This is a genomic window from Pseudomonas zhanjiangensis, assembly GCF_041027545.1.
Classification (GTDB): Bacteria; Pseudomonadota; Gammaproteobacteria; order Pseudomonadales; family Pseudomonadaceae; genus Aquipseudomonas; species Aquipseudomonas zhanjiangensis.
The window spans coordinates 110,058-163,210 of the sequence record NZ_JBFTEG010000011.1; the positions used below are offsets into that span (position 1 = coordinate 110,058).

At 65.5% G+C, this 53,153-nt stretch carries 58 protein-coding genes, 1 tRNA gene and 1 pseudogene (1 of these 60 only partly in view); 36 read left to right on the forward strand and 24 right to left on the reverse strand.

The window, feature by feature from the left end:
• Together AB5S05_RS14620 and AB5S05_RS14625 are read right to left on the reverse strand one after the other, a co-directional pair.
• Positions 1-317, reverse strand: the 5' portion of a protein-coding gene (locus tag AB5S05_RS14620; protein ID WP_369288251.1) for a LysE family translocator. 298 nt of this gene lie to the left of the window's left edge; 317 of the gene's 615 nt are visible here — the first part of the coding sequence; it begins with the start codon at positions 315-317; the stop codon falls past the left edge of the window.
• A gap of 136 nt (positions 318-453) precedes the next feature.
• Positions 454-909 (reverse strand): MarR family winged helix-turn-helix transcriptional regulator, encoded by a 456-nt coding sequence (locus AB5S05_RS14625; RefSeq protein WP_369288252.1) that lies wholly within the window; start codon positions 907-909, stop codon positions 454-456.
• 82 nt (positions 910-991) lie between these two features.
• On the opposite strand from AB5S05_RS14625, the gene AB5S05_RS14630 reads away from it, so the two are divergent.
• Both AB5S05_RS14630 and AB5S05_RS14635 read left to right on the forward strand, forming a co-directional pair.
• Entirely contained in the window at positions 992-2,158 is a 1,167-nt protein-coding gene (locus tag AB5S05_RS14630) for an aminotransferase-like domain-containing protein (RefSeq protein ID WP_369288253.1), read from the forward strand.
• Positions 2,159-2,206: 48 nt separating this feature from the next.
• A complete protein-coding gene (locus tag AB5S05_RS14635; RefSeq protein ID WP_369288254.1) occupies positions 2,207-2,800 on the forward strand; it encodes a glutathione S-transferase family protein in 594 nt (197 codons plus the stop codon).
• A gap of 2 nt (positions 2,801-2,802) precedes the next feature.
• On the opposite strand, the gene AB5S05_RS14640 is transcribed toward AB5S05_RS14635, so the two are convergent.
• Positions 2,803-3,060 carry a hypothetical protein gene (locus AB5S05_RS14640; RefSeq protein ID WP_369288255.1) on the reverse strand — a complete coding sequence of 86 codons (258 nt, stop codon included), beginning with the start codon at positions 3,058-3,060 and terminating at the stop codon, positions 2,803-2,805.
• A gap of 225 nt (positions 3,061-3,285) precedes the next feature.
• A complete protein-coding gene (locus tag AB5S05_RS14645) occupies positions 3,286-3,657 on the reverse strand; it encodes a glutaredoxin family protein (RefSeq protein ID WP_369288256.1) in 372 nt (123 codons plus the stop codon).
• A gap of 155 nt (positions 3,658-3,812) precedes the next feature.
• Between AB5S05_RS14645 and AB5S05_RS14650 the strand changes: the two genes are divergently transcribed.
• Positions 3,813-4,046 carry a DUF3820 family protein gene (locus tag AB5S05_RS14650; RefSeq protein WP_369288257.1) on the forward strand — a complete coding sequence of 78 codons (234 nt, stop codon included), beginning with the start codon at positions 3,813-3,815 and terminating at the stop codon, positions 4,044-4,046.
• Positions 4,047-4,058: 12 nt separating this feature from the next.
• On the opposite strand, the gene AB5S05_RS14655 is transcribed toward AB5S05_RS14650, so the two are convergent.
• On the reverse strand, positions 4,059-6,350 hold the full coding sequence (locus AB5S05_RS14655) for a heavy metal translocating P-type ATPase (protein WP_369288258.1): 2,292 nt from the start codon (positions 6,348-6,350) through the stop codon (positions 4,059-4,061).
• Between the two features lie 272 nt (positions 6,351-6,622).
• Between AB5S05_RS14655 and AB5S05_RS14660 the strand changes: the two genes are divergently transcribed.
• Positions 6,623-7,102 carry a bacteriohemerythrin gene (locus AB5S05_RS14660; RefSeq protein ID WP_369288259.1) on the forward strand — a complete coding sequence of 160 codons (480 nt, stop codon included), beginning with the start codon at positions 6,623-6,625 and terminating at the stop codon, positions 7,100-7,102.
• A 59-nt stretch (positions 7,103-7,161) separates the two neighbouring features.
• On the opposite strand, the gene folE is transcribed toward AB5S05_RS14660, so the two are convergent.
• The 5 genes from folE to nhaD form a co-directional block, all read right to left on the reverse strand.
• The gene (gene folE, locus AB5S05_RS14665) at positions 7,162-7,707 is read right to left on the reverse strand and encodes a GTP cyclohydrolase I FolE (RefSeq protein WP_369288260.1); all 546 of its coding nucleotides are present in this window, start codon (positions 7,705-7,707) and stop codon (positions 7,162-7,164) included.
• Positions 7,708-7,806: 99 nt separating this feature from the next.
• Positions 7,807-8,364: a Smr/MutS family protein gene (locus AB5S05_RS14670; RefSeq protein ID WP_369288261.1), complete on the reverse strand. Its 558-nt coding sequence runs from the start codon at positions 8,362-8,364 to the stop codon at positions 7,807-7,809.
• Between the two features lie 58 nt (positions 8,365-8,422).
• Positions 8,423-8,743, reverse strand: a complete 321-nt coding sequence (locus AB5S05_RS14675) for a hypothetical protein (RefSeq protein WP_369288262.1) — start codon at positions 8,741-8,743, stop codon at positions 8,423-8,425.
• Positions 8,744-8,883: 140 nt separating this feature from the next.
• Positions 8,884-9,480, reverse strand: coding sequence for a cysteine hydrolase family protein (locus AB5S05_RS14680; RefSeq protein WP_369288263.1), 597 nt, complete (start codon positions 9,478-9,480; stop codon positions 8,884-8,886).
• A 324-nt stretch (positions 9,481-9,804) separates the two neighbouring features.
• Complete coding sequence (gene nhaD, locus AB5S05_RS14685; RefSeq protein ID WP_369288264.1) at positions 9,805-11,094, reverse strand: sodium:proton antiporter NhaD; 1,290 nt, start codon at positions 11,092-11,094, stop codon at positions 9,805-9,807.
• A gap of 197 nt (positions 11,095-11,291) precedes the next feature.
• Between nhaD and prmB the strand changes: the two genes are divergently transcribed.
• On the forward strand, positions 11,292-12,203 hold the full coding sequence (gene prmB / locus AB5S05_RS14690; protein ID WP_369288326.1) for a 50S ribosomal protein L3 N(5)-glutamine methyltransferase: 912 nt from the start codon (positions 11,292-11,294) through the stop codon (positions 12,201-12,203).
• A gap of 17 nt (positions 12,204-12,220) precedes the next feature.
• On the opposite strand, the gene AB5S05_RS14695 is transcribed toward prmB, so the two are convergent.
• Positions 12,221-12,955, reverse strand: coding sequence for a hypothetical protein (locus AB5S05_RS14695; protein ID WP_369288327.1), 735 nt, complete (start codon positions 12,953-12,955; stop codon positions 12,221-12,223).
• 239 nt (positions 12,956-13,194) lie between these two features.
• On the opposite strand from AB5S05_RS14695, the gene aroC reads away from it, so the two are divergent.
• From aroC to AB5S05_RS14720, 5 genes and pseudogenes are all read left to right on the forward strand, one after another.
• Complete coding sequence (gene aroC / locus AB5S05_RS14700) at positions 13,195-14,286, forward strand: chorismate synthase (RefSeq protein WP_369288265.1); 1,092 nt, start codon at positions 13,195-13,197, stop codon at positions 14,284-14,286.
• A 61-nt stretch (positions 14,287-14,347) separates the two neighbouring features.
• Positions 14,348-15,517 (forward strand): annotated as a pseudogene (locus tag AB5S05_RS14705) (MFS transporter); the annotation flags it as partial.
• A 77-nt stretch (positions 15,518-15,594) separates the two neighbouring features.
• On the forward strand, positions 15,595-16,146 hold the full coding sequence (locus AB5S05_RS14710; RefSeq protein ID WP_369288266.1) for an acireductone dioxygenase: 552 nt from the start codon (positions 15,595-15,597) through the stop codon (positions 16,144-16,146).
• 76 nt (positions 16,147-16,222) lie between these two features.
• Positions 16,223-16,414, forward strand: a complete 192-nt coding sequence (locus AB5S05_RS14715; RefSeq protein ID WP_369288267.1) for a PLDc N-terminal domain-containing protein — start codon at positions 16,223-16,225, stop codon at positions 16,412-16,414.
• Positions 16,415-16,417: 3 nt separating this feature from the next.
• A complete protein-coding gene (locus AB5S05_RS14720; protein ID WP_369288268.1) occupies positions 16,418-16,978 on the forward strand; it encodes a histidine phosphatase family protein in 561 nt (186 codons plus the stop codon).
• An 18-nt stretch (positions 16,979-16,996) separates the two neighbouring features.
• Here the strand turns inward: AB5S05_RS14720 and AB5S05_RS14725 are convergent, their stop codons facing one another.
• Together AB5S05_RS14725 and AB5S05_RS14730 are read right to left on the reverse strand one after the other, a co-directional pair.
• A complete protein-coding gene (locus tag AB5S05_RS14725) occupies positions 16,997-17,500 on the reverse strand; it encodes a methylated-DNA--[protein]-cysteine S-methyltransferase (RefSeq protein ID WP_369288269.1) in 504 nt (167 codons plus the stop codon).
• A 4-nt stretch (positions 17,501-17,504) separates the two neighbouring features.
• Positions 17,505-18,392, reverse strand: a complete 888-nt coding sequence (locus tag AB5S05_RS14730) for a DNA-3-methyladenine glycosylase family protein (protein WP_369288270.1) — start codon at positions 18,390-18,392, stop codon at positions 17,505-17,507.
• 199 nt (positions 18,393-18,591) lie between these two features.
• Here AB5S05_RS14730 and AB5S05_RS14735 point away from each other — a divergent pair, with 199 nt between their 5' ends.
• From AB5S05_RS14735 to AB5S05_RS14750, 4 genes are all read left to right on the forward strand, one after another.
• Positions 18,592-19,452: an SMP-30/gluconolactonase/LRE family protein gene (locus AB5S05_RS14735; RefSeq protein ID WP_369288271.1), complete on the forward strand. Its 861-nt coding sequence runs from the start codon at positions 18,592-18,594 to the stop codon at positions 19,450-19,452.
• A gap of 4 nt (positions 19,453-19,456) precedes the next feature.
• Positions 19,457-21,535, forward strand: coding sequence for an LTA synthase family protein (locus tag AB5S05_RS14740; protein WP_369288272.1), 2,079 nt, complete (start codon positions 19,457-19,459; stop codon positions 21,533-21,535).
• Between the two features lie 90 nt (positions 21,536-21,625).
• Complete coding sequence (locus AB5S05_RS14745; RefSeq protein ID WP_369288273.1) at positions 21,626-22,996, forward strand: pyridoxal-phosphate dependent enzyme; 1,371 nt, start codon at positions 21,626-21,628, stop codon at positions 22,994-22,996.
• 49 nt (positions 22,997-23,045) lie between these two features.
• Positions 23,046-24,203: a trans-sulfuration enzyme family protein gene (locus AB5S05_RS14750; RefSeq protein WP_369288274.1), complete on the forward strand. Its 1,158-nt coding sequence runs from the start codon at positions 23,046-23,048 to the stop codon at positions 24,201-24,203.
• Positions 24,204-24,279: 76 nt separating this feature from the next.
• Here AB5S05_RS14750 and AB5S05_RS14755 read toward each other — a convergent pair whose 3' ends face one another.
• Positions 24,280-24,717 carry a hotdog fold domain-containing protein gene (locus tag AB5S05_RS14755; RefSeq protein ID WP_369288275.1) on the reverse strand — a complete coding sequence of 146 codons (438 nt, stop codon included), beginning with the start codon at positions 24,715-24,717 and terminating at the stop codon, positions 24,280-24,282.
• A 112-nt stretch (positions 24,718-24,829) separates the two neighbouring features.
• On the opposite strand from AB5S05_RS14755, the gene AB5S05_RS14760 reads away from it, so the two are divergent.
• Positions 24,830-25,408 (forward strand): TetR/AcrR family transcriptional regulator, encoded by a 579-nt coding sequence (locus tag AB5S05_RS14760; protein WP_369288276.1) that lies wholly within the window; start codon positions 24,830-24,832, stop codon positions 25,406-25,408.
• A 21-nt stretch (positions 25,409-25,429) separates the two neighbouring features.
• Here AB5S05_RS14760 and AB5S05_RS14765 read toward each other — a convergent pair whose 3' ends face one another.
• The 3 genes from AB5S05_RS14765 to AB5S05_RS14775 form a co-directional block, all read right to left on the reverse strand.
• Entirely contained in the window at positions 25,430-25,942 is a 513-nt protein-coding gene (locus AB5S05_RS14765) for a MauE/DoxX family redox-associated membrane protein (RefSeq protein ID WP_369288277.1), read from the reverse strand.
• A 152-nt stretch (positions 25,943-26,094) separates the two neighbouring features.
• Complete coding sequence (locus AB5S05_RS14770) at positions 26,095-26,565, reverse strand: sll1863 family stress response protein (protein ID WP_369288278.1); 471 nt, start codon at positions 26,563-26,565, stop codon at positions 26,095-26,097.
• 113 nt (positions 26,566-26,678) lie between these two features.
• Positions 26,679-26,966, reverse strand: a complete 288-nt coding sequence (locus tag AB5S05_RS14775) for a sll1863 family stress response protein (protein ID WP_369288279.1) — start codon at positions 26,964-26,966, stop codon at positions 26,679-26,681.
• Positions 26,967-27,168: 202 nt separating this feature from the next.
• On the opposite strand from AB5S05_RS14775, the gene AB5S05_RS14780 reads away from it, so the two are divergent.
• The 8 genes from AB5S05_RS14780 to AB5S05_RS14815 all read left to right on the forward strand — a co-directional run bounded on the left by AB5S05_RS14780 (position 27,169) and on the right by AB5S05_RS14815 (position 35,252).
• Positions 27,169-28,644: a flavin-containing monooxygenase gene (locus AB5S05_RS14780; protein WP_369288280.1), complete on the forward strand. Its 1,476-nt coding sequence runs from the start codon at positions 27,169-27,171 to the stop codon at positions 28,642-28,644.
• Positions 28,628-29,557, forward strand: a complete 930-nt coding sequence (locus AB5S05_RS14785; protein ID WP_369288281.1) for an alpha/beta hydrolase — start codon at positions 28,628-28,630, stop codon at positions 29,555-29,557. Before AB5S05_RS14780 ends, AB5S05_RS14785 begins: the two co-directional genes overlap by 17 nt.
• The gene (locus AB5S05_RS14790; protein WP_369288282.1) at positions 29,558-30,319 is read left to right on the forward strand and encodes an SDR family oxidoreductase; all 762 of its coding nucleotides are present in this window, start codon (positions 29,558-29,560) and stop codon (positions 30,317-30,319) included. It begins immediately after the preceding gene.
• 376 nt (positions 30,320-30,695) lie between these two features.
• Positions 30,696-31,037, forward strand: coding sequence for a ribonuclease E inhibitor RraB (locus AB5S05_RS14795; protein ID WP_369288283.1), 342 nt, complete (start codon positions 30,696-30,698; stop codon positions 31,035-31,037).
• Between the two features lie 124 nt (positions 31,038-31,161).
• Positions 31,162-31,869 (forward strand): type 1 glutamine amidotransferase, encoded by a 708-nt coding sequence (locus tag AB5S05_RS14800; protein WP_369288284.1) that lies wholly within the window; start codon positions 31,162-31,164, stop codon positions 31,867-31,869.
• A gap of 217 nt (positions 31,870-32,086) precedes the next feature.
• Entirely contained in the window at positions 32,087-33,496 is a 1,410-nt protein-coding gene (locus AB5S05_RS14805) for a circularly permuted type 2 ATP-grasp protein (RefSeq protein ID WP_369288285.1), read from the forward strand.
• Between the two features lie 11 nt (positions 33,497-33,507).
• Positions 33,508-34,458, forward strand: a complete 951-nt coding sequence (locus AB5S05_RS14810) for an alpha-E domain-containing protein (RefSeq protein ID WP_369288286.1) — start codon at positions 33,508-33,510, stop codon at positions 34,456-34,458.
• Positions 34,455-35,252 carry a transglutaminase family protein gene (locus AB5S05_RS14815; RefSeq protein ID WP_369288287.1) on the forward strand — a complete coding sequence of 266 codons (798 nt, stop codon included), beginning with the start codon at positions 34,455-34,457 and terminating at the stop codon, positions 35,250-35,252. Before AB5S05_RS14810 ends, AB5S05_RS14815 begins: the two co-directional genes overlap by 4 nt.
• A gap of 410 nt (positions 35,253-35,662) precedes the next feature.
• Here the strand turns inward: AB5S05_RS14815 and AB5S05_RS14820 are convergent, their stop codons facing one another.
• A complete protein-coding gene (locus AB5S05_RS14820) occupies positions 35,663-35,833 on the reverse strand; it encodes a hypothetical protein (RefSeq protein WP_369288329.1) in 171 nt (56 codons plus the stop codon).
• A 403-nt stretch (positions 35,834-36,236) separates the two neighbouring features.
• On the opposite strand from AB5S05_RS14820, the gene AB5S05_RS14825 reads away from it, so the two are divergent.
• From AB5S05_RS14825 to AB5S05_RS14845, 5 genes are all read left to right on the forward strand, one after another.
• Entirely contained in the window at positions 36,237-37,442 is a 1,206-nt protein-coding gene (locus AB5S05_RS14825) for an acetyl-CoA C-acetyltransferase (protein WP_369288288.1), read from the forward strand.
• Between the two features lie 180 nt (positions 37,443-37,622).
• Positions 37,623-39,767 carry a 3-hydroxyacyl-CoA dehydrogenase NAD-binding domain-containing protein gene (locus AB5S05_RS14830; RefSeq protein WP_369288289.1) on the forward strand — a complete coding sequence of 715 codons (2,145 nt, stop codon included), beginning with the start codon at positions 37,623-37,625 and terminating at the stop codon, positions 39,765-39,767.
• Between the two features lie 183 nt (positions 39,768-39,950).
• Positions 39,951-40,409 carry a hypothetical protein gene (locus tag AB5S05_RS14835; protein ID WP_369288290.1) on the forward strand — a complete coding sequence of 153 codons (459 nt, stop codon included), beginning with the start codon at positions 39,951-39,953 and terminating at the stop codon, positions 40,407-40,409.
• A gap of 203 nt (positions 40,410-40,612) precedes the next feature.
• A complete protein-coding gene (locus tag AB5S05_RS14840) occupies positions 40,613-41,158 on the forward strand; it encodes a hypothetical protein (RefSeq protein ID WP_369288291.1) in 546 nt (181 codons plus the stop codon).
• A 147-nt stretch (positions 41,159-41,305) separates the two neighbouring features.
• Positions 41,306-42,034, forward strand: coding sequence for an amidotransferase (locus AB5S05_RS14845; RefSeq protein ID WP_369288292.1), 729 nt, complete (start codon positions 41,306-41,308; stop codon positions 42,032-42,034).
• A 27-nt stretch (positions 42,035-42,061) separates the two neighbouring features.
• Here the strand turns inward: AB5S05_RS14845 and AB5S05_RS14850 are convergent, their stop codons facing one another.
• From AB5S05_RS14850 to AB5S05_RS14865, 4 genes are all read right to left on the reverse strand, one after another.
• The gene (locus AB5S05_RS14850) at positions 42,062-43,033 is read right to left on the reverse strand and encodes a magnesium and cobalt transport protein CorA (protein WP_369288293.1); all 972 of its coding nucleotides are present in this window, start codon (positions 43,031-43,033) and stop codon (positions 42,062-42,064) included.
• A 97-nt stretch (positions 43,034-43,130) separates the two neighbouring features.
• Complete coding sequence (locus tag AB5S05_RS14855) at positions 43,131-43,862, reverse strand: 1-acylglycerol-3-phosphate O-acyltransferase (RefSeq protein ID WP_369288294.1); 732 nt, start codon at positions 43,860-43,862, stop codon at positions 43,131-43,133.
• A 185-nt stretch (positions 43,863-44,047) separates the two neighbouring features.
• Positions 44,048-44,194 carry a hypothetical protein gene (locus tag AB5S05_RS14860; protein WP_369288295.1) on the reverse strand — a complete coding sequence of 49 codons (147 nt, stop codon included), beginning with the start codon at positions 44,192-44,194 and terminating at the stop codon, positions 44,048-44,050.
• Between the two features lie 273 nt (positions 44,195-44,467).
• Positions 44,468-45,157, reverse strand: a complete 690-nt coding sequence (locus AB5S05_RS14865) for a crotonase/enoyl-CoA hydratase family protein (RefSeq protein WP_369288296.1) — start codon at positions 45,155-45,157, stop codon at positions 44,468-44,470.
• 322 nt (positions 45,158-45,479) lie between these two features.
• On the opposite strand from AB5S05_RS14865, the gene AB5S05_RS14870 reads away from it, so the two are divergent.
• The 3 genes from AB5S05_RS14870 (at position 45,480) to efp (ending at position 47,434) form a co-directional block, all read left to right on the forward strand.
• Positions 45,480-45,569: transfer RNA gene (locus tag AB5S05_RS14870), tRNA-Ser, on the forward strand.
• 109 nt (positions 45,570-45,678) lie between these two features.
• The gene (gene earP / locus AB5S05_RS14875; protein ID WP_369288297.1) at positions 45,679-46,815 is read left to right on the forward strand and encodes an elongation factor P maturation arginine rhamnosyltransferase EarP; all 1,137 of its coding nucleotides are present in this window, start codon (positions 45,679-45,681) and stop codon (positions 46,813-46,815) included.
• Between the two features lie 46 nt (positions 46,816-46,861).
• Positions 46,862-47,434, forward strand: coding sequence for an elongation factor P (gene efp, locus AB5S05_RS14880; protein WP_369288298.1), 573 nt, complete (start codon positions 46,862-46,864; stop codon positions 47,432-47,434).
• A 69-nt stretch (positions 47,435-47,503) separates the two neighbouring features.
• On the opposite strand, the gene AB5S05_RS14885 is transcribed toward efp, so the two are convergent.
• Entirely contained in the window at positions 47,504-48,460 is a 957-nt protein-coding gene (locus AB5S05_RS14885; protein ID WP_369288299.1) for a LysR family transcriptional regulator, read from the reverse strand.
• 105 nt (positions 48,461-48,565) lie between these two features.
• On the opposite strand from AB5S05_RS14885, the gene AB5S05_RS14890 reads away from it, so the two are divergent.
• Positions 48,566-49,321, forward strand: a complete 756-nt coding sequence (locus AB5S05_RS14890; RefSeq protein ID WP_369288300.1) for a sulfite exporter TauE/SafE family protein — start codon at positions 48,566-48,568, stop codon at positions 49,319-49,321.
• Here AB5S05_RS14890 and AB5S05_RS14895 read toward each other — a convergent pair.
• Complete coding sequence (locus tag AB5S05_RS14895; protein WP_369288301.1) at positions 49,311-50,165, reverse strand: LysR substrate-binding domain-containing protein; 855 nt, start codon at positions 50,163-50,165, stop codon at positions 49,311-49,313. The genes AB5S05_RS14890 and AB5S05_RS14895 overlap by 11 nt on opposite strands.
• A 96-nt stretch (positions 50,166-50,261) precedes the next feature.
• Between AB5S05_RS14895 and AB5S05_RS14900 the strand changes: the two genes are divergently transcribed.
• From AB5S05_RS14900 to queF, 4 genes are all read left to right on the forward strand, one after another.
• Positions 50,262-50,534: a DUF1127 domain-containing protein gene (locus tag AB5S05_RS14900; RefSeq protein WP_369288302.1), complete on the forward strand. Its 273-nt coding sequence runs from the start codon at positions 50,262-50,264 to the stop codon at positions 50,532-50,534.
• A complete protein-coding gene (locus tag AB5S05_RS14905; protein ID WP_369288303.1) occupies positions 50,525-51,403 on the forward strand; it encodes a PhzF family phenazine biosynthesis protein in 879 nt (292 codons plus the stop codon). Before AB5S05_RS14900 ends, AB5S05_RS14905 begins: the two co-directional genes overlap by 10 nt.
• A 127-nt stretch (positions 51,404-51,530) precedes the next feature.
• Positions 51,531-52,229 carry an orotidine-5'-phosphate decarboxylase gene (gene pyrF / locus AB5S05_RS14910; RefSeq protein WP_369288304.1) on the forward strand — a complete coding sequence of 233 codons (699 nt, stop codon included), beginning with the start codon at positions 51,531-51,533 and terminating at the stop codon, positions 52,227-52,229.
• A 54-nt stretch (positions 52,230-52,283) separates the two neighbouring features.
• Positions 52,284-53,114, forward strand: a complete 831-nt coding sequence (queF, locus tag AB5S05_RS14915) for an NADPH-dependent 7-cyano-7-deazaguanine reductase QueF (protein ID WP_369288305.1) — start codon at positions 52,284-52,286, stop codon at positions 53,112-53,114.
• The last annotated feature ends 39 nt before the right edge of the window (positions 53,115-53,153 follow it).

The window sequence follows — 53,153 nt, forward strand, 5'->3', positions numbered from 1 at the left end:
GGCTTGCCGCGCTCGCCGGTCTGGTCATCGGGGGCGCCCGCCCGGGCGATTTTCCACGCCAGGTACAGCAGGTAGGCGGCGCCGACATAGCGCAGCAGGCTATAAAACATGGGCACCTGCTCGAACAGCTGGCCGAGGCCCAGGCCGACCGCCAGCACCAGCAGCATCAGGCCCAGGCTGATGCCGAGCATGTGCGGCAGGGTCCGCCGCAGGCCGAAGTTGGCCCCGGAGGCGAGCAGCATGGTGTTGTTCGGCCCTGGCGTCACCGAGGTGACGAAGGCGAAGGCGATGAAGGCAAGCAGCAGTTCAGGGGTCATGGTCGGGTACTCGGGAGAAGTGCTTGCAAGCCTATGCCCGGGCCCTGGGCGCGTCGCTATACAGCGGGGTGGGCAATGAACGGTACAGTTCGGCAACCTTCCGTCGTGATGGCGGTACAGTTGCCGTGAGCGGGAGTCAGTCCCCCGAAGTCGCGCCCGGCAGGTTGCGGCCCAGCGCCTGGTTGACCGCCAGCCATCCATCGACCGCGGCTTCCCCGGCCTCGCCGAAGGCGCGCTGGAGCAACTTGGCCTGCTCTCGGCGCAGTGCCCGTTCCAGCTTGGTGCCCTCGGCGGTGAAGTCGAGCAGGCGTTTGCGCTTGTCGTCGTCGGCGGCGATGCTGCTGACCAGGTGCATCTCCAGCAGCTGGCGCAACGGCGTGCTCAACGCCTGCTTGCTCACCCCGAGATAGCCGAGCAGCTCCTTGACGCTGAGGCCGGGGTACTTGGCGATGAAGAACAGGATGCGGTGATGCACCCTTGAGAGGCCGCGGCGCGCCAGCATTTCGTCGGCCTTGGCGGTGAACGCCTGGTAGCCGTAGAAGAAGGCCTCCATGGCGGCCTGCTGAGTGGACGGGTTTTTAAGGTCAAGCATATTGACGTATCTGTCTGGCTCATCGTAGTTTCAGTCAAGCAGTTTGACCTATTTTCCCTTGCCCATGCTACCGGTGACATCCATGGCCTTCTCCGAACGCGTTGCCCGCCTGAAAAGCTCCCTGATCCGTGAAATCCTCGCCGCGGCGCAGCGTCCGGAAGTCATGTCCTTCGCCGGTGGCCTGCCCGCCGAACCCATGCTGCCCAAGGTCGAGTGGGCCGAGATGCCGGCGAGCATGGGCCAGTACGGCATGAGCGAGGGCGAGCCGGCGCTGCGCGAGGCCATCGCCGCCGAGGCACGCGCCTTGGGCGTACCCTGCGAGGCCAGCCAGGTGCTGATCGTCAGCGGTTCGCAGCAGACCCTCGACCTGGCCAGCAAGCTGTTCATCGACCCGGGCACCGAGGTGCTGCTCGAGGCGCCGACCTACCTGGCCGCGCTGCAGGCCTTCCAGCTGTTCGGCGCCGACTGCATCGGTGTGCCGCAGGAGGCCGACGGTCCGCAGATCGACGCCCTGCGCCAGCGTCTGGAGCAGCACAAGCCGGCCTTCGCCTACCTGATCCCGACTTTCCAGAACCCCTCGGCCACTCGTTACAGCGAGGCCAAGCGCGACGCGGTGGCGGCGCTGCTCGACGAGTTCGGCGTGACCCTGATCGAGGACGAGCCCTACCGCGAGCTGGTGTTCGACGAGGGCAGCGCCACGCCGATCGTCAGCCGTCTGCGCAAGGCCAGCTGGATCTACACCGGCACCCTGTCCAAGACCCTGTTGCCGGGCCTGCGCGTCGGCTACCTGATCGCCACCCCGGACCTGTTTCCCTACCTGCTGCGCCTGAAGCAGTCGGCCGACCTGCACACCAACCGCATCGGCCAGTGGCAGGCCCTGCAGTGGCTGGGAAGCGAGCAGTACAAGGGCCATCTGGCCGAGCTGCGCGCCTTCTACCGGCTGCGCCGCGACGCCATGCAGCAGGCGCTGCTGGAACACTTCGCCGACCTGGCCGACTGGCAGGTGCCCCAGGGTGGCCTGTTCTTCTGGCTCACCCTCAAGCAGCCGCTGGATACCCGTACCCTGCTCAATCCAGCATTGGCCGAGAACGTCGCCTTTATGCCGGGCGAGCCGTTCTTCATCGAACCGGACCGCCACCCCGGGCACCTGCGGCTGAACTTCAGTCACGTCGCGCCGGAGCGCCTCGGCGAAGGCCTGCGGCGCCTGGCCGCGGTGATCCGCCAGGCTCAGGCCGGCATGGCGGCCTGAGTCGGCCGTCCAGCTGGAGTGAGTGACGAATACGGAGGGGGACGGGCGATGCTCAAGGTGTATGGCGATTACCGTTCGGGCAACGGCTACAAGGTCAGGTTGTTGCTGCAGGTGCTGGGCAGGGAGCACCGGTGGATAGCAGGGGATGGCCTGGGTGGCGAGCCTCACCGCACAAACGATCTGGCCGGCGCCGAGGAGCCGGTAGTGGAGCTGGAATGCGGCAGCTGTCTGCGGGGCGCCAACGCCATCCTCAATCGCCTGGCTGCGGGCAGCGCCCTGTTACCCCGTGTACCGTATTTGCGCACCCAGGTGCTGCAGTGGCAGTTCTTCGAGCAGTACAGCCACGAGCCCAATGTCGCGCTGGCACGCTTCATCCAGCTGTACCAGGGTTTACCCGAGGCTCGCCGCGAAGAATATGCCGCGTGCAAGGCGCGCGGCTACAAGGCGCTGAAGGTGATGGAGCAGCAATTAAGGCGCACGCCCTACCTGGTCGGCGACGACTATTCGATCGCCGATATCGCCCTGTATGCCTACACCCACGTGGCGCACCAAGGTGGCTTCGACCTCGGCGCTTACCCGGCGATCTGCGCCTGGTTGCAGCGGGTCGCCCGCCACCCACGGCACATCGACATGCACGATTAGCTTCAGGCCGCCTTGAACAGGGTCTTGCCCTCGTCGAGGAACTGGTCCACCAGCCATTTGCCATGGGCGATGGAGGCGTGTTGCGCCGCTTCCAGCTCTGCCATGAAGGCATAGTTCACCGGCAGGGGAATACGCTTGGTGGTTTGCCCGTCGGGGGTGGTGATGACGCATCCGCCGGCCCAGGGGGTGGGGATGCCGGGATGCTCGACCACGTCGGCAGTGATGGTGTAGTCACGGTGGACGCATTGCATGATGGTCATGGGATCAACCTCTCTGTTGAGCCGTCGCGCTCGGGTCGCCCAGGTCAAGGGTCAAGAATGGGCGAACCGCAGACGGCAGCGCCATTCCAACGCAGGACTGGCATTTCGTCGCGGATCTCATCGTTATGACGATATAGCACATGCTGGCCAGCCCGCTGGCGCAACCGACGAGCTGTGCGGTGAGCGGCGCAGGCCCCTTCGGCCGGCTAGCTGTGGGCAGGCGCCTCAGGCGGCGGCAAAGCGTTCCTGCAGGTAGGCGATGATCGCCTTGGACTCGTACAGCCAGCGGCTCTGGCCATTCTCCTCGATCCGCAGGCACGGCACCTTGATCCTGCCGCCCTGCTGTTGCAGTTCCTGGCGCGCCTGGGCATCGTTCTTGGCGTCGCGCAGGGCCACCGGCACGTTCAGCTTGTGCAGGGTGCGCCGGGTCTTCACGCAGAAGGGGCAGGCGTGGAACTGGTAAAGCGCCAGCGCACTGGCCGCCTGGGCAACCGCCGCCTGGGACTCAGGCGTGCGCTTGAGCTTGCGTGGGCGGGTGATCAGGTCGAGCAGGACGATCAACTGGCCGAGGCCGATTCGAAGTGCCTTGATAATCATCGCGGAAAACACCTTGGCTGGGAAAAACGGCTGCGCAGCTTACCCGAGTTTGCCGCGTTCGGCGCACACGGTGGTCGGATGGTGGCGAGGAGGGCGGCAGCGCAAGTCGGCTTTGGGCATAATCCGTCTCTTGTCGCTTGCCCATTGAGCCCCCCATGAAGCCCGAAGACCTGTTGCTGCTGGTGACCCGAGAGATGCCCTTTGGCAAGTACAAAGGGCGTCTGCTTGCCGACCTGCCCGGGCATTACCTGAACTGGTTCGCCCGCGAGGGCTTTCCCGCCGGGGAGACCGGCCGGCTGCTGGCGCTGATGCAGGAAATCGACCACAACGGACTCAAGCCACTGCTCGATCCGTTGCGGCAGCGGCCACGGCCACGCCGCCAACCATAGGCCGGCTCGGCATCAGCGGCTGTCGAGGTTGTGATAAAGCTCTTCCTCCTGGGCGAAGTGCAGGCTCAGCACGGTATCCAGCCGAACCAGCAGCTGACGGATCGCGTCGGGCGAGATGGCGGCGTTGTCCTCCTGAAAATCCGCGGCCATGCGCGCCAGCAGGTGAACCAGGCGAAAGATCTCGCGGTGGGTGTGGCTCATGGCGCCCAGCGGATCGTCGCCCTGCAGGCGTTCGGCGAGCAGCGGGTAGAGTTGCTGCTCATCGGCCTGTTCGTGTGGCATCAGCTCCTGTTCGAGTAGCCGGACCAGGCCAGCCAATGCGTTTTTCGCCTGCGCGGTCGGCAGCCCGGTGATTTCCTCTGCCAGGGAGCGGACTTGCTCCAGGAGCGGGCCGAGTTCTTCGTGTTCGCGGCGCAGGTCGTCGAGACGTTTGCCTTCCAGGCCCGCCGGTGGCTGTCGGCCATGTCCGCTGCCGAGGGCGCGCAGGGCATTGAAGATCACGGCGATGTCGATGCCCTCCTGGACGATGGCACCGGCCAGGGCCGGTAGATAACCGGCCGCGGCCAGGAGCATGGCCAGCAGCGACAGGCCCATGCCCGCCAGCACGCCCTGGAGCGCGATGGCCCTGGAGCGACGGGCGATCAGCAGGGCTTCGGCGATGCGGTCGAGGCGGTCGACCAGCAACACCACGCCTGCAGCCTCGGACGAGGCGCTGGCGCCGCCGGCGCCCAGGGCGATACCGACGTCGGCGGCCGCCAGGGCGGGCGCATCGTTGATCCCGTCGCCGGCCATCAGGGTCACACCCTGCGGTCGCCCTTCATGGATCGCGGCCACTTTCTGTTCCGGTGTGAGGCCGGCGCGCACCTCATCGACCCCGGCGGCCAGGCCGATCATCTGCGCCGCCTCGGCCCGATCGCCGGTGAGCATGACGATCCGCTGGATGCCGGCCTGGCGCAATTGGCGCAGGGCGCGTGGCGACTCCAGGCGCAGACGATCGGCGAACAGCAGCGCGCCGGCCAGCTGGCCATCGACCGAGACAAAACAGCCACCGGCGAATTCGTAGGCCATTCGCCGCAGTACCCCTTCGGCCCAGGTGGAGGCCGGCAGGCCCGCCGCCACATAGTCATGGCCGCCGAGCTTGACCCGGCGTCCCTCGACCAGGCCACTGAGGCCGGCGCCGGCCTGCTCCTCCACCGCGTCCGGAGTCTCCAGCTTGAGGCCCTGCTGTTGGGCGGCGGCGACGATTGCCAGCGACACCAGGTGGGGCGAGGCCTGGGCCAGGGAGCCGGCCAGTTGCAGCAGCTGCGCGTCGGGCAGGTTGCCGGCGCTTTCGATCGCCTGCACGCTGACGCGCCCGGCAGTCAGGGTGCCGGTCTTGTCGAGGAACAGCAGCTGGCCGCGCGCCAGGGCCTCCAGGGTTGCGCCGTCCTTGATCAGGATGCCGCGGTGGGCGCAGCGCGAGATGCCGGCCACGATGGCCACCGGCACCGCGAGGATCAGCGGGCAGGGCGTGGCGACTACCAGCACCGCCAGCGCCCGCAGCGGGTCACCACTGACCAGCCAGGCGCCGCCGGCCAGCAGCAGGGTCAGCGGAATCAGCGCCAGTGCATAACGATCGGCCAGGCGCACAAAGGGCGCGCGAGAGCTGCGCGCTGCCTCGACCATCCGCACGATACCGGCGTAGGTGCTGCGGGCGGCGGTCTGGCTGGCGCGCAACTGGAAAGGTGCGCCGGCGTTGACTCCGCCGCTGCGCAACGGCTCGCCGGGGTGGCGACGGACCGGCAGGGGTTCGCCGGTCAGCGCCGACTCATCCAGGGTCGCGTCTTGATCGAGGAGCACGCCGTCGACCGGCACCACCTCGCCCAGGCGCAGTAGCAGGCGATCGCCCGGATTCACCTGATCCACCGGCACCTGCTCGAGTTCCTCGCCGCGGTAACGCCAGGCATGGCGTGGCGCGCGATCGATCAGCCGGTGCAGCTCGCGCTCGGCGCGTTGCTCGGTATAGGCCTCCAGGCTGCGGCCGCCGACCAGCATCAGGGCCACCACCGCCGCGACCAGGGCCTGGTCGAGAAGCACCGCGGCAATGATCGCCAGCAGGGCGATCAGGTCGACACCGACTTCTCGCCGGTACAAGCGCTGAATGATCTCGCCCAGCAGCAAGACCGCCACCACGAGCGCGCTGCCATGCCAGAGCAGCCTGGCCAGATCGCCTCGCTGCAGGCCATACAGCAGCCAGCCGAGTGGCAGCGCCAGCAGGACGGCGACGAACAGGGCCGGGTGCAGCCAGCGGCCGATCCGCTTCAAGGTTGTGCCTCGAGCGTCGAATTGCGCTGCGCAGCGAGGGGGTGACAGGCGGGCGGGTGGGGCATCCCAATGCTCTCCGGGGTGGAGCTTGGCGATTGGCTGTACAACAGGCCAGAGCCCACAGTCTAGTACGGCGAGGTTGAGGCGAGCGTTCTAGATAGGCACCTAAGCAACGTTTTGCTGATCTGCGTCATCCTCCGTGCTAGAGCGCTTGGCTAGTCTTCGCCGCAGGTATGAATACAGGCGGGCGAGAGGTCCGGGAGTGAAGGCAAGTGGCTTATCTGGTTTGGCAAGACGATCTGAATACCGGGATAGCGGTCATCGACGAGCAGCACCGGCGCATCGTCGACATGATCAATCAGCTGCACCAGGCCCAGGCGCGTGGCGGTAGTCGCGCCGAGGTCGGCGAGGTGCTCGGCGGGCTGGTGGACTACACCCTGTCGCATTTCGCCTTCGAGGAGGCGCTGCTGGAGGAGGCCGGCTATGCGTTCACCAAGCCGCACAAACGCGTGCACGAGATCTTCACCGGGCGGGTTAGGGACTACGGTCTGCGCTTCGAGGCCGGCGAAGACATTACCGAGGAGCTGATCGGCATGCTCTCGCGCTGGCTGTTCAACCACATCCGCAGCGACGATGCCGGCTACGTTCAGGCGGTCAAGGACAACATGAACGCCCTGGTCGACGACAGGCGGGCCAGCGGCTGGTTCGCCCGCTCGCTCAAGCGCTTCTTCAGCAAGCCGGCCTTGGCCTGATACAAGAAAACCGGCCCGCCTGGGGGCCAGGCAGGGCCGGTTCTCGGTAGCGGCGCTGCCTAGCGGATCAGGCTGAGGAACTCGCTGCGGGTGGCGGCATTCTTGCGGAATTCGCCGAGCATCACCGAGGTGACCATCGAGGAGTTCTGCTTCTCGACGCCGCGCATCATCATGCACATGTGCTGGGCCTCGATCACCACCGCGACGCCGATCGCCCCGGTGACTTCCTGGACGGCTTCGGCGATCTGCTGGCCGAGGTTTTCCTGGATCTGCAGGCGGCGGGCGTACATGTCGACGATGCGCGCCACCTTCGACAGGCCCAGCACCTTGCCGTTGGGGATGTAGGCGACATGGGCCTTGCCGATGAAGGGCAGCAGGTGGTGCTCGCACAGCGAGTAGAGCTCGACGTTCTTGACCAGCACCATCTCGCTGTTGTCGGAGCTGAACAATGCGCCGTTGGTGACCTCTTCCAGGGTCTGCTGATAACCGCGGCAGAGGTACTGCATGGCCTTGGCGGCACGCTTGGGGGTGTCGAGCAGACCTTCGCGGGAGGCGTCTTCGCCGAGCTGGCCAAGAATCGCGGTGTAGTGCTGTTCCAGGGACATGGATCTACCTGTGGACCTTCTAAGGGTTAGTGCAGTGGCGCAGGGTAGGGCGCCGATACACGGCTGGCAAGGGTCAAGCGTGACCGTTTTGCCCAGTGGTCATTCGTCGCGGCCGTCAAGCATGGTGCGTTTGAGCATGACATAGACCGCGCCGGTGCCGCCATGCTTGGCCAGGCAGGAGGCGAAGCCGAGCACCTGCGGGTGCTGGCGCAGCCAGGTGTTGACATGGCTCTTGATCATCGGCTTGCGCCCGTCCATGCGCACCGCCTTGCCGTGGGTCACGCGTACGCAGCGTACCTCCAGCTTGGCCGCCTCGGCGAGAAACTCCCAGAGCGTATCGCGCGCCTTCTCCACACTCATGCCGTGCAGGTCGAGGCTGCCGTCGAAGGGGATCTGGCCAAGCTTGAGCTTGCGCATCTGCCCCTCCTGAACGCCGTTGGCGGCCCAGTACAAGGGATCTTCCGCGCCGACGTCGATGACGAACTGGTCGGACAGGCCGTCGACCTTGACCGAGTCGACGCGCACGGTCGCCGCCTGGCGCAGCATCGCCTGCTGCTTGCGGTCTGGTTTCGGCTTGCCGGTATCGGCACGGTCATGCTTGATCGGCTTGACGCCGCGCAGCTCGGCTTGGAACAGGGAAAAATCGTCGTCTTGCATCTGGGCCTCCGCGAAGGCCGCTAGTGTAACCAAGGTCGCCACTCTGGTGCTGCCTGGATCAATTGCGCTTCTTCATCAGGTGTGGCGCCATGCTCAGATCGTTGGCGCGGCGCAGTCGCCGTCGGTATCTGCGCCACAGCGCAAACGCGCACCAGGTCAGCAGCACACCTGCTGCCAGCACCGCGCCGGCCAGGGCGGGCGCCTCATTCAGGCTATCCAGTTGCGGCGCGCGACCGAGCAGGCTGGCCGCGCCGGCCACTGCCAGCGAGACACCGAGGGCGGCCGAGAGTGCCGCAAGCAGGGCAGACAGGCGCCTGCGCCAGTTGCCTGGCGTGCGCGGGCGCAGGCGACGTGCGTCGAAACCCTCGGAAAATTTCATTGGTCCGATTCCCTCTTCGGTAGCAGCAGGGCCGGCAGGTTACGCCCTGGCTGCAGCGATTGCCGTGCGCGGGTCGGCGGATATCAACCCCGGGGGCTGGCGCTGGCCGCTACAGGCGTATCCGGCGACGCTCGTGTCGGTCAGATCAGGGCGCTGGCTTGCGGCACCAAGGCGGCAAAATTGTCGGCCAGGGCGATCATTTCCACCCTGTGCATCTCCGCCGCGCTGATGACCTGGCCATCGGGGGTCGGCAGGTCGCGGGTAGCGCAGGCCGCATCGACCACCGTGCAGCGATAGCCGTAGTCCTTGGCGGCGCGCACCGTGGTGCTGACGCTGGAATGGGTCATAAAGCCGCAGACGATCAGGTCCAGATGCCCCTGAGCCTGCAGTTGCTCATGCAGGTCGGTGCCGGCGAAGGCATTCGGCAGACGCTTCTGCACCAGCACCTCGCCGGGCAGCGGCGCCACTTCGGGCAGCGGGCGGCCGCGCGGGCCGCTGGGGTCGAGCAGGCCGCCGGCGATGCCCAGGTGGTTCACATGCACGATGGAGGCGCCGGTGTTGCGTGCGGCGGTCAGCAGTTTGGCGATTTCCGCCAGCGCCGCGTCCAGGCCGGGCAGTTGCAGTACGCCACTGCGATATTCCTCCTGGGCATCGAGGATCAGCAGGGTGGCATTGCCCAGGGTGGCCGGTGCGTGGGTACGACCGGTGAGCTGGAACAGGGTTTGCGGATGGGACATGGCAGGACTCCTCGCTGGCGCGGACGACAGGCTTTATTGTCCGCTTGTGCGCGGCCGCTGTGAACCTTTTCCAGCGGCGGTCTTGCGGCCGCAACGGGGGTACAGGCAGTATCGAGTCACTCCCGAGGATGAGGAGTGGTTCGCAAAAGGAGTTGGTTATGGACCTGTTGACCTGGATTTCCACCGATTTCTGGCTGTTGTTCGCCGTGGCGGTATCGATTGCCGTGCTGCGCGAGCTGCGCCGTGGGCGCGAGTAGGCCGGCACTGCGGCCCATGGCGATGAGCCGCGGCCAGGCACCCGGCACGATGCCGGGCGCCAGGGGCTCAATAGAGGCCGAACACCTGAAACTGCAGGTACCAGATGCCCAGAGAGCCGAAGAAGTTGACCAGGATGGCCGGCAGGAACTTCAGGTGCACGCCGAAGCTGTAGCTCTTCTCCAGCGACATGGCCATGACCCCGGCGGCCGAGCCGACCACCGTCAGCGAGCCGCCGATACCCACCATCAGCGCGTTGAGGGCCCACTGGTCCAGGCCCAGTTGCGGGTTGGACATCAGGGCGGCGGCCTCCACCGGCACGTTGTCCATCACCCCGGAGGCGACGCCGAGAATCACGTTGACCCCGCTCGGGCTCATCACCTCGAACAGCTGGGAGATATAGGAGAGCCAGCCGACGTGATTGAGCGCGGACACCGAGGTGATGATGCCGATGAAGAACAGCAGGGCGTTCCACTCGACCTTCTGCAGCTGGTCCTGCCAGGGCAGCTCGATGCCGCGGTGCATCAACAGCCAGGCGTACAGGGCGACGAAGCCGAGGCCGATGCCGATGGCGAATTCGATGCTGACCTTCAGCAGGATATTGCACAGCACCGCGCCGACCACGGCAAACAGGCCGACGATGGCCAGTCCGGCACCACCCGGCTTGAGCGCGGTTTCCGACTGGTCGGCCATGTGCACCAGACGTTCGCCGTCGAGCTTGCGCAAGTAGAACAGGTGCAGGGTAGCGGCGAACAGCATCCAGCCGAACAGTGCCGAAGGGATCAGCAGCAGCAGCCCGGCGATGCTGATCTTGCCGGCCAGCACCACCATCAGGCTGGTGGAGGTGCCGAGGAACCACACTCCGGAGTTGGACGCCACCACGATGTTGCACAGGGCGATGTGGGTGTAGCGCTCGTGGGTCGAGATGCTTTTTACCGTTTTGCCGAAAATCATCGCGGTGGTGATGTTGTTGAGAAACGGCGATAGCACGGCCGACAGGGCGCCGGTGGCCCAGAACATGCCTTTGGCGCCCAGGCCCCTGCGCATCAGGTAGCCATTCAGGGCGGTGAACACGTTCCGCTCGTTGAGCAGCTCCACCACCATCCACATGAAGGCCATGAAGGCGATCAGGCCGAACAGCTCGCCCTTGGTTTCGCTTTGGGCGTGGAGGAAGTACTGAAAGCCGTTGGGGTCGTTGATGGCGTAGTGGGCGCCGATGACGATCAAGCCGGACATCATGAACATGGCCGGCTTGAACTTATCCATCTCTAATTGTGCTTCAAAAACGATGAGCGTCATTCCAATAAGGAATATCGCCAGCACGAGCAAGCCCGTGAGCGAAAAGGGTTCTATGACCATTGGGGAGGTATCTCGAAGAAAGGGAAGGGGAAGGGTTTAGAAATCGTTGCAAATTATAACGGAGCGCCTCGAGCGCCGGCAGTGGTCTAGATACGACTGAACGGCATTTATTTACGACCATGCGCCTTGCCCGGGCAGTTCGGCTAAACTGGCGGCTTTTGCCCCGGAGAATGCTTGTGAGCGACGCCGCGACCGCCCTGAATACCCGCCTGCGCACGGTGCGCGATTACATCCGCTGGGCGGTCAGTCGCTTTCATGGCGCAGAGTTGTTCTTCGGTCACGGCAGCGACAATGCCTGGGATGAGGCGCGGCAACTGGTGCTCGGTGCCCTGCACCTGCCCTGGGAGATTGCCGACAGCTACCTCGACTGCCGCCTGGAAGACGACGAGCACGCGCTGCTGCAGGCGCTGCTCGCGCGGCGCATCGACGAACGCGTGCCGACCGCCTACCTGTTGGGCGAGGCCTGGTTCTGCGGCTTGCCGTTTATCGTCGACGAGCGCGTGCTGATCCCCCGTTCACCGATCGCCGAGCTGATCGAGCAGCATTTCCAGCCCTGGCTGCCCCAGGAGCCGCAGCGAATTCTCGACCTGTGCACCGGCTCGGGCTGCATCGGCATCGCCTGTGCCTACGAGTTTCCGGAAGCGGAGGTGGTGCTGGCTGACCTGTCGTTCGAGGCGCTCGAGGTGGCCAACCGGAATATCGAGCGTCACCAGCTGGAGGAGCGTGCCTACACGGTGCAGGGTGACGGCTTCGGCGGGTTGCCGGGTCAGCGCTTCGACCTGATCGTGTCCAACCCGCCCTATGTCGATGCCGAGGACTTCGCCGATATGCCCGAGGAGTACCAGCACGAGCCGGCGCTGGGCCTGGCCTGTGGCGAGGACGGCCTGGACCTGGTGCGGCGCATGCTGGCCGAGGCGGCGGACCATCTGACCGACAAGGGCCTGTTGATCGTCGAGGTGGGCAACAGCCAGGTGCACGTCGAGGCGCTGTACCCCGAAGTGGACTTCACCTGGCTGGAGTTCGAGCGCGGCGGTCATGGCGTGTTCCTGCTGGCCGCCCAGCAGTGCCGTGAGCATCAGGCGCTGTTCCGCCAGCGCCTGAATGGCTGACCTGCACGGGTGGCCTGCTAGCGGGTGGCCATCCAGATCAGCAAACCGGCTTGGAACAGGCAGAACGCCAGCAGGCAGGTGATGCTGAAGCGCAGGCTACCGTCCTCGCGCCTGAGCTGGTCGATACGTTCACTCAGCTTGCGGACCTTGGCGTTCTGTTCGCGCAGGCTCTGGTCGGCCTGCTGGAGCATGGCGGCGCTATCGAGGATGTCGACGATCTGCACCTTCTCGGTGTTCCAGCGTTCGCTCAGTTCGGCGACTCGTGCGGCGCCGTAGCGGGCCTTGAGCTGCAGCGGGTCGAGGTACTCGACGACGAACCCCTGGGCCTGCAGGCAGTGGTCGCGGCGCAGACGATCGTCTTCGCCCAGGGCGTCCCTGCCCGGCAGGGCGGCGCCTTCCACCTGGTAGTGGGCGCAGTGCTGCAGGGCCCAGGCCGCGCCCTGGGCCAGCAGGAAGCGTCCCAGGCCACGGTTGCCAGGCTCGGTGGACAGGCCCTTGTCCGGGCCGAATCGGACCTCCTTGCGCTGATGGTCGATCCAGACCTCCAGCAGGTTCTGTTCCTTGCGCAGACGCTGGGCGGGCAGCTGCACGCTCAGGCGCAACAGGCTCAGGGCCTTGCTGTGACGTACCACGCGGCCCAATTGAACGAAGCGCAGGGGGCGTGCGCCGCTCGCACGGTCGACCGGCAGCGCGGCCAGGCGCAGCAGGCGAAAGTGTTCCGGGGCGAGATCTGCCCAGGGGTGGGGCGCCATTTCTGGCACGGCCGGTTCGGCGGCGCCTTCGGGCGGCGGCGGTGGAGCCAGTGGGTCGTTCATTCGCTGCATTCCTGTGCGCGCTGTTTCTGCACTATCGGCAACCCGGGCGGAATCTGTAGGCTGGCGTCGAGGGTGAACTGCACTGGCGCCGCAGGTATACTCGCGAGCTTATTTGAGTGGGGCCTGGTGCGCATGCGCGGCAGGTTCGGGGTCGATTCTCGCGGAGCCTTTTGCACATGTCCGGCAATACCTACGGCAAGTTGTTCACCGTCACCACCGCAGGCGAAAGCCACGGTCCGGCCCTGGTTGCCATCGTCGACGGCTGCCCGCCGGGCCTGGAGCTGTCGCTGGATGACCTGCAGCGTGACCTCGACCGACGCAAGCCGGGCACCAGCCGGCATACCACCCAGCGCCAGGAGGCCGACGAGGTGGAGATACTTTCCGGGGTCTTCGAAGGCCGGACCACCGGTTGCGCGATCGGCCTGCTGATCCGCAATACCGACCAGAAGTCCAAGGACTATTCGGCGATCAAGGACCTGTTCCGCCCGGCCCACGCCGACTACAGCTACCACCACAAGTACGGCATCCGCGACTACCGCGGCGGTGGCCGCAGTTCCGCGCGCGAGACCGCCATGCGCGTGGCGGCAGGGGCCATCGCCAAGAAGTACCTGGCCACGCTCGGTATCAGCGTGCGCGGCTACATGAGTCAGCTCGGCCCCATCGAGATCCCGTTCAAGAGCTGGGACAGCGTCGAACAGAACGCCTTTTTCAGCCCCGATCCGGACAAAGTCCCCGAGCTGGAGGCCTACATGGACCAGCTGCGCCGCGACCAGGACTCGGTCGGGGCTAAGATCACCGTGGTCGCCGAAGGGGTGATGCCGGGCCTCGGCGAGCCGATCTTCGATCGCCTGGATGCCGAACTGGCCCACGCGCTGATGAGCATCAACGCGGTCAAGGGCGTGGAGATCGGCGCCGGTTTCGCCAGCGTGGCCCAGCGCGGCACCGAGCACCGCGACGAGCTGACCCCGCAAGGCTTCCTGTCGAACAATGCCGGCGGCATCCTCGGCGGCATCTCCAGTGGCCAGCCGATCGTCGCCCATCTCGCGCTCAAGCCGACCTCGAGCATCACCACCCCGGGGCGCTCGATCGATGTCGACGGCAACCCGGTCGAGGTGATCACCAAGGGCCGTCACGATCCCTGCGTGGGCATCCGTGCCACGCCGATCGCCGAGGCGATGATGGCCATCGTGCTGATGGACCACCTGCTGCGCCACCGTGCGCAGAACGCCGGGGTCAGCGTCAGCACGCCGGTGCTGCCGCAGCTGTGACAACGGGCGAGGCCCGGCCGATGGTGGTCCGGGAGGCGCGACGCTCGGCTCGGGTCGCGCCATGAACGCCGGCTTGCCCTATTGGCGCCTGTCCGGCTTCTACTTCTTCTATTTCGCGCTGCTCGGCGCCACGGCGCCGTTCCTGGCGCTGTATTTCGACCACTTGGGCTTCTCCGCGGCGCGTATCGGCGAACTGGTGGCGATCCCCATGCTGATGCGCTGCATCGCGCCCAACCTGTGGGGCTGGCTGGGCGACTACAGCGGCCGGCGCCTGGCCATCGTGCGCTTCGGCGCGGTCTGCACCCTGCTGTGTTTCGCTGGCATCTTCATCAGCCAGAGCTACGCCTGGCTGGCGCTGATCATGGCCCTGCACGCCTTCTTCTGGCATGCGGTGCTGCCGCAGTTCGAGGTGATCACCCTGGCCCACCTGCGCGAGCAGGCCACGCGTTACAGCGAGATCCGCCTGTGGGGCAGCATTGGCTTCATCGTCGCGGTGGCCGGCCTGGGTCAGGTATTCGAGTGGGTCAGCCTGGACGCCTTTCCCTGGGCGCTGGTGCTGATCATGGCCGGCATCGTCGCCAGCAGCTGCTGGGTGCCCAATGCCCAGCCGCAGATGCGCCCGAGCGACCCGGCCCTGGGCGGTTTTCTCAAGCAGCTGCGCCGTCCCGGCATCCTGGCATTCTACGCCAGCGTCGGCCTGATGCAGCTGAGCAATGGCCCCTACTACACCTTCCTGACCCTGCACCTGGAGGCGCTTGGCTACGCCCGGGGCGTGATCGGCCAGCTCTGGGCCCTGGGCGTGGTGGCCGAGATTCTGCTGTTTCTGGTGATGGCCAGGCTGCTGGCACGCTATGCGCTGCGCACGGTGCTGCTGGCGAGTTTCCTGATCACCGCCGTGCGCTGGCTGCTGCTGGGCAACCTGGCGGATCACTTGCCGGTGCTGCTGCTGGCGCAGTGCATGCACGCGGCCACCTTCGGCAGTTTCCACGCGGCGGCCATCCACTTCGTCCAGCGCAGTTTCGCCGACCGCCAGCAGGGCCAGGGCCAGGCTCTCTATGCCAGCCTGGCCGGCATTGGCGGGGCCCTGGGCGCGCTCTATTCGGGCTACAGCTGGAGCAGCCTGGGCCCGGCCTGGACCTTCGCCATCGCCAGCCTGGTGGTCCTGCTCGCCGCCCTGATCACCGCGGTCTGTTTACAGGACGAGCCGCCGACGGCAGCCGCCATCGACCCGGCCGTCGACGCTAACCGCGCCGCGCCCTCTCAATCCGCCGCCGGTCAGATTCCGGACCATCCACGAGACCCCCAATCATGAGCAGCCTGAGCGTCTATCACGAGTCTTCCCCCGAGTTGCCGAACAAGGTCCTGAACCACCTCGAGGACATTGTCGGCACCCTGGCCGCCCTGCGGGTGCACTTCGCCCGCTGGCAAGCCACCGCGCCGCTCACCGCAGGCGCCAGCGAGCAGGAAATGATCGCCGCCTTTCGACCGCAGCTCGACGCCTTGATGGGCGAGGGCGGCTATCGCACCTGCGAGCTGATCAGCCACAGTGATGGTCAGACGCAGCAGGCCGAGACGCGCATCCTACAGCCGATCGAGCGCCGTGAGGCCGAGGACCAGGCGCATTTCCTGGTCCTCGGTCGCGGCCTCTACTGCCTGCATATCGATGAATACGTCTACGCCGTGCTGTGCGAGAAGGGCGACCTGCTGGGCATACCGGCCGGCACCCGCCATTGGGTCGACATGGGCGAGCGCCCGCACTTCATCGGCATCCAGCTGCGCGGCGATGCGCAGGGCATTGCCGCAGGGGCGAGCGGCAATGACATCGCCAGCCGTTTCCCGCGCCTGGACGACTGGTCCTAGCCCAGCCGGGCGGCGCGAGCCTAGGTTTGCGCAGCGGTCTATCCTACGAGGGCACCCTTCGCACAGGAGTGATCTCATGGGTTCGCACTTCAACGGGCTGATCGGGCTGATCGTGCTGGTTCTGGATATCTGGGCCATCGTCAATATCGTCAAGAGCGCTACCGACACCGGGACCAAGGTCCTCTGGGTATTGCTGGTGCTGTTTCTGCCGGTGATCGGCCTGATCATCTGGGCGCTGGCCGGGCCGCGTGGCGCCGTGCGGCTCTGAGTCATGAGGCGTAGCGCCTATCTGCTGCTGCTCTGGCTGGGCATCGCCGGCGGCGTGCTGGCCGGCGAAGAGCAGGCCTGGGAGGCCCTGCGCGAGGGGCGGGCGGTGCTGCTGCTGCGCCACGCCATCGCGCCAGGCACGGGTGATCCGGCCAACTTCCGCCTGGACGACTGCGCCACGCAACGCAATCTCGACCAGACGTGGCGCGAGCAGGCACGGCGCTGGGGGGCGTTGCTGAGGAGCCAGGGCATCAGCCGTGCCCGGCTGTTCAGCAGCCGCTGGTGCCGGGCCCGGGATACCGCACTGGCAATGGACCTGGGCCCCGTCGAGCCGCTGCCGGCGCTGGACTCCTTGTTTCGCGCGCGCCCTCGGGCCGCGCAGCAGAGTGCCGAGCTGGTCGAATGGGTCAACGGCCTGATGCCCGGCACCGTGATGATCTTGGTGTCCCACCAGGTCAATATCCGCGCCCTGACCGGCCTCTATCCGGCGTCCGGCGAAGGACTGATCCTGGCCCGGCCGCTGACCTTGCCGGCGCGGTTGCTGGCGCGGATCGCGCCGCCCTGAATCGGCCTTGCGGGTCGACTAGGGCTGCAGCGCCAGTGCACCCTGCTCGACCAGGCGAGCGCCTTCGAGCCTTAGCAGCGTGGCCTTGCGCACCAGGCCGCCGGCATAGCCGGTCAGACTGCCGTCGCGGCCGATCACCCGGTGACAGGGGATGACGATGGCGAGCGGGTTGGCGCCGTTGGCCGCGCCGACCGCGCGAACCGCCTTGGGCCGGCCGATCTGCGCGGCCAGGGCGCAGTAGCTGCTGGTCTGACCGAAGGGAATATGCTGCAGGGCCTGCCACACCGCCTGCTGGAAGGCCGTGCCACGGGGCGCGAGATTCAACTCGAAGCGCTGGCGGCGACCGGCGAAATACTCGTCCAGTTGCCGGCAGGGCTCGTCCAGTTCGGTTGCGGCCGCTCGCCAGTGTTCGCCGATCTGCCAGGGTTGGCCGTCGATCTGCATCAGCAGCCGCTGCAGCCCAGAGGCATCGCCGGCCAGCAGCAGGCGACCGATGGGGCTGTGGTGATAGCGATAGAACATCGGTTCATCCTCCCGCGTAGTTGTGCCACAGGTGTACTGCCGCATAGGCGCGCCAGGGCCGCCAGGCCTCGGCGCGCGCCTTGAGTCGTTTGGCGTCGATGCCGTCTGCGCCCCACAGCGGCGCCTTGAGCAGGCCCAGGTCGCTGGCGGGGAAGGCGTCGGCGGCGCCGAAGGCACGCAGGGCGATGTACTCGGCGGTCCAGGGGCCGATCCCGGGCAGCGCGCACAGTCGTTCGATCAGCGCCTCGCCAGCGTCGCTCGAGGCCAGGTCCAGCGCGCCACTGGCTACCTGCCCGGCGAAGTGCTGCAGGCACTGCACGCGTTTGCCGGGCATGCCGATGCCGTCGAGGTTGGCGTCGGCGATTGCCGCCGCGGTGGGGAACAGGCGCTCGACGCCGATAATGCCCTCGGCTGGCAGGGATGCGCCGAGGCGTTCGACCAGGCGCCCGCTGAGGGTCACCGCCGCCTTTACCGTCACCTGCTGGCCGACGATGGCGCGCACCGCTTGCTCGAACGGGTCGCAAGCAGTCGGCAGGCGCAGGCCGGGATGGCGTGCGACCAGCGGCCCGAGTTGCGGGTCGCCGGCCAGGTGCGCGGCGATGCGCAGCGGTTCGGCGTCCAGATCGAACATCCGCCGCACCCGCTGGATCAGCAGCGGCAGGCAGGCCTGGGCCGAGTGGCTGTGGCGCAGCTGCAGGGCATCCCGACCGGGTGCGGGGCTGACCTGGAACCAGCCGCTGACGCCGGCCAGGGTAAAGCTGCGGGCATAGCTGCTGGTGTTCAGGCGCTCCACGCCGGCCAGGGCGCGCAGGACGTAGTGGTCGTGGAACTGTTGCCAGTCCCAGGGCGGCTGGTAGGCCAGCAGGACGGCGGGGGGCAGGTCGGTAGTCATGGGCGGACGATAACCCCCCGGGTCGCGCCTTGTCAGCGCGAAACTGACTTTCAAATCCTCGCCGGCAGCACATCCCGCCAGGCGCTGCCGTTCCGCCGGCGCCGCTGCTGCAGCCCGTTCGACAGAATTTTCACATTCGCTTTTGCACACTCGCGGCGCTGAATTCTGGATGGTTGAAATAAGACGGGAGTCCATGCCCATGCCTTTGCATCAGAAGTACCCGCGCTGGGTGATGCTGTTTCTTGCCGTCGCTCTCATTCCGGCGGCCGCCTATCCGGCCTGGCGGCATCTGTACCCGGTGCTGGCGAGCGAGGGTTGGGACTACCGGGTGTTCCGCACGGATATCGAACGGGTCAGCGCCCTGGCGCGCGATGCGCGGGGCGAGCTGTTCATCAGCCGGGAATTTGCCGATGGCCAGGGCGACATCCTCAAGCTCGGCGCCTCCGGGCACCTCGAGACGGTGCTGAGCGGCCTGTCCAAGCCCGACGGGCTGGCGCTGTACCGCGATGCCCTGGTGGTGGGGCAGGAAGGCGGGCGCCAGCCGGTGTTGCTGCTGCGCGGCGCCAACAGCGAGGCGCTGTTCGACAGCGACAGCGTCGAAGGCATCGCCAGCGACGGCCGCTACCTGTATGCCATCGAGGACAAGCTGCAGGGCCGGCTGTTGCGCTACGAGCCGGCCACTGGCGAGGTAGTGACCCTGCGCGAGGGCCTGGATCGCGGCGAGGCGATTACCGCCTGTGCCGATGGCCGGCTGTTCTACACCGAGAAGAAACACGGCTGGGTCAAGCAGTGGCGGGCCGGCGGCGAGGACCGCCTGGTGCAGGCCGGGCTCAATGAGCCGGGTTTCCTGCTGTGCAGCGACGAGGGCCTGTGGATCACCGAGGACGCCACCCACATGGCCCGGGTGCTGCTGCTCGATCCGGCCGGGCAGCTGCAGGTGGTGCTCGACCACCTGCGCTCGGTGCAGACCATCATCGCCTGGACGCCGGGTCATTACCTGCTGGCCGAACAAGGGCGCAACCGCATTCTCGAACTCTCTCGTCTACCCAACGGATCCTGAACCCATGGCCCATGCGCACGCCCTGAGCACGCCGTCGTCCTCGTCGCGTTTGTCCCACCCCACACTCAAGAGCCACCTGCTGTTCACCCTGCTCAGCGTCCTGGCGTTGTTGCTGGTCTATAGCCTGCTGCGTGCCGCGTTGCTGGCCTACAACCATGAGCTGATCGGCAGCACGCCGGCCTCGGCTTTCGCCGAGGCCTTCTACAACGGCCTGCGCTTCGACCTGCGCCTGGCGGTCTTCGCCTGTGCGCCGCTGCTGCTGTCGCTGCTCAGCGTGCGGGCCATGGCGGCGCGCGCGGTGCAGCGCCTGTGGCTGACGGTGTTCGCCAGCCTCACCCTGTTTCTCGGTGTCACCGAGCTGGATTTCTACAGCGAGTTCCACCAGCGCCTCAACAGCCTGGTGTTCCAGTATTTCCAGGAGGATCCGGCCACCGTGCTGAGCATGCTCTGGCATGGCTTCCCGGTCGGCCGCTACCTGCTGGCCTGGGCCTTCGCCACCTGGCTGCTGGCCCGGCTGTTCAATCGTCTGGACCTGCTGAGCCGGCCGCGGACCTCGCTGCAAAAGCCGGCCGGCCATGGCCACCGGTCACCGGCCTGGTACTGGCGCGGCGCGGTGTTCGTCGCCTGCCTGCTGCTGGCGGTGCTCGCCGCCCGCGGCCACCTGCGCCAGGGGCCGCCGTTGCGCTGGGGCGATGCCTACACCACCGAGTCGATGTTCGCCAACCAACTGGGCCTCAATGGCACCCTGACCCTGGCGTCGGCGGCCATGGCCAGCTTCTCCTCGCACCGCGACAACGCCTGGCAGTCGAGCATGCCCAAGTTGCAGGCGCTGGAAAGGGTGCGCCAGCTGCTGCTGACCGACCACGACCAGCTGGTCGACGCCGACAGCGCGGCCATCCGCCGCGATTTCACCCCGCCAGCCGACGGCACCCTGAAGGTGCGCAATGTGGTGGTGATCCTGATGGAGAGTTTCGCCGGCCACTTCGTCGGCGCGTTGGGCTCCTCGGCCGGGATCACCCCGAACTTCGACCGTCTGGCCAAACAGGGCCTGCTGTTCGACCGCTTCTTCTCCAACGGCACCCATACCCACCAGGGCATGTTCGCCACCATGGCCTGCTTCCCCAACCTGCCGGGCTTCGAGTACCTGATGCGCATGCCCGAGGGCGCCCACCAGTTCTCCGGCCTGCCGCAACTGCTCAGCGCCCGCGGCTACGACAACCTGTATGTCTACAACGGCAACTTCCAATGGGACAACCAGTCGGGCTTCTTCAGTAATCAGGGCATGAGCCACTTCATCGGCCGCGAGGATTTCGTCGATCCGGTGTTCATGGACCCGACCTGGGGCGTGTCCGACCAGGACATGTTCGACCGTGGTGCCGCCGAGTTGGCCAGCAACTATGGCGACAAGCCCTTCTATGCGCTGCTGCAGACCCTGTCCAACCACACCCCCTATGCCTTGCCGGAGAACCTGCCGGTGGAGCCGGTGAGCGGTCACGGCTCGGCCAACGAACACCTCACCGCCATGCGCTACGCCGACTGGGCGCTCGGCCAGTTCTTCGACAAGGCGCGCCAGGCGCCGTACTTCAAGGACACCCTGTTCGTGGTGGTGGGCGACCACGGCTTCGGCAGCACCGAGCAGCTCACCGAGATGGACCTGTACCGCTTCAACGTACCGCTGCTGCTGATCGCCCCGGGCATACAGGAGAAGTTCGGCGCGGTCAGCCACACCCTGGGCACCCAGATCGACATAGTGCCGACCATCATGGGCCGCCTCGGCGGCGAGGTGCGCCACCAGTGCTGGGGCCGCGACCTGCTCAACCTGCCGGCCGGCGACCGCGGCATCGGCGTGATCAAGCCCTCGGGCGGCGACCAGACCGTGGCGATCGTCACCCCCGAGCGAATCCTGATCCAGCCCAAGGGCTTCGAGCCGCGCCTGTATGACTACCAGCTTGGCGCGTCGCCCAGGGCCGAGCGGGTCTCGGCGGCCATCGACCCGCAGCTGCAGCAGGATCTCGACGCCTTCCTGCAGACCGCCACCCGCAGCCTGCTGGAGAACACTGCGGGGGTGCGCGACAGCCGCTAAGCCGGCGTGGGCCGAGGCCGCGCGAGCCGACCAGGCGGCTGGCCCGCGGCAGCTGCAGTGCCTATAACTTAAGGCACTGCAGAGGAGGCGATGCCCATGTCCGCCAGCCCGATTCTCGAGATGATCGGCAACACCCCGATCCTGCCGCTGACCCATCTGGACAGTGGCCCCTGCGAGCTGTTCGTCAAGCTGGAGAACCAGAATCCCGGCGGCTCGATCAAGGATCGCATCGCCCTGACCATGATCGAGGCGGCCGAACGCAGCGGCCAGCTCCAGCCCGGCGGCACCATCATCGAGGCCACCGCCGGCAACACCGGCCTGGGCCTGGCCCTGGTGGCCGCGCAGAAGGGCTACCACATGCTGCTGGTGGTGCCGGACAAGATGAGCCGGGAGAAGATCTTCCACCTCAAGGCCCTCGGCGCCGAGGTGCGCCTGACCCGCTCGGATGTCGCCAAGGGCCATCCCGAGTACTACCAGGACCTGGCCCGTAGCATCGCCGCCCAGATGCCCGGCGCCTTCTACATCGACCAGTTCAACAACCCGGCCAACGCCTGGGCCCACGAGAGCGGCACCGGGCCGGAGATCTGGGCGCAGATGGAGCAGCGGCTCGATGCCGTGGTGGTCGGCGTCGGTTCCGGTGGCACCCTCGGCGGGCTGACCCATTTCTTCCAGCGGGTGGCGCCAGCGGTCGAGATGGTCCTGGCCGATCCCGAAGGTTCGGTGCTGGCCGATTTTGTGGAGACCGGCGCCTACGGCGAGGCCGGCAGCTGGCTGGTCGAGGGCATCGGCGAGGACTTCGTGCCGGCCATCGCAGACTTCACCCTGGTCAAGCGTGCCTACCGCATCAGCGATGCCGAGAGCCTGCACACCGCGCGCCTGCTGTTGCAAAAGGAGGGGGTGCTGGCCGGCTCCTCGTCCGGCACCCTGCTGGCCGCGGCCCTGCGCTACTGCCGCGAGCAGAGCACAGCGAAGCGGGTGCTGACCTTCGTCTGCGACAGCGGCAACAAGTACCTGTCGAAGATGTTCAACGACTACTGGATGATCGACCAGGGCCTGATCGAGCGGCCCAGGCAAGGCAATCTGCGCGACCTGATCGCCCGACGCTACGACGAAGGCACCACCGTCACCTGCAAGCCCGGCGAAACCCTGGCGGCGGTCTATGGGCGCATGCGCTTCCACGACATCGACCAGGTGCCGGTGATGGAGGGCGACCAGGTGGTCGGCCTGATCGATGAGTGGGACCTGCTGCGCGCGGTCAAGGACGCCCCCGAGCATTTCCAGCTGCCGGTGCGCGAGGCCATGGTCAGCAAGCTGCAGACCCTCGACCCGGACGTGCCGATCGAGCAGCTGCTGCAGACCTTCGACGAGGGCCACGTGGCCCTGATCGTCGACAAGGGCCGCTTCCTCGGCCTGATCACCAAGAGCGATGTACTCAATTTCTGGCGCCGCACCCTGCGCTGATTCGGCCGCGTGCTTGCGAGCGGCAAGTCGATCGGATAGAGGAGGCAGCATGAACGAATTCGAGACCCTGAGCGTGCACGCCGGCTACGAGCCGGACTGGACCGGTGCGGTGATGCCGCCGATCTATGCGACCTCGACCTTTCGCCAGCAGTCGCCCGGGGTGCATGCCGGCTACGAGTACGGGCGCAGCCAGAACCCCACGCGCCAGGCGCTGGAGCGGGCCATCGCCGAACTGGAGGGCGGCGCCCACGGCTATGCGTTCGCCTCCGGCCTGGCGGCCTGCGCCACAGTGCTGGAGTTGTTGCCGGCCGGCAGCCATATGGTCGCGGTGGACGATCTCTACGGTGGCACCTACCGCCTGTTCGAGCGGGTGCGCAAGCCCGGCGCCGGCCTGCAGGTCAGCTATGTGCCGGCCGATGCCGACGCCGCCACCCTGGCCGCCGCCCTCAGGCCCGAGACCCGGATGATCTGGGTCGAGACGCCGACCAACCCGACTCTGAAACTCTGCGACCTGGCCGAGGTCGGCCAGCTGGGACGCGACCGTGGCATTCTCACGGTGGCCGACAACACCTTCGCTTCGCCCTACCTGCAGCGACCCCTGGAACACGGTTTCGACATAGTCGTGCACTCGGCGACCAAGTACCTCAACGGCCACTCGGACGTGATCGCCGGGCTGGTGGCTATCGCCGAGCGCCGGGAGCTGGCCGAGCAACTGGCCTTCTTGCAGAACTCGGTGGGCAGCATCCTTGATCCCTTCTCCAGCTTCCTCTGCCTGCGCGGCATGCGCACTCTGGCCCTGCGCCTGCAGCGTCACGTCGACAATGCCGGCGAGCTGGCTGCCTGGCTGGCACACCAGCCCCAGGTCGCCTCGGTGCTCTATCCCGGCTTGCCCAGCCATCCGCAGCATGACCTCGCGCGGCGGCAGATGCGCGGTGCCGGCGGCCTGATTAGCCTGTATCTGGCCAGCGATGGCGAGGGTGCGCGGCGCTTTCTCGAAGCCGTGCGCCTGTTCACCCTGGCCGAGAGCCTGGGCGGGGTGGAAAGCCTGATCAGCCTGCCAGCGAAGATGACCCATGCCTCCATTCCCGCCGAGCGCCGCGCGCAGATCGGCATCAGCGACAACCTGGTGCGCCTGTCGGTCGGCATCGAGCATGTCGAGGACCTGCGCCGCGATCTGCAGCAGGCACTGGTGGCGGTGGGCATCTAGGGCCGGGTAGTCGGCGGCCGCGGGCCAGCGCTGCGTGCCGTGACACCGGGCCCGCTTGGTGCGGGCCCGGTGCTGTTCACTGCGGGCTGACGTACATGGTGATGTCGGCGCGAAATACCGCCTTGTCTCCTACGTAGGCCATCACCGGCACCTTGAGGTCGCCCAGTTCGCTCCAGTCCAGTCCCTCGCCATTGGCCACCACGCGGACATCGCCATCGGCCTTGGCCAGGTACTCCACCGTCATGCCGCGGGGAATCCAGCGGCAACCGGCCGGGATCGACGCATCGGTCATGGTGCCGGCCGCCAGTTCCGCGGCGTTGCACAGGGCGATGGCGTGCACGGTGCCGATATGGTTGAGCACCTCGCGGCGCTTGGGGAAGGTGACTTCGGCGTAGCCCGCACGCAGTTCGACGACCTGCGGGGCGATACTGGCGAAGTAGGGCGCGACCTGACCGATCATGGCGCTGAACTGGGCGGCACCGGCCTGGTTGAACATTTGCAGCATTTGGCTCATGGCTGACTCCGGGTAGTGGGTCGATTGAATGTGAGTGCGCGCCCGGGCAGTATACGAAGACTAGAATATAAATCTAGAATAATTTTCTAATAAGGTTGAGACCGGGGAACCCATGGCCCGTCCGTCACGCAAAGACGAAATACTCCAGGCCGCACTGGCCTGCTTTACCGAGGTGGGTGTGGACGCCACCACCATCGAAATGATCCGCGATCGCTCCGGCGCCAGCATCGGCAGTATGTACCACCACTTCGGCAACAAGGAGCGCATCATCGCCGCGCTCTACCTGGCGGGCACGGCGCAATACGCCGAACTGCTCGAGCGCGGCTTTGCCGAAGTGAGCGGTGCCGAGGCCTGCATCAAGCTGCTGGTCACCAGCTATATCGACTGGGTGGTGGCCAACCCGGATTGGGCGCGATTCATCCTGCACAACCGTGGCAGGGTCGAGGCCAGTGAGCTGGGTGAGCAGTTGCGCGAAGCCAACCGCCAGCACTATGCGCGCATCTTCCAGGCCCTGGCCGGTTACCGCGAGCAGGGCCTGTTCAAACCGATGCCGGTCGATTGCTTCAGCTCGGTGATCATCGGCCCGACCCACGACCTCGCCCGCAACTGGCTGGCCGGACGTACGCGTAGCGAACTGGTCGACTGCCGCGAATTGCTGGCGCAGGTGGCCTGGGACAGCGTGCGGGCCTGAGCTGGGCTTTGTTTGCGGCATTCAGGCCATCAGCAGCAAAGCCGCCATCACGGCCATGCCCAGGTCTTCGAGCAGCGCAACAGTCGAGAGCGGCACGTGCAGGACAGTGCCCATGCAGGCGCACTCGGTGTCCAGGCCCTTCGCCAGGGCGCGCAGCACGCCGACGGCGCCAAACACCATGATGAGGATGGTGGCCGCATACACCAGGTTTGGTGCCAGCCGGGACAGGTAGCCAAGCCCCAGTGCCAACTCCAGAAACGGGTAGAGGTAGGCGTAGGTTCTGTAACGCATGGCCAGTAGGTCGTACATCTGGAAACCATCGGCGAAACCGGTCATGTCGAAGAACTTGAACATCGAGAACACGACCAGAAAGAAGCCCATGAAGTCCTGCATCCACGAGACCGGCTGCCAGTCGCCGTAGTCTGCTTGCTTGGCCAGGGCGGCAAGCAGCGCGAGAGCCAGGATGACGAACAGGGGAAGGTAGTCCTGCCAGGAGCTACCGCGCTTTTTCTCGCTGGCGTCAGAGGAACTCATAGGCTTGTCCTGCTGGTGGAGTGAGGCGCTTGGCTGGCTGTCCGCCAGGTGGAGGGGCGCGCTGGGACCCTGCGGCGGGTGTGAGCGGCTGGGCGCTCAGCGTCACAGTCCGCGGGGCGGCCTCGAGTGCGCGACTGCCCCGCGGCGCGGTTCTAATCGTCGGATTCGAATTCCTCCTGCGCATCCTCCCAGGCATCGCCCAGCGTCGCGTAGGACTCGAGGAGTCCGCTCTTCATTTCCTCCCAGGCATCGGCGGTACTGCCCTTCATGCCGCCATACCATTCGGCCAACTCGATGCGTTTCTGTCTGAGTGTTTTCAGGGCAGCGCGGGTCTCTTGTCGCGAGGCGGCGCTCATGGTGTCCCAGCGCTTATCGACGCGGCTTTCCAACTGGTCGATGCGTTTGTCCATCTTGTCCAGTGCGATTCGCGTCTGAGTGATCGCTTCATCGCGCTGCTCGATGCTGTAAGCCTTGATCGCCTGCATCAGCTCCTTGGCTTCTTGTTTGACCTCGCTCAGTGTGGCTTTTTCGTCTGTGGTTTCAGCCAGGCTCAGCGGCGAAGCGCCGACAATGGCAAGGGCCGTCAATACCAGGGCTGACCTGAAGAAGGTGGACAGGTGCATGGCTCGTTCTCCTCGGCTCGACTGATTTGCCACTCGTTGCATATTGATGGCGAGCGGCGTGGATTAGTGCCAATTTGATTCAAGCGTTTGGCTGAAGCCTCAGCCATGTATGCCTAGTCGAATCTAGAGGCCGCCGATTTAATCGATTTGCCCAGTGAGTCTACTGCGCTGTCCACGCCTGTCTTGAGATCTTCCCAGGCCTCCTCGGTTGAGGCCTTGATTTTCTCCAGCTTGGCTTGGGCCGCGTCTCGCTGGTCACGCAGTTCGTCGATTTTCTTGTGGTATTCGATCTCGGCGCTGGCTTCTGCCTTACTGGCCTTGGCCTTGAGCTTATCGATCTCCGCACTGATTTCATCGAGTTGCGCTTGTTGCTTTTTCTCGTACGCCTCTTTCTTGCTCATGATGGTTACCCATTGGTGTTTAGTTGAATCACTTGTGTATCTTGCTCATTTGCGTGAAGTTGCAACTAGATCGCTAAATGATTTAAGTCGACCCTGCCCCGGGAAGACCCCAAGTCGACAACAACTAAGCCTAGTCTGGTTTTCAGTGGGGACTGTGATGAGCGTTGCGACGATCGACTGGGGCTGCCGTGGGTGAATAACCATGCATAAGCGTGTCCCGTCAGGTGCGCTCCATCATGTGCTGATCATCGGCAGCGGTTTCGGCGGCCTGGGACTGGCCATCCGCCTGCAACAGGCCGGAATCGACGATTTCCTGTTGCTGGAGAAGGCCGGCGAGGTCGGCGGCACCTGGCGTGACAATAGCTACCCCGGCGCGGCTTGCGGCGTACCCTCGCACCTGTATTCCTTCTCCTTCGCGCCCAAGACCGACTGGACGCGCAAATACGCGCCTCAGGCGGAGATTCTCGAGTACTTGCGTGAGTGCGTGGAGCGCTACCGGCTGCGCCCGCGCATTCGCTTCGGTTGTGAGGTAATGGCGGCGGTGTTCGACGAGCCGGCGGGGCTGTGGCGGGTCAGTCTGGCCAATGGCGAGGTGCTCGCCGCCCGTCTGCTGGTCAGCGCCTGCGGCCAGCTCAATCGCCCGGCCATTCCCGCGCTGCCCGGGATCGAGCGCTTTCAGGGGCAAGCCTTTCACTCGGCGCGCTGGCGCCATGAACTGGACCTGGCCGGCCAGCGCGTGGCGGTGATCGGCACGGGCGCCTCGGCGATCCAGTTCGTCCCGCAGCTGCAGCCGAAGGTGGCGCAGCTGACCCTGTTCCAGCGTTCGGCGGCCTACGTGAACGCCAAGCCGGACCGCGCCTACCGTGCCTGGGAGCTGGCGACGCTGCGCCGCTGGCCCTGGCTGCAGCGCCTCGACCGCGCGCTCAAGTACCTGCACCACGAAGCGCGGGCCCTGGCATTCGTGTCCTGGCCGTGGCTGATGAAGCCGCTGCAGTGGGGCTTTCGCCGCCACCTGGCGCGGAGCATGGCCGACCCGGAGAAACGCGCCCAGCTGCTGCCGGACTATCCGATGGGCTGCAAGCGCATCCTGATCAGCAACGACTACTACCCGGCGCTGGCCCAGGCCAATGTGCGGATCGTCGACGAAGCGATCGCCGAGGTGCGCGAACGGGCCATAGTGACCGTCGATGGCCAGGAGCATCCCTGTGACCTGCTGATCTACGCCACCGGCTTCGCCAGCACCGAGTTCCTCGCGCCGATGCGTATCGTCGGACGCAACGGCCTGGAGCTGGCGCGGGCCTGGCGCGAAGGTGCCGAGGCCTACAAGGGCATCAGTGTCAGCGGTTTTCCCAATCTGTTCATCCTCTACGGGCCGAATACCAACCTCGGCCACAACTCGATCATCTACATGCTGGAGAGCCAGTTCGACTACGTGCTCGGTTGCATCGAGGCGATGCAACGCCAGGGCCTGCGCTACCTGGACGTGAAACCCGAGGTGCAGCGGGGCTACAACCAGCGAATCCAGGCCGGCATCCAGCACACGGTCTGGAACCAGGGCTGCAGCAGCTGGTACAAGACCTCCTCGGGCAAGCACACCAACAATTGGCCGGGCTATACCTTCACCTATCGCCGCCTGACCCGCGCCCCGGAGCTGTCCGACTATGAATGCACCCGTTGAATTCACCGCGCCAGCCGCCGAGCAGGCGCTGATCCGCGGGCTGTTGCGTGGCGCGCTGCGCCTGTTGTTTCGCGGCCTGGTGCGCCCGCCGATGCCGATCGCCGGGCAGCGCGCGGTGATCAACCTGCTGACGGCATTCGGCCCGCCGCTGCGTGGGGTGAGCCGAACCACTGGCAGCCTCGGCGGTCGGCCCTGCGAGTGGCACCGTCCGGCCCGCAGCAGTGGCGGCGTGCTGCTCTACCTGCATGGCGGGGCCTACGTGATCGGCGGGCCGCACACCCACCGGGGGATCTGCTCTGGCCTGGCCAGGCGCAGCGGCTTGGCGGTCTGCGCCCTGGACTACCGCCTGGCGCCCGAACACCGCTACCCGGCGGCGCGTGAGGACGCCCTGGCTGCCTACCGAGCGCTGCTCGAGGCCGGCTATGCGCCGGGGCAGATCGCCATCGGCGGCGATTCGGCGGGCGGCAACCTGGCTTTGATCAGCTGCCTGCGCCTGGGTGAGCTGGGCCTGCCGCAGCCGGCGGCGCTGGTGTGCCTGTCGCCGGTCACCGATTTCACCTTCGAGCAGTTGCACCAGCCGGCGGCTGGCGATCCGTTGCTGCATCCGCGCTGGCTCGAACAGGCGGTGGCGCTGTACTGCCCAGTGCAGCTGTCGCGCAGCGATCCGGGGTTGTCGCCGCTGTTTGCCGAGCTGGCTGGAGTACCGCCGCTGCTGCTGCAGGTCGGCGAGGACGAGTTGCTGCTCAACGACAGCCTGCGTCTGGCCGACAAGGCGCGCCGTGCCGGTGTGACGGTGCGTCTGGAGCGTTATCCGGCGCTCTGGCATGTGTTCCAGGCCCATGCCGGCATCCTCCAGGCGGCGGACGATGCCCTGGATCGCGTGGCGGCTTTCCTGCGCGAGCGAGGTTGCTGAGTGAACAACATCCTGATCACCGGTGCCGCTTCGGGTATCGGCGCCGCCACGGCGCGACTGTTCCACGGGCGCGGCTGGCAGGTCGGCCTGCTAGACATCAACCACAGCGCCCTGGCCGAACTGGCGGCCGAACTCGGGGGCGTCTGGCACGCCGAACTGGATGTCGCCGATCCGGCCGCCGCGCGGTTGGCGCTGGCAGATTTCTGCGCCATGCATGGCGGCCAGCTGCGTCTGCTGTTCAATAGCGCGGGGCTGCTGCGCTGCGGCTATTTCGAGCAGATCGAGGCGGCCGAGCACGCGCGGATCATCCAGGTCAACCTGCTCGGCCTGCTCAACATGACCCACGCCGCCTTTGCCTACCTGAAGGTCACGCCCGGCGCCCAGGTGATCAACATGGGCTCGGCCTCCGGCGTCTACGGGGTGCCGCACATGGCCAGCTATTCGGCCTCCAAGTTCGCCGTGCGTGGGCTGACCGAGGCGCTGGAGCTGGAGTGGGCCAGGCACGGCATCCGGGTCGGTGATCTGATGCCGCCCTTCGTCGCCACGCCCATGCTCGCCAGCCAGCATTTCGAGGCGCCTGTGCTGCGGCGTCTGGGCGTCAAGCTGGAGGCCCGGGACATCGCCGCGGCGGTCTGGCAGCAGGCTCAGGTACCGACGCTGCACCGCCCGGTGAGCCTGCGATTCAAGCTGATGTACTGGGCCGGGCAGCTCGCGCCGGCCTGGCTCAATCGCCTGGTGATGCGCCGGCTCAGCCGCGACTGAGCGGCGCACACACGGCCACGGCGAGCGAACCGCTTCGATAACCGGCAAGATCTGGGCTTTTGGTGCGGTGGATGGTGCTGCTGGGGCGTTCGGCGGCTGATGACAGGCTGCCGCCGGTCGCTGGTTTGCCTGCATGCGCTCGCACCGCTCGGCAAATCGGCCAGGCAGCGCTACTCTGCAAGGGACGGCTCTGTGTTATTTGCTCTGAATAGCGCTACGTCGACCAGCCCTGGCTCCAGGTCTGGCTTATGACACATCAAGCAGTTCCTTGCTTGATTCTCGGGCGGCGCAGCCAGTTGCGCCGCAACACCGTCGAGGTTCTGGCGGTTGCAATGGGAAAGCGGGTAATCCATCCATCGCCTGAGGAGGTCACTTCATGAGCACAGCCTTGCACGATGATGTCAGCAGCGGAGTATTGCGGCGGATGAAGGAGGGCGGCTTCGACTTTGCCAGCTTTCATCCCATCGAGTTCTACGCCATTTTCCCGGATGAGGAGCGGGCCCGCATGGCAACCAGCAAGTTTCGTGGCGAATCCCTGCATGCCCTGGTGACCGAGCGTGATGACGGCGCCTGGCACCTGCAAGTCAGTAAAGTGATGTTCGCGACCTACCATGGCATTGGCGACTTCGAGCAGGACCTGGAGTCGGTCGTGGCGCCGCTGGGTGGCAAGCTGGATGGCTGGGGCGTGACCCAGGAGGTGAAAGGCCTGCGTCCTTGACGATTGCCGCTGCGCAGGACACCGACCAGCCACCGGCTGGTCGGTGGGCACAGGTACAACAGTGTCGCTCTCGAGCCTCGACCCGGACCACGGCTGTGGCCCACACTGGGTCAAGGAGGTGTCCATGAGCGATATCCTGATTCTGACCCACATCGACTACTGCCCGCCCGGCTACCTGGGCAGGGTGCTGGACCACGCTCAGCGCGATTTCACAGTGCTACGCGTCGACCTTGGCGAGTTGGACGGATTCGACCTGGATCGACCCAAGGCCGTGGCGATCATGGGCGGCCCCATGAGCGTCAACGACCCTCTGCCTTGGTTGAATACGGAGGTGGCGGCGCTGCGCCACTTCATTCGCCGCGATATTCCCATGATCGGCCATTGTCTGGGCGGGCAGCTGCTGGCCAAGGCCCTCGGCGCCGAGGTGCGGCGCATGCCCTACACTGAAAGTGGTTGGCAGTGGCTGAAACCGGTCGAGGGTGCAACCGACAGTCCTTGGCTGAGCCATCTGCCGAATGAGTTCGCAATCTTTCAATGGCATGGCGACAGCTTCGCCGTGCCGGAGGGCGCCCAGCCGCTGCTCAGCAGCCAATGGTGCGCGAATCAGGGTTTTGCCTGGGGCGACAAGCTCCTGGCCTTGCAAGGTCACCCGGAGATGACCGAGGAGTTGGTGAGGAACTGGTTGGACGACTGGTCGCATCTGCTCGACGACAGCCAGTCCAGCCAGCAGAACCTGGCGCAGATGCTCGACGATCTGCCGGCCAAGGTACGGGCGCTGAACCAAGTGGCCGCGGGGTTCTATCGGCACTGGTTGAGCCTGGCGGCGAACTGAGAGAGGCCAGTGTCGAATAAGCGGCCCGTACGTGGCCGACAGCCCCTCAGGGTGTGCTGCTGCATCGAGGGGCATGACCGAGACGAACGCTCCGGTCTTGCCCTTTAATGGTGCGATCACCTGATTTTTTATGGTCAAGTGATTGATTATTAAGGATTAATTTTGCTGGCTCGGGCTTTGCAGCCGCTTGCTGCATCCGGGAAGCAAGGAGTAAGGCATGGCCCGCACCTTTTATGATGAGATGTACGACGCAAGCGGCGCAGTCCGCCCGCACTACCGGGAGTTTGCCCGTTGGCTGGAAGAAACCCCCAAGGAACTGCTGGCTCAGCGCCGGCGCGAGGCCGACCTGCTGTTTCACCGTGCCGGTATCACCTTCACCCTCTACGGGGACGAGCAGGGTACCGAGCGACTGATCCCCTTCGATACCATCCCGCGCAGCATTCCCGCTAGTGAATGGCGGGTGGTCGAGCGTGGTTGCATCCAGCGGGTGCAGGCGTTGAACCTGTTCCTCGCCGACCTCTATCACGACCAGCGCATCATCAAGGCCGGGTTGATTCCCGCCGAGCAGCTGCTGACCAATGAGGGCTACCAGATCGCCATGCAGGGCCTCGACCTGCACCGCGGCCTGTATGCCCATATCGCCGGGGTCGACCTGGTGCGCGACGGCGACGGCAGCTATTACGTGCTGGAGGACAACCTGCGTACGCCGAGCGGTGTCAGCTACATGCTCGAAGACCGCAAGATGATGATGCGCCTGTTTCCCGAGCTGTTCGCCGCCCAGCGGGTCGCGCCCATCAACCACTACCCGAACCTGCTGCTCGACACCCTGAAGAGTTCGAGCCCGCTGGATAACCCCAACGTGGTGGTGCTGACTCCGGGTCGCTTCAACAGCGCCTATTTCGAGCATGCCTTCCTGGCCCGCGAGATGGGCGTGGAGCTGGTCGAGGGCGCCGACATGTTCGTGCGCGACGACAAGCTGTACATGCGCACCACCGCGGGGGCCAAGCAGGTCGACGTGGTCTACCGGCGCCTGGACGATGCCTTCCTCGACCCGCTGGCGTTCAACCCCGAATCGATGCTTGGCGTCCCCGGGCTGTTGTCGGCCTACCGCTCGGGCAACCTGGTACTGGCCAACGCCATAGGCACCGGCGTGGCGGACGACAAGTCGATCTACCCCTATGTCGACGAGATGATTCGTTTCTATCTGGATGAGGAGCCCATCCTCAAGAACGTGCCGACCTGGCAGTGCCGCAAGCCCGACGAGCTCTCCCATGTGCTGGCCAATCTGTCGGAGCTGGTGGTCAAGGAAACCCAGGGCTCCGGCGGCTACGGCATGCTGGTCGGTCCGGCGGCAAGCAAGGCGGAGATCGAGACCTTTCGAGCCCGTCTGATCGCCAAGCCGGAGGCCTATATCGCCCAGCCGACCCTGTGCCTGTCGACCTGCCCGACCTTCGTCGAGAACGGTATCGCGCCGCGCCATATCGACCTGCGCCCCTTCGTCCTGTCCGGCCGGGAAACCCGCCTGGTGCCGGGCGGGCTGACCCGGGTGGCGCTGCGCGAGGGCTCGCTGGTGGTCAACTCGTCGCAGGGCGGCGGTACCAAGGACACCTGGGTGGTCGAAGATTAAGGAGTCGCGTCATGCTGAGTAGAACTGCTTCGGACCTGTACTGGATGTCACGCTACCTTGAGCGCGCCGAGAACCTGGCGCGCATGCTCGACGTCAGCTATTCGCTGTCGTTGATGCCGCAGGACGGCAGTGGTGACGGCCTGGAAGAACTGGCCATGCCGCTGCTGATCACCGGCACCCTGGAGGAGTACATGGAGCGCCACGGCCAGTTGCACGCCGAGCGTATGCTCAACTTCTTCGCCCTGGATGCCGACAACCCGGGCAGCATCTACAGCTGCCTGGGGGCGGCCCGCAGCAATGCCCATGCGGTGCGCGGACGGATCACCGAGGACATGTGGGAAAACATCAACGCCACCTGGCTGGAGATCCGCGGCATCGCCGAACAGGGCCTGGGACGCTACGGCATCAGCCGCTTCTGCGAGTGGGTCAAGGAGCGCTCGCACCTGTTCCACGGCGCCACTTCCGGCACCATCATGCGCGGCGACCCCTATCGCTTCATTCGCCTGGGCACCTTTATCGAGCGCGCGGACAATACCCTGCGCCTGCTCGATGCGCGCTACGAGATGCTCGGCGAGGACATCGACGAGGTCGACGGTCGCCCGGCACGCAGTTATTACCAATGGAGCGCCTTGCTTCGTGCGTTGTCCTCGTTCGAGGCCTTCGCCGAGATCTATCGTGGCTCGCCGGGCACGCGCAAGGTTTCCGAATTGCTCTTGCTGCGCCCCGAGGTGCCGCGCTCGCTGCGCGCCTGCATGGCCGACCTCAATCTGACGCTTGCCAGCCTGCCCGGCGATAACGGCCGTCCGGCTCAGCGCTTGGCGGCCGAACTGGAGGCGCGCTTGCGCTACACCGGGATCGAGGAGGTGCTGGACGAGGGCCTGCATGCCTGGCTAACCGACTTCATCCTGCAGGTCCGTGACCTTGGCCAAGCGATTCAAATGTCCTACCTGGAGGTAGCATGAGACTTTCCATCAGCCACGACACTACCTATCACTACGAAAACCAGGTGCGCGCGAGCATTCAATACCTGCGCATGACCCCGCATGACAGTGAGCGCCAGCATGTGATCAGCTGGGAACTCGATCTGCCGCGCGCGGTGCGCGCGCAACTGGATCCCTACGGCAATATCCTCCATGTGCTGACCCTGGATGAACCCCACGAGTCGATCGTCATCGGCGCCCGTGGCCAGGTCGAGATAGACGAGCGCCGCGAGGCCGAGCATGACGAGCAGTCGCCGCTGCCGTTCCTGCGCTTCACCCGCCTGACCGAGGCGGACCAGGCGCTGCGCGACTTCGCCAACCAACTGTGCGAGCAGCGTCGTGACCGCAACGGGCTGATCGATCTGATGCAGGCGCTGAATGAGCACATCCGCTATGAGCCGGGGATCACCGAGACCGAGACCAGCGCCGCCGAGGCTTTTGCCGGACGCCAGGGCGTTTGCCAGGACCATGCCCACGCCTTCCTCGCCTGCGCGCGCAGCCTGGGCATTCCGGCACGTTATGTCTCCGGTTACCTGCTCACCAACAGCGACGAGCATCTGGCCAGTCACGCCTGGGCCGAAGCCTGGCTGGACGGTGCCTGGTACAGCTTCGATGTGACCAACTGCCTGGCCAAGCCGGAACGCCACCTGAAACTGGCGGTCGGCCTGGACTACCTGGACGCCTGCCCGGTGCGTGGCATGCGCCGCGGTGGTGGCAGCGAGAAGATGCATGCGCGGGTGGATGTTTCATCCATTGTGCTGCCGCAAGAGCAATAGCAGGTCTCGAAAGAGGCGTTGCGCCATGCAGGCGGGCCGGCCTGATGCGTCCGGCCGGGTGGGCAGGTCGGCAAGCAGCCAGCCCAAAGGCGCATCCCTGAGCACAGGTATATCGCACCCCGGCATCTTGCCTGTGGCCAGCCACGCAGGCCTTGCGGTGCGCGGACACAGTGGGCGAGCAAGTCATCGGCGAGGTCCCGGTGGGGCCCGCAGCGGGTCGTGCGTTACTGGTGCCGTTGAGGCGGTGGCTGGCCAGGCGGAACCTCTGGAGCAGGTCAAAGCCGGACCGCAGCTTGCGCTCAGCATCAGCACCAGCATCGGTATAGGCCGCCGGCAATAGCTGGGGATGCGCTGGCGCCCGCGCGCACCGCCCTGCAAGGGCGGTGGGGCAGCGGCAACCCAGGGTCGAATCAGCCGACCAGATGGGTCAGGTTGGGAAGAATGAGGATCACTGTGGTGGCAAACACGATCAGGCTGGCTTGCCGGATTTTTGGCTGTTTAAACATGGCCATCTGCCTTTCTTCTTGTTGATGTGGCGTCGAATGCCCGTTCTCTAGAAAATTATCGGGCCACAGCGTCACGTCCTGGTGTCCTGTGAATGTCGCCCCGGTAGAGCCCGGCGGCGACCCCTTTTTTCATAGCGTTTGCGTGAATCCTGCCTGGGTAACTCTAGGGGGCGGATGGGGGGGGCTTTAGATGACTTGGTTGCTAATTTGGGGCGCCTTGGAACCCCTGGTTATCGGTTGTCCCGTGCCTTTCGAGAGCAACCCTTGAGCCAGACGCTGCGCCCGGTCATGAGACGGTAAAGTGCCAGCAGAGGCCGTTCGTCTGAGCGCACCGGTCAATAGCCCTGAGCACTTCGGTCATTGAGCCCGGGGCGCCTGGGCGTATGGTAAAGGCGTCAAGCAACGACAGCTGGCAGCTGGCCGGATCGGCTGCCCACGGGTCGCCACCAAGCCCTTCCCCAGGAGGTTCGAACAGGTCATGACCGAAGCATTCATTTTCGATGCGGTGCGCACGCCCCGCGGCAAGGGCAAGAAGGACGGGGCGCTGTACAGCGTCAAGCCGGTCGATCTGGTCGCCGGCCTGCTCAGGGCCCGGCAGGCGCGCAATGAGTTGGACACCAGTCAGGTCGACGACGTGGTGCTTGGCTGCGTGACTCCGCTAGGGGATCAGGGCGCCGACATCGCCAAGACCGCGGCCATGGTGGCCGACTGGGACGTCGGTGTGTCGGGCGTACAGCTCAACCGCTTCTGCGCTTCGGGGTTGGAGGCGGTCAACCTGGGGGCGATGAAGGTGCGCTCGGGCTTCGAGGATCTGGTGGTGGTCGGCGGCGTGGAGTCCATGTCGCGTGTGCCCATGGGCTCCGACGGCGGAGCCTGGGTGATGGACCCGGCGACCAACCTGCATACCCATTTCACCCCGCAGGGCATCGGCGCCGATCTGATCGCCACCCTGGAGGGTTTCAGTCGCGCCGATGTCGACGCCTTCGCCCTGCGCTCGCAACAGAAAGCCGCGCGCGCCAGCCGCGATGGCTCCTTCGCCAAATCGCTGGTGCCGGTCAGCGACCAGAACGGCATCGTCCTGCTCGACCACGACGAATTCATCCGCGGCGACAGCACCCTCGATGGCCTCGCCAAGCTCAAGCCGAGCTTCGAGATGATGGGCCACATGGGCTTCGACAGCACCGCTCTGCAGGTCTACAGCCAGGTCGAGCGCATCGAGCATGTGCATACCCCGGGCAACAGCTCCGGCATCGTCGATGGCGCGGCGCTGATGCTGGTCGGTTCCGAGGCCAAGGGCCGCGAGCTGGGCCTCAAGCCACGGGCGCGGATCGTCGCCACCGCGGTCACCGGCACCGACCCGACCATCATGCTCACCGGTCCGGCGCCGGCGACGCGCAAGGCGCTGGCCAAGGCGGGTCTGCGGGTCGAAGACATTGACCTGTTCGAGGTCAACGAGGCCTTCGCCTCGGTGGTGCTGAAGTTCATGAAGGACATGGGCGTGAGCGAGGAGCGGGTCAACGTCAACGGCGGCTCCATCGCCATGGGCCACCCGCTGGGCGCCACCGGCTGCGCGATCCTCGGCACCCTGCTCGACGAACTGGAGAAACGCCAGCTGCGCTATGGCCTGGCCACCCTCTGCGTGGGCGGCGGCATGGGCATTGCCACCATCATCGAACGAATCTAAGGAGCCGTCACGGGCTACTGTGCTCGGCCATGCGGCATTGGAAATCGTTTGGGAATGCTCATTTGCACTAGCAGCCTGCGCTTCCCGGATGATTTCCGCCTTGCCTACGCGGCCCGGCCTGACCTTCGTGCGTGACGCCCCTGAAGCGCTCCCCCCGACCAATGGGAAGAGAATATTAAAATGACTGACGCCATCCGTTACGAAAAGGGCCAGGACGCCATCGTCGTCCTGACCATGGACATGCCCGGCCAAAGCGCCAACACCATGAATGCGCTGTACCGCGAGGCCATGGGGCAGACCATCGAGCGCCTGGAGGCCGAGAAGGACTCCATCGCCGGGGTGATCATCACCTCGGCGAAGAAGACCTTCTTCGCCGGCGGCGATCTCAACGAACTGATCAAGGTGACCAAGGCCGAGGCCAATGATTTCTACCAGATGATCCTCGGCATCAAGGGCCAACTGCGCCGCCTTGAGGCCCTCGGCAAGCCGGTGGTGGCGGCGATCAATGGCGCGGCCCTGGGGGGCGGCTGGGAGATCTGCCTGGCCTGTCACCACCGCATCGCCCTGGACAGCCCTGGGGTGCAGATTGGCCTACCGGAAGTAACCCTCGGCCTGTTGCCGGGCGGCGGCGGTGTGGTGCGAATGGTGCGCCTGCTCGGCCTGGAAAAAGCACTGCCGTATCTGGCCGAAGGCAAGAAGGTGCGTCCCGACTCGGCCTTGAAGGCCGGCCTGATCCATCAACTGGCCAGCGACCGGGATGACTTGCTGGCCAAGGCGCGAGCCTGGATCGCCGCCAATCCTGCGCCGCTGCAGCCCTGGGACGAGAAGGGCTACAAGATTCCTGGCGGCACCCCATCGAGCGCCAATGTGGCGCAGATGCTCGCCATCGCTCCGAGCGTCTTGCGCGACAAGACCAAGGGCTGCTTCCCGGCCCCGGAGAAGATTCTCTGTGCCGCGGTGGAAGGGGCCCAGGTTGACTTCGACACCGCGCAGATCATCGAGGCGCGCTACTTCACCGAGCTGACCACCGGCCAGGTGGCGAAGAACATGATTGGCACCTTCTGGTTCCAGCTCAATGAAATCAACGCCGGCGGCTCGCGCCCGCAAGGCCATCCTCCCTACCAGACCCGCAAAGTCGGCGTGCTCGGTGCCGGCATGATGGGCGCGGGCATCGCCTATGTCTCGGCGGCGGCCGGCATCGAAGTGGTGCTCAAGGACGTCTCGCTCGAGGCCGCGCAGAAGGGCAAGGCTTACTCGGCTGGCCTGCTCGACAAGAAGGTGTCGCGCGGCCATATGAGTGCCGAGAAGCGCGCGGCTTTCCTCGAGCGGATATCGATCACCGACAGAGAGGCCGACTTCGACGGCTGCGACCTGATCATCGAGGCGGTTTTCGAGGACCGCGACCTCAAAGCCAACGTGACCGCCGCCGCCGAGCGTGCGGCATTGAGTGACGCGCTGATAGCATCCAACACCTCGACCCTGCCCATCACCGGCCTGGCCAGCGCGGTGCGCCAGCCGGACAAGTTCATCGGCCTGCACTTCTTCAGCCCGGTGGACAAGATGCCGTTGGTGGAGATCATCAGGGGCGAGCAGACCAGCGACGAAAGCCTGGCCCGCGCCTTCGACTATGTCATGCAGATCAAGAAGACGCCGATCGTGGTCAACGACAGCCGGGGGTTCTTCACCTCGCGGGTGTTCGGCACCTTCACCAACGAAGGCATCGCCATGCTCGGCGAGGGCGTCGCGGCGCCGTTGATCGAGAACGAGGCGCGCAAAGCCGGCATGCCGGTCGGACCGCTGGCGATCAGCGACGAAGTGTCGTTGAGCCTGATGAGTCATATACGCCAGCAGACCCTCAAAGACCTGGCTGCAGAGGGCAAGCGCCTGCCATCGCATCCGGCATTTGCGGTGATCGAGCTGATGCTCAATGAGTACAAACGCCCGGGCAAGGCGGCCGGCGGCGGCTTCTACGACTACCCTCAGGGCGGCAAGAAGCACCTGTGGCCGGAGCTGAAGGTGCGTTTCGAAAAAGCCGACGCGCAGATAGCTGCGCAGGACGTGCGTGACCGCTTGCTGTTCGTCCAGGCCATCGAGACGGTGCGCTGTCTGGAGGAGGGCGTGCTCGAGTCGGTGGCCGATGCCAATATCGGCTCGATCTTCGGCATCGGCTTCGCCGCCTGGACCGGCGGGGCGCTGCAGTTCATCAACCAGTACGGCATCCGGGATTTCGTCGCGCGCGCCCAGTACCTGGCCGAGCAGTATGGCGAGCGCTTCCTGCCGCCGGCGCTGCTGCTGGAGATGGCAGCCAGGAGCGAGGCGTTCTAGCCGGCGCGAGCGCTGGGCAACCCGGCTCACCAGGCGCCTGTTGCTGGGTGAGACGGGCGCCCTTGCCGTGCCGCCCGCGCCGCTCGTGCCCAGAAAATTCCCGGAAGGCCTTATCTCACGGCCTGCCGACCGCTATGATCGCCCGCCAAATCATGCCCTTGGAAACTGTTCATGAAGCAAGGATTGCTCTGCCTGCTGTTACTTTCATCCCTCGACGTTGCCGCGCAGGATAGGGTCTACCTGATGGCCACCTTGACGCTGGGTGGCTCGAACCTGGCCAATACGATCTTTCTGCACGAGCCGGCCATCACCGACCTGCAGAGCTGCGCGCAAGCCTGGCGGCAGGGGCAGCGCGATAACGACTGGCTGAGCTACCACCACATTCTCAGGCGGGACAGGATGAAGGGCTTCACCGCCCAGGCCTCATACCGCTGCGTGACCAGCGCACTGAACATCGATTCCTGGCATGACAGCATGCGCTACGACTTCGCCTACCTGATTTCCGTGGACCCGGTGTCCTCGGCCCTGCAGATCAGCAAGGCATCCAGCCTGGCAGCCTGCACCGCGCAACTCGCGGGGCAGTCGTCGGCGCAGGGCGCGGATCGGCATTGCGCCAAGAGCAATCAGCGCATCGATCCCTGAATCGAGCCGGCGCGAAGCGCGTCGTTGCGCAGGCGTTTGGGCGCCATTCGTCTGTTCGGTTTTCCGCAGTGTGAAGCAGGCCGGATTTTGCCCATGACGCTCCGCCTGCTTGTGACAGGCTCCCATGGCGGCCGGGCTACACTGCTAGCACGTACTCGCTCTGCTAGCAGTGGGTTGGCTTGTCGCACCCTGGAGAGTTGTCCATGCTGAAACTGAAATCATTGATAAAGCTGTCATTCTTTGCCCTGATGCTGTCCTCCGTGGCGATGCCGCAGCTGAACCTGTTGGTCGACTCGGCCTACGCTAAAGGCGGTGGCGGTGGCGGTGGCGGTGGCGGTGGCAATGGTGGCAATGGTGGCGGAAACGGTGGCGGTCATGGCGGCGGTCACGGTGCTGGTGTCGGTGGCGGTCGCGGCCATGCCGACGGTGGGGTCGGCGGCAAAGGCAAGGGTGTGAGTGCCAGTGCCGGCCATGGCGCCGCGACCTCGGAGGCGGCGAAGTCCAAGGATACGACCGGCCTGGCCAAGGCAATGTCGGTGGTGTCCACCACGCCGGCGGCGCTGGCGGCCGCTTTCGGCCTGCAGAATGCCTTCGCCTCCAGCAGCAAGGATGACGGCGAAACAGAGGGAACCGACGAGGGCACCAGCGATGAGGGCAGCACCGACGATGGCGCCGCAGAGGGCCCGGGAGATGACGGCAGCGTCGACGATGGCGGTGCTGCAGAGAGCGAGGCTGCGGCGGTAGAGTAAGATGACACTGGCGCCCGTCTCGGCAAAGCCCGGCTGTCCATGCCGGGCTTTTGCTTTGCGGCCGATGCTGGCGCTTGCCTTGCCGCGCCGCCGCAGGCAGGCTTGAAGTCTGTCAATGTCATTACCCCGTGTTTCAGGTATCGCCCCATGCCGCTGCAGATTTGCATTCTGGAAACCGACGTGCTCCGCCCCGAGTTGGTCGATCAATACCACGGCTATGGCCGTATGTTCGAGCAGCTGTTCGCCCGTCAGCCTATCCCCGCCGAGTTCACCGTGTACAACGTGATGGAGGGCAGTTATCCGCCCGATAGCGAGCATTACGACGCCTATCTGGTGACCGGCAGCAAGGCCGACTCCTTCGGCAGCGACCCGTGGATCGAGACCCTCAAGACTTACCTGCTCGATCGTTATGCCCGGGGCGACAAGTTGCTGGGCATCTGTTTCGGTCACCAACTGCTGGCGCTGCTGCTGGGCGGCAAGGCCGAGCGAGCCGAACAGGGCTGGGGTGTCGGCACCCACCGCTATCGTCTGGCCCATCAGCCGGCGTGGATGAAGCCGGTGCTGGAGGAGCTGACGCTGCTGATCAGCCACCAGGACCAGGTCACCAGCCTGCCGGAGAACGCTACTTTGCTGGCCTCCAGTGACTTCTGTCCGATTGCCGCGTACTGCATCGACGACCAGGTGCTGTGCTTCCAGGGCCACCCTGAATTCGTCCACGACTATTCCAAGGAACTGCTGGAAATTCGCCAGCAGCACATTGGCGAGCCGGCCTATCAGCGCGCCATCGAAAGCCTGCAGCATGAGCACCAGGGCCACACGGTCGGAGAATGGATGATGCGCTTCGTCGCCCACGGGCGTTCCGGCCTGGATCTTTAGTCGCGTGGCCCCGTGCCCGGTGCCGCTTCAGAGCCAGCCGGAATGCTTGAAACTGAGGTACAGGGTCACACAGCCGGTGCCGATCAAGCCGAGCACCCCGAGATAGCCGAATTCCCAGGTCAGCTCCGGCATGTGCCTGAAGTTCATCCCGTAGATGCCCGCTACCGCGGTGGGGAAGGCGAGGATAGCCGCCCAGGCGGCAAACTTGCGCTGGGTAATGCTTTGCCGTGAGGACTCCAGCAGCAGGCCGACCTCGATGGCGTGGTCGGCCATCTCGCGCAGAACGGTTAGGTCTTCCAGCAGCCGGTCAACGTGAATCGCCAGGTCGCGGAAGTAGGGATGCATGATCTTTTCGATAAAGGGAAAGTCGAGGCGCTGCAGTTCCTGGCAGATCTCCGCCAGCGGTCCGGTATTGCGGCGCAGGCGCAGCAGGTCGCGGCGCAGGTCCTGGATGCGCTCGATGTCGGCCTGGGTCAGCGAGCGCTGGAACACGTCGCCTTCGATTTCTTCCAGTTCGCGGTGATACTCATCGAGCATCGGTCGATAGTTTTCCAAAACGAAGCTGAGCAAGGCGTAGAGCACGAAGTCTTCGCCGTGTTCGAGCAGCAGCGGGCGCGCTTCGCATCGCTGACGGACCTGTGAATAGGGCGCCGATTCGCCATAGCGGGCGCTGATCACGTAGCCGCTGCCGGCGAACAGCTGGGTTTCGACGAAGTCCAGTTCACCGTCCACCCGAATGGGCGAATAGAGCACCAAGAACAGCGCATCGCCGAAGGTTTCCAGCTTCGGTCGCGTATGCCGTTGCAGGGCGTCCTCAAGCGCCAGTTCGTGCAGGTCGTACTGGCGCTGCAGATTGGTCAGCTCCGCCGGCCCCGGGTCGTGCAAGCCGACCCACACGAAGTGCCCCGGTTTTCGTGACCACTGCACGCCTTCGTCGAGGCTGATGTCGGTGACCTTGTGGCCCTGGCTGTAGACGGCGGCGGCTACGACTCGCCCCATGCGTGTTGCTCCACTTTGCGATGGCGCCGGGATGTCACCAACCCATCGTTAGTCTGAGTGTCGTAGGCGGCGGCGGTTATTTCCAGTCGCGGGTGACTCAGGCGGCATCGTCGGCCGCCAGTTGCCGGTCCATGGCGTCGATGCAGTGGAGCATCTGTGCGCGGCAGTCTTCGATCAGCCTGGGCAGCTCGTCCATGCTCATTCCGGCGGTGGCAATCGCCGGCAGCGAGCGAATCAGAACCCGGCCGCTGTGCCAGCGGTTCAGGCGCATGCGCTGCACGTAGTTGCTGGCGCAGACGGGGATGATCGGCACGCCGGCGGCAATGGCCATTTGGAAGGCTCCTTTCTTGAATGGCTGCAGGCCCTGACCGAGGTTGCGCGTACCTTCCGGAAACACCCAGATCGAGGTGTCCCGGTGGCGCAGGGTGTCGGTGGTGGTGAGCATGGCCTGCTTGGCCTTGAGCGGGTTGCTACGATCGAGCAGCACATTGCCTGCCAACCAGTAGAGCTGGCCGAAAAAGGGAATCCACTTCAGGCTCTTCTTGCCGATGCTGACGGTTCGCGGCGGCACCACGCGGCCGAGCACGTAGAGGTCGTAGTTGGACTGATGGTTGGCGATGATCACGCAGGCGTGCCGGTGTTCGAGCAGCGACCGGGCCTCGGCATGCACCTTGAGGCCCAGCAGCCAGAGCCCCGGCAGCGCATACAGGCGAGCGCACAGGCGGCTGTTGTCGGGATTGAACGGGCGCCATACGCCAATCAGCAGGCCAAGCATGCCGGCCAGAACGAAGTGCACGGCCAGCGCCAGCATGCGCAAGACAAAAAGCATTGGTAGGCCTGTCTGAATGAAGGTCGCGCAGTGTAGGGGCGGGCAGGGTATTGGGCAAATGACTTGGATCGGCGGCCATTGCTGCTGATCTTGCGGGATAACGCCGGCTAAAGGGGCGAGCGGTCGGTATGCCTGCGACCGCTCGACTCTCGAAGGCGGGCCGCCCAGGCCGGACGGCCCTGGCTTCACACCTTGAAGCGAGCCGGCAAGCGATCCTGCTGACCCACCTGATCGACCATCAGCGCGCACTGGCGCACCTCGAGGCTGATGTCGCGAACGTTGCTGGTGTTGCGGTCGATCTCTTCGGTGGTCGCGCTCTGTGGCTTGGCCACCGTGGCGATGGGGCATGCAGTGGGGTAACTCGAGGAGGTTGCCTGCCTCTGCGGGCGTAGCTAGAAGGCAAAGAGTTGCGGCATTTCTTGATCTGCGTTGGCGCTGTTCATGCTGAATCAGCGGCCTGCGCCGTTGCGCCCAGGTATCGGCAGCAGTGCGTGAGCCGCGAGCGTCCGATTCAAGAGGGCGTCGAGGATGTGAGCGCAGGCGCTGCAGCACAGCAGCGTCGGCAGCCCGGCAGCCAGGCCGGGCTGGGGGAGGGACTTCCGGGCTTAGAGCGGCAGCTGCTTGTCCAGTTCAATGGCCTGGTCGAGTGTCTCCAGCAGAGCCTTGCGTACCTTCAGCTTGGTGTTGCGGTGCGCGGTCATGTTGATCTTCTTCATCTGCTGGGCGACCACCTGGGCGGCGGGCAGCAGTTGCCCGACCGGTACCAGCTTGTCGAGGAAGCCGGCATCGACCGCGCCCTGCGGGTCGAACATCTCGCCGTTGATCACCGAGCGGTGAAACGCCGACTTGCGCAGTCGGTCGCGGGCCAGTTCGATGCCGACGTGGTGCATGGTCATGCCGATCTGCACCTCATTCAGGCCTATGCTGAAGGCGCCCTCGACGCCGATACGGTAGTCGGCCGAGAGCAGAATAAAGGCGCCCTTGGCCACCGCATGGCCGGAGCAGGCGACGATGATCGGATAGGGGTGGGCGAGCATGCGGCGCGCCAGGGTAGAGCCTGCGGCGACCAGGTTCACCGCGTTCTGCGGCCCGGAGGTCATTACCTTCAGGTCGTAGCCGCCGGACAGGATGCCCGGCTGGCCGGTGATGATGACGATGGCCTTGTCTTGTGTGGCACGATCCAGTGCGGCGTTGAAAGCCGTGATCACATCCGGGGAGATCGCATTCACCTTGCCGTTGTTCAGGGTCAGGGTGGCGATGCCGTCTTCGAGTTGGTAGCTGATCAGGTCACTCATGGTCGGGTTCCGTGTGCTGAAGTGCGGCTGAAGTTACTCATCCGGGCGGCCCAGGTAAAGCGCTGCGGCTGACCGGTGGGTCAGCCAGATGGCCCACAGTCGCCTGGCTTGAAGCCACCAGGGTGCCGTGCAGAACGCGGTCGATTGGCCGGGCGGGAGCGGCCGCTGGTCCATCCGCGGTTAGCGGCAGCACCCCGGCCAATCTGGCGAATAATCGGCATCTGGCTTAAGCACATGAATCTTCAGCAAAAAACTTTTGCCTTTGGCGAACCGTTCGGCTACATTAGCGCGCCTCGACAGACAGCAGTGTCCATCGAGATCCGGTGAAGTGTCCGAGCGGTTGAAGGAGCACGCCTGGAAAGTGTGTATACGGGAAACCGTATCGTGGGTTCGAATCCCACCTTCACCGCCAGACAAAACGAAAAGCCCGGCCCTGTGCCGGGCTTTTTCGTTTCCGTCATTTGCCGCACTCGGTTGTGGCCTTATAAGGTCGACCAAGCCACTGGTCATTGGAGCCCTGCATGCGTCCGAGTTGGGACATTTTCTGTAGCGTCGTCGATAACTATGGCGATATCGGCGTGACCTGGCGTCTGGCTCGGCAGTTGGTGGCCGAGCATGGGCTGGCCGTGCGCTTGTGGGTGGATGATCTGGGGGCTTTCGTGCGCCTGTGTCCGCAGGCCAGTGAAGAGTCCGAGCGCCAGCTGCAGCAGGGGGTGGAAGTCTGTCGGTGGCGGCGTGACTGGCAGCCGGTGGAGCCCGCGGATGTGGTGGTCGAGGCCTTCGCCTGTACGCTGCCGCAGGGCTATGTGGAGGCGATGGCGGCGCGGCCGCGCAAGGTGCTCTGGCTCAACTTGGAGTATCTCAGTGCCGAAGTTTGGGTCGAGGGTTGCCACGGCCTGCCGTCCTTGCAGTCCAACGGCTTGCAGAAGTTCTTCTTCTTTCCCGGTTTCACCGCGGGCAGTGGCGGGCTGCTGCGCGAGCGTGACCTGCTGTTTAGCCGCCAGTCATTTCAGGCCGACCCGCAGGCGCGCGCAGGCTTTCTCGCCAGTCTCGGCGTGCGGCGGCTTGAGGGGGCGCGGCTGATCTCGTTGTTCGCCTATGAGAACAGCAGTCTGGCCGGCTGGCTGGATGCCCTGGCGGCAGATGCCTGCCGTACCCAGCTGCTGGTGCCGGAAGGGCGCATCTTGGGCGATCTGCAGGCCTGGCTTGGCGAATCGGCGGCCCTGGCGGTTGGCGATCGGCGTCAGCGCGGACAGCTTCAGGTCCAGGTCTTGCCCTTCGTCAGCCAGGACAGATACGACCAGCTGCTCTGGAGCTGTGATTTCAACGCGGTGCGCGGTGAGGACTCCTTCGTGCGGGCGCAATGGGCTGCCCGTCCGCTGCTCTGGCACATCTATCGGCAGGAGGAGGCCGTTCACCTGGACAAGCTCGAGGCTTTTCTCACCCTCTATACGCGGGATCTTTCGTCTGCCGCGGCGGCGGCGCTGAGTGGGCTCTGGCGGGCCTGGAATGGTGAGGGGGACGTGGCGGCGAGTTGGCGTGCGGTGCTGCGCGAGTGGCCGGAGCTGGCCGCCCATGCCGAGCGATGGTGCCTGGAGCAGGGCGCGCAGACCGATCTCGCCGCGGCGCTGGTACAGTTTTACCTAAATTGGCTATGATACGCGGCCTAGATTCACGCATCTCAATCCCGATCCGGATACTCGTATGAAAACCGCACAAGAAATGAAGCCCAACAGCGTGGCCCTGATTGACGGCCAGCCTTGGCTTATCCAGAAAGCCGAATTCACCAAGTCCGGCCGTAACAGCGCCATCGTCAAGATGAAACTGCGCAACCTGTTGACCGGTTCGTCCACCGAAACCGTCTATAAGGCCGATGACAAGCTCGAGCCGGTCATCCTCGATCGCGTCGCCGTGACCTACTCCTACTACAGCGACCCGAACTACGTGTTCATGGACGAAGAGTTCAACCAGTACGAGCTGAACAAGGACGACCTGGAAAGCGTCCTGCCGTTCATCGTCGATGGCATGACCGACGTCTGCGAAGCCGTGTTCTTCGAAGGCAAAGTGGTTTCGGTGGACCTGCCGACCACCATCGTGCGCCAGATCGCCTACACCGAAGGTTCCGCCCGTGGCGACACCTCGGGCAAGGTGATGAAACCTGCCAAGCTGAGCAACGGTACCGAAGTCAAGGTCGCCGATTTCTGCGAAATCGACGACTGGATCGAAATCGATACCCGCACCGGCGAGTACAAGTCCCGCGCCAAGGCACCGGTCTAAGACTGACGTTACTCGTGTGGTGAAAGAGCCCGACCCTGGTGTCGGGCTTTTTTCTGCCGGTCAATTGCCTCAGTCGCGACCCAGGCCGCTCTGCAGCGCCAGGTCCCAGGGCGGTACCGGGCCGAAGCGGGCCTTGAGAAGCTCCAGCAGCAGGCGGCTGCGCGAAGCGCTTTCGCGCTCCAGGCGCAGCGCGTAGATGCCGCTGGGCTCGGCAGCCGGCAGCCCGGCTTCGCAGAACAGCGGCTGCAGTTCGCCACGCAGCAGGTAGTCGCTAATCAGCCAGGTTGGCAGGTGGGCGATGCCGAGGCCGGCCAGGGCGCCGAACAGCAGGGTTTCGGCATTGTTGGCGGTCATGCGCAGGTGCTTGGGGCGGTACAGGTTGAGCTTGCCGTCCTGTTCGAAACGCCAGGCGTAGGGCGGTGCCAGGCTGTCCCAGTCGAGGCCGTCATGCTCGACCAGTTCGCTGGGCGTGCGCGGTACACCGCGGCGCGCCAGATAGTCCGGGCTGGCGCAGACCACGCGCACCAGCGGCGACAGGGCGGTGGCAACCAGGCGCGTATCGGCCAGCGGGCCGATGCGCAGGACCAGGTCGACTTCGCCGAGGTGCGCGCCCTGCAGGTCGACGAAGCTGTCGATCAGGCGCAACTGTACATCCAGCCCCGGATAGGCCAGCAGAAATTCGGCGATCGCCGGGGCCAGATGGCGGCGACCGAAGGGGGCTGGCGCATCGATGCGAATCAGGCCCTCCGGGGCGCTGCTCAACGACACCGCCTCGGCACGGGCCAGGTGCAGTTCCGCCAGGATGCGCCGGGCGCGCTCGGCAAAGGCCAGGCCTGCCGGAGTGGGGCGTACCGCATGGGTGCTGCGGCTGAACAGGCTGCTGCCCAGGGAGCGCTCCAGGGCGTCGATGCGCCGGGCGACGGCGGAGGGCGTCAGCGGGTGTCGGCGGGCGGCGGCCGAGAAGCTGCCGCTTTCCAGGACGTCGAGGAACAGGCTGAGTTGCTCGGTGAGGGCGTCGGGGTTCATCGTCGGCTCGGTTGTGCGTGATCGGCACAGCCATTGTGCTGGCTTGTGCGTTTCCGTGCCAGGCGTGGGCGACTAGCATGCGCGGCATGACGGGAGCTGCTCACCATGAATCTGATCGACTTCGCCTTGAACCTGAGCCTGGGGCTGATGCTGGGCGCCCTGGGTGGCCTGTTCGGCATCGGCGGCGGCCTGATCGCGATTCCCACGCTCGGCGTGCTGTTCGGCCTGGACCAGCCACTCGCCCAAGGCACGGCCCTGGTGATGGTGGTGCCGAACGTATTGCTGGCGCTCTGGCGCTATCACCAGCGTAACCGCATCGACCCGCGCCATGCGCTGACTCTGGCGGCCAGCAGCTTTGTCTGTGCGTTGCTCGGAGCGAGCTGGGCGGTAACCCTGGAAGCCGAGCGGATGCGCCTGGGCTTCGTCGGTTTCCTTATCGCCCTGGCCTTGTACAACCTGGCACGGCTCTACTGGCGGCCGAGTCCTGGCCACAACAGATTGGCTAATCCATGGCCCTGGCTGGCGGCGCTGGGTAGTGGTGCCGGCTTGCTCGGTGGTCTGTTCGGGGTCGGTGGCGCGGTGTTGGCGACGCCGGTGCTGACCGGCGTGTTCGGCACCACCCAGCTGATGGCGCAGGGGCTGGCGTTGGCTCTGGCGGCACCAAGCACCACGGTGACCCTGGCCACCTATGCCCTGCACGGCCATGTCGATTGGGCGCTGGCGGCTCCCCTGGCGCTGGGTGGATTGTTCAGCATCAGTTGGGGGGTGCGCATCGCCCATGCGCTGCCGGAGCGGCTGTTGCAGGTGCTGTTCGCCGGTTTCCTGCTGGTCTGTGCGCTCTTGCTCGGCCTCAGAGTCTGAAACCGTCGGCGATGTGCTCGGCCAGGGTTTCGGTCACCGGCGACTGGTTGTGCGAGTTGCGCAGCAGCACGATGCTGGCCAGGGGCATGGCCGGCAGGCCCTCGGCTTCGCCGATGATGCGCATGTCCGGGGGAATCAGGCTCTGCAACTGGGCGGTGATCGCCAGGCCGGCGCTGACCACTGCCATGATCGCCGACAGGCTGGGGCTGGTGTAGGCGATGCGATAGGAGCGCTCCATCGCGTCCAGCGCATTGCAGGCCCAGGAGCGGCAGAAGCACTGGGCGTTGAACATGGCCAGGGGCAGCGGTTCTAGTTCATGGGGGGTGAAGCCCTGGGCCTCGGCCCAGACCACGCGCTCCTGGCGCAACAGCTGGCCGATCTCGGTGCCTGGCTCGCGGGTCACGATGGTCAGATCGAGGTCCTGGCGTTGCAGCAACTGGAACGATGGCTCGCAGTGCAGCTCCACCTGCACCAGCGGGTAGGCCTGGGCGAAGCGCGAGAGTATCCCCGGCATGAAGCGCATCACGTAGTCATCCGGCGTGCCGATGCGCACCACGCCGACCATGTGCGGCTCGCGCAGGGTATTCATCGCCTCGCCATGCAGCTTGAGGATGCGCCGGGCGTAGCCGAGCAGCACCTGGCCTTCGGCGGTGAGGCTGACCTGGCGGCCATCGCGCTGGAACAGCGGGCGCTGCACCACGTCTTCCTCCAGGCGTTTCATCTGCATGCTGACTGCCGACTGGGTGCGGTTGACCATTTCGGCCGCGCGGGTGAAGCCGCCGTGGTCGGCGATGGCCACGAAGGTTCGCAGCAGCTCGCTGTCGATGCTCGGGTAATCGGCCATTCATCAATCTCCCAGATGTCAGGCATAAGAAACATTCGTTGGATTGATCTTAATCCTGGCGTGAGACTGTCGCCAACCCTAAAGGAGGGCGATGAGATGAAAAGTCAGCAAGGTTATGCATTGGTTCACTCCTTTCCCCGCAACCGCATCGGTCCGGTGGCGCTGCTGCGCGGCGCTTGGTTACAGGTTCGGCGTTGGCAGCAATTGGCAAGGGAGCGTCGCCAGTTGGCTACGCTTGATACAGCGGCGCTGAAGGACTTGGGGCTGACCCGTGGTGACGTCTTTCGGGAAAGCGAGCGGCCGTTCTGGGATGATCCGCTGGCAACAACGTCGGCCAGCCACAAGGCGGAGTATCGGCTATGCAAGTAGAGGTGCGGATCGTCAACGCCTTCGTCGATGGCGGGCAGGGCGGCAATCCTGCTGGCGTGGTGCTGCAGGCCGATGCGCTGGATGTGGGGCAGAAGCAGGCACTCGCCGTGCAGGTGGGGCTGTCGGAGACGGCCTTCGTTTCCAGTTCGGCGAGTGCGGCGTTCAAGCTGGAATTCTTCACCCCTACCCGGCAGATTGCTCATTGTGGCCACGCGACAGTGGCCACCTTCTCGCTGTTGCGCCAGTTGGGGCTGGTCGGCGAGGGCTGGACCAGCAAGGAAACCATCGATGGCAACCGCGATATCCTGATCCAGGCGGACATGGCCTTCATGGAGCAGCGCGCGCCGCAATACCTTGACCTAAGCGATAAGCCGGCGTTGCTCAATGAGGTGCTGGCTGCGCTTGGCAGCGACCCGGCGCACCTGCTGCCCGGCGTCTACCCCGCGCGGGTGAGCACCGGTGGTGCCTTCGTCATCGTGCCGCTGGTGGATGAGGCGCAGGTGCATGCGTTGCGGCCCGACCAAGCGGCGCTGGCGCGGATCAGTGAGCGGCTCGACCTGATCGGTTTCTATGTGTTTTCCCGGCAGACGCACCAGCCGGGCCGGGCGGCCGGCGCGCGCATGTTCGCCCCGCGCTACGGTATCGACGAGGAATCGGCCACCGGCATGGCTGCCGGCCCCTTGGCATGCTTTCTTCACGATCGCATGCAGCAGCCGGGGCCGCGCCTGTTGATCGAGCAGGGCTACCTGATGCAGCCGCCATCGCCCAGCGTGATCACCGTCGATCTGCAACTGGCGCAGGGGGGCATCGAGCGCCTGCTGGCCGGTGGTAGGGCGCGCACCATGCACGAGCTGACCCTGGAGCTATGATGCCGGGCTGCAGCAGTTGCCTGGCGCGCGGCGGCGAGTGCCGTGCTGTCTATAGATAGGTGGAGCGGCAAGCGCCGGTGGCATCCGCTACAATGCGCGCCGAATTCGACTGCCTGAGAGCCTGCCCATGTCCGCTTGCCAGACCCCGATCATCGTTGCCCTGGATTTCCCGACCCGTGATGCCGCCCTGGCGCTGGCCGAACGGCTCGATCCCAGGCAGTGCCGGGTCAAAGTCGGCAAGGAGCTGTTCACCCGCTGTGGCCCGGAAATCGTCTCGATCCTGGGCGACAAGGGCTTCGAGGTGTTCCTCGACCTGAAATTCCACGACATTCCCAACACCACGGCTATGGCGGTCAAGGCAGCTGCCGAACTGGGCGTCTGGATGGTCAACGTGCACTGTTCCGGCGGTCTGCGGATGATGGCCGCCTGCCGCGAGACCCTGGATGCGCTCGGTGGCAGCAAGCCGCTGCTGATCGGGGTGACCGTGCTGACCAGCATGGAGCGCGAGGACCTGGCCGGTATCGGCCTGGATGTCGAGCCGCAGGAGCAGGTCCTGCGCCTGGCCGGTCTGGCCGCGCAAGCCGGTCTCGACGGCCTGGTGTGTTCTGCCCAGGAGGCCCAGGTGCTCAAGGCGGCCCACCCTTTGCTGCAGTTGGTAACCCCGGGGATTCGCCCGGCGGGCAGTGCCCAGGATGACCAGCGGCGCATTCTCACGCCGGGTCAGGCCCTGGCTGCCGGTTCCGATTACCTGGTGATCGGCCGGCCGGTCACCCAGGCCGCCGACCCGGCCCAGGCTCTGGCCGAGTTGGTAGCCGAGCTGGCCTGAAACTGTCGGTATATCTGTATACAATCTTACTTTTCGAGTAATCAGGTTTTAGCCATGCATCCCGCCGCCGAAGATTCGCCCCTGGGCAAATCCAGCGAATACATCGCCACTTACACGCCGTCGCTGCTGTTTCCCATTCCGCGTGCACCGAAATGGGCCGAACTCGGCATGAGCGCCGAGACGCTGCCCTATCGCGGCGTGGACTTCTGGAACTGTTTCGAGCTGTCCTGGCTGTTGCCGTCGGGCAAGCCGGTGGTGGCCATCGGCGAGTTCGCGATTCCGGCAGACTCGCCGAATATCATCGAGTCGAAGTCGTTCAAGCTGTACCTCAATTCGCTCAACCAGAGCGTGTTCGCCGGTGCCGATGAACTGCTGGCCGTGTTGGAAAAAGACCTCTCGGCGGCAGCCGGCAAGGCTGTCGGTGTGCGCGTGCGCAGCCTGGCCGAGGTGGCAGCCGAAGGAGTGGCGACGCCGCCAGGCACCTGTATCGATGAGCTGGATGTGAGCATCGACAGCTATGCCCAACCGCGGCCGGAACTGCTCAAGTGCGAGGCGGGGCGGCTGGTAGAGGAGAGTCTGCACAGCCATTTGCTCAAGTCCAACTGCCCGGTCACAGGTCAGCCGGACTGGGGTAGCGTGGTGGTGCAATACCGTGGGGCGGCCCTCGATCATGCCAGCCTGCTGGCCTATCTGGTGAGCTTTCGCCAGCATGCGGATTTTCATGAACAGTGCGTCGAGCGCATCTTCCTCGACCTGCGGCGCCTGCTCGAGCCTGAGCACCTGACGGTGTACGCACGTTATGTGCGCCGCGGTGGTCTGGATATCAACCCCTATCGCAGCACCGAGGCCATCCATCCGGACAACCGCCGCCTGGTGCGCCAGTAACGAAAAACCCCAGCCGCGGCTGGGGTTTCTTATTGCGCC

Bases quoted from the DNA above. Each gene is read 5' to 3' on its own strand.
- AB5S05_RS14840 (WP_369288291.1), top strand. From the start codon at position 40,613: ATGCTGAAACTGAAATCATTGATAAAGCTGTCATTCTTTGCCCTGATG.
- AB5S05_RS14635 (WP_369288254.1), top strand. From the start codon at position 2,207: ATGCTCAAGGTGTATGGCGATTACCGTTCGGGCAACGGCTACAAGGTC.
- nhaD (WP_369288264.1), bottom strand. From the start codon at position 11,094: ATGGTCATAGAACCCTTTTCGCTCACGGGCTTGCTCGTGCTGGCGATA.
- AB5S05_RS14780 (WP_369288280.1), top strand. From the start codon at position 27,169: ATGCATAAGCGTGTCCCGTCAGGTGCGCTCCATCATGTGCTGATCATC.
- efp (WP_369288298.1), top strand. From the start codon at position 46,862: ATGAAAACCGCACAAGAAATGAAGCCCAACAGCGTGGCCCTGATTGAC.
- AB5S05_RS14815 (WP_369288287.1), top strand. From the start codon at position 34,455: ATGAGACTTTCCATCAGCCACGACACTACCTATCACTACGAAAACCAG.
- AB5S05_RS14810 (WP_369288286.1), top strand. From the start codon at position 33,508: ATGCTGAGTAGAACTGCTTCGGACCTGTACTGGATGTCACGCTACCTT.
- AB5S05_RS14750 (WP_369288274.1), top strand. From the start codon at position 23,046: ATGAACGAATTCGAGACCCTGAGCGTGCACGCCGGCTACGAGCCGGAC.
- AB5S05_RS14785 (WP_369288281.1), top strand. From the start codon at position 28,628: ATGAATGCACCCGTTGAATTCACCGCGCCAGCCGCCGAGCAGGCGCTG.
- AB5S05_RS14630 (WP_369288253.1), top strand. From the start codon at position 992: ATGGCCTTCTCCGAACGCGTTGCCCGCCTGAAAAGCTCCCTGATCCGT.
- AB5S05_RS14905 (WP_369288303.1), top strand. From the start codon at position 50,525: ATGCAAGTAGAGGTGCGGATCGTCAACGCCTTCGTCGATGGCGGGCAG.
- AB5S05_RS14795 (WP_369288283.1), top strand. From the start codon at position 30,696: ATGAGCACAGCCTTGCACGATGATGTCAGCAGCGGAGTATTGCGGCGG.
- AB5S05_RS14725 (WP_369288269.1), bottom strand. From the start codon at position 17,500: ATGTTCTATCGCTATCACCACAGCCCCATCGGTCGCCTGCTGCTGGCC.
- AB5S05_RS14825 (WP_369288288.1), top strand. From the start codon at position 36,237: ATGACCGAAGCATTCATTTTCGATGCGGTGCGCACGCCCCGCGGCAAG.
- AB5S05_RS14675 (WP_369288262.1), bottom strand. From the start codon at position 8,743: ATGAAATTTTCCGAGGGTTTCGACGCACGTCGCCTGCGCCCGCGCACG.
- queF (WP_369288305.1), top strand. From the start codon at position 52,284: ATGCATCCCGCCGCCGAAGATTCGCCCCTGGGCAAATCCAGCGAATAC.
- AB5S05_RS14885 (WP_369288299.1), bottom strand. From the start codon at position 48,460: ATGAACCCCGACGCCCTCACCGAGCAACTCAGCCTGTTCCTCGACGTC.
- AB5S05_RS14730 (WP_369288270.1), bottom strand. From the start codon at position 18,392: ATGACTACCGACCTGCCCCCCGCCGTCCTGCTGGCCTACCAGCCGCCC.
- AB5S05_RS14670 (WP_369288261.1), bottom strand. From the start codon at position 8,364: ATGCAAGACGACGATTTTTCCCTGTTCCAAGCCGAGCTGCGCGGCGTC.
- AB5S05_RS14740 (WP_369288272.1), top strand. From the start codon at position 19,457: ATGGCCCATGCGCACGCCCTGAGCACGCCGTCGTCCTCGTCGCGTTTG.
- earP (WP_369288297.1), top strand. From the start codon at position 45,679: ATGCGTCCGAGTTGGGACATTTTCTGTAGCGTCGTCGATAACTATGGC.
- AB5S05_RS14775 (WP_369288279.1), bottom strand. From the start codon at position 26,966: ATGAGCAAGAAAGAGGCGTACGAGAAAAAGCAACAAGCGCAACTCGAT.
- AB5S05_RS14625 (WP_369288252.1), bottom strand. From the start codon at position 909: ATGCTTGACCTTAAAAACCCGTCCACTCAGCAGGCCGCCATGGAGGCC.
- AB5S05_RS14830 (WP_369288289.1), top strand. From the start codon at position 37,623: ATGACTGACGCCATCCGTTACGAAAAGGGCCAGGACGCCATCGTCGTC.
- AB5S05_RS14680 (WP_369288263.1), bottom strand. From the start codon at position 9,480: ATGTCCCATCCGCAAACCCTGTTCCAGCTCACCGGTCGTACCCACGCA.
- AB5S05_RS14865 (WP_369288296.1), bottom strand. From the start codon at position 45,157: ATGAGTGACCTGATCAGCTACCAACTCGAAGACGGCATCGCCACCCTG.
- AB5S05_RS14710 (WP_369288266.1), top strand. From the start codon at position 15,595: ATGAGCAGCCTGAGCGTCTATCACGAGTCTTCCCCCGAGTTGCCGAAC.
- AB5S05_RS14765 (WP_369288277.1), bottom strand. From the start codon at position 25,942: ATGAGTTCCTCTGACGCCAGCGAGAAAAAGCGCGGTAGCTCCTGGCAG.
- AB5S05_RS14735 (WP_369288271.1), top strand. From the start codon at position 18,592: ATGCCTTTGCATCAGAAGTACCCGCGCTGGGTGATGCTGTTTCTTGCC.
- AB5S05_RS14645 (WP_369288256.1), bottom strand. From the start codon at position 3,657: ATGATTATCAAGGCACTTCGAATCGGCCTCGGCCAGTTGATCGTCCTG.
- AB5S05_RS14770 (WP_369288278.1), bottom strand. From the start codon at position 26,565: ATGCACCTGTCCACCTTCTTCAGGTCAGCCCTGGTATTGACGGCCCTT.
- AB5S05_RS14715 (WP_369288267.1), top strand. From the start codon at position 16,223: ATGGGTTCGCACTTCAACGGGCTGATCGGGCTGATCGTGCTGGTTCTG.
- AB5S05_RS14800 (WP_369288284.1), top strand. From the start codon at position 31,162: ATGAGCGATATCCTGATTCTGACCCACATCGACTACTGCCCGCCCGGC.
- AB5S05_RS14805 (WP_369288285.1), top strand. From the start codon at position 32,087: ATGGCCCGCACCTTTTATGATGAGATGTACGACGCAAGCGGCGCAGTC.
- AB5S05_RS14760 (WP_369288276.1), top strand. From the start codon at position 24,830: ATGGCCCGTCCGTCACGCAAAGACGAAATACTCCAGGCCGCACTGGCC.
- AB5S05_RS14755 (WP_369288275.1), bottom strand. From the start codon at position 24,717: ATGAGCCAAATGCTGCAAATGTTCAACCAGGCCGGTGCCGCCCAGTTC.
- AB5S05_RS14855 (WP_369288294.1), bottom strand. From the start codon at position 43,862: ATGCTTTTTGTCTTGCGCATGCTGGCGCTGGCCGTGCACTTCGTTCTG.
- pyrF (WP_369288304.1), top strand. From the start codon at position 51,531: ATGTCCGCTTGCCAGACCCCGATCATCGTTGCCCTGGATTTCCCGACC.
- AB5S05_RS14845 (WP_369288292.1), top strand. From the start codon at position 41,306: ATGCCGCTGCAGATTTGCATTCTGGAAACCGACGTGCTCCGCCCCGAG.
- AB5S05_RS14745 (WP_369288273.1), top strand. From the start codon at position 21,626: ATGCCCATGTCCGCCAGCCCGATTCTCGAGATGATCGGCAACACCCCG.
- AB5S05_RS14695 (WP_369288327.1), bottom strand. From the start codon at position 12,955: ATGGCGCCCCACCCCTGGGCAGATCTCGCCCCGGAACACTTTCGCCTG.
- AB5S05_RS14900 (WP_369288302.1), top strand. From the start codon at position 50,262: ATGAAAAGTCAGCAAGGTTATGCATTGGTTCACTCCTTTCCCCGCAAC.
- AB5S05_RS14650 (WP_369288257.1), top strand. From the start codon at position 3,813: ATGAAGCCCGAAGACCTGTTGCTGCTGGTGACCCGAGAGATGCCCTTT.
- AB5S05_RS14640 (WP_369288255.1), bottom strand. From the start codon at position 3,060: ATGACCATCATGCAATGCGTCCACCGTGACTACACCATCACTGCCGAC.
- AB5S05_RS14720 (WP_369288268.1), top strand. From the start codon at position 16,418: ATGAGGCGTAGCGCCTATCTGCTGCTGCTCTGGCTGGGCATCGCCGGC.
- AB5S05_RS14890 (WP_369288300.1), top strand. From the start codon at position 48,566: ATGAATCTGATCGACTTCGCCTTGAACCTGAGCCTGGGGCTGATGCTG.
- aroC (WP_369288265.1), top strand. From the start codon at position 13,195: ATGTCCGGCAATACCTACGGCAAGTTGTTCACCGTCACCACCGCAGGC.
- folE (WP_369288260.1), bottom strand. From the start codon at position 7,707: ATGTCCCTGGAACAGCACTACACCGCGATTCTTGGCCAGCTCGGCGAA.
- AB5S05_RS14850 (WP_369288293.1), bottom strand. From the start codon at position 43,033: ATGGGGCGAGTCGTAGCCGCCGCCGTCTACAGCCAGGGCCACAAGGTC.
- AB5S05_RS14895 (WP_369288301.1), bottom strand. From the start codon at position 50,165: ATGGCCGATTACCCGAGCATCGACAGCGAGCTGCTGCGAACCTTCGTG.